54 protein-coding genes and 1 pseudogene (2 of these 55 cut by a window edge) are annotated in these 57083 nt (G+C 61.3%); 7 read left to right on the top strand and 48 right to left on the bottom strand.

Annotated features, from left to right (window positions below):
• The 16 genes and pseudogenes from IDM28_RS05845 to IDM28_RS05770 all read right to left on the bottom strand — a co-directional run.
• Nucleotides 1–70: the 5' end (the start) of a tail protein X gene (locus IDM28_RS05845; RefSeq protein WP_101317336.1), read on the bottom strand. 140 nt of this gene lie to the left of the window's left edge; only the first 70 of its 210 coding nucleotides appear in the window; the start codon lies at nucleotides 68–70; the stop codon falls past the left edge of the window.
• Complete coding sequence (locus IDM28_RS05840) at nucleotides 45–890, bottom strand: phage tail protein (RefSeq protein ID WP_101317334.1); 846 nt, start codon at nucleotides 888–890, stop codon at nucleotides 45–47. The genes IDM28_RS05845 and IDM28_RS05840 overlap by 26 nt, the downstream gene beginning before the upstream one ends.
• A gap of 9 nt (nucleotides 891–899) precedes the next feature.
• A complete protein-coding gene (locus tag IDM28_RS05835; RefSeq protein WP_188035540.1) occupies nucleotides 900–2723 on the bottom strand; it encodes a hypothetical protein in 1824 nt (607 codons plus the stop codon).
• A 125-nt stretch (nucleotides 2724–2848) separates the two neighbouring features.
• Nucleotides 2849–3151 carry a phage tail assembly protein gene (locus IDM28_RS05830; protein ID WP_101317330.1) on the bottom strand — a complete coding sequence of 101 codons (303 nt, stop codon included), beginning with the start codon at nucleotides 3149–3151 and terminating at the stop codon, nucleotides 2849–2851.
• 10 nt (nucleotides 3152–3161) lie between these two features.
• Nucleotides 3162–3671, bottom strand: coding sequence for a phage major tail tube protein (locus IDM28_RS05825; protein WP_101317328.1), 510 nt, complete (start codon nucleotides 3669–3671; stop codon nucleotides 3162–3164).
• A gap of 13 nt (nucleotides 3672–3684) precedes the next feature.
• A complete protein-coding gene (locus tag IDM28_RS05820) occupies nucleotides 3685–4851 on the bottom strand; it encodes a phage tail sheath family protein (RefSeq protein ID WP_188035539.1) in 1167 nt (388 codons plus the stop codon).
• Between the two features lie 88 nt (nucleotides 4852–4939).
• Nucleotides 4940–5524, bottom strand: a complete 585-nt coding sequence (locus tag IDM28_RS05815) for a tail fiber assembly protein (RefSeq protein WP_188035538.1) — start codon at nucleotides 5522–5524, stop codon at nucleotides 4940–4942.
• 9 nt (nucleotides 5525–5533) lie between these two features.
• Nucleotides 5534–6124 (bottom strand): tail fiber protein, encoded by a 591-nt coding sequence (locus IDM28_RS24165; RefSeq protein WP_150570904.1) that lies wholly within the window; start codon nucleotides 6122–6124, stop codon nucleotides 5534–5536.
• A gap of 765 nt (nucleotides 6125–6889) precedes the next feature.
• A pseudogene (locus tag IDM28_RS24160) lies at nucleotides 6890–7960 on the bottom strand (phage tail protein); the annotation flags it as partial.
• On the bottom strand, nucleotides 7953–8561 hold the full coding sequence (locus IDM28_RS05800; protein ID WP_188035537.1) for a phage tail protein I: 609 nt from the start codon (nucleotides 8559–8561) through the stop codon (nucleotides 7953–7955). The pseudogene IDM28_RS24160 and the gene IDM28_RS05800, both read right to left, overlap by 8 nt.
• A 1-nt stretch (nucleotide 8562) precedes the next feature.
• Nucleotides 8563–9444, bottom strand: coding sequence for a baseplate J/gp47 family protein (locus tag IDM28_RS05795; protein WP_188035536.1), 882 nt, complete (start codon nucleotides 9442–9444; stop codon nucleotides 8563–8565).
• Nucleotides 9441–9767, bottom strand: a complete 327-nt coding sequence (locus IDM28_RS05790) for a GPW/gp25 family protein (protein WP_188035535.1) — start codon at nucleotides 9765–9767, stop codon at nucleotides 9441–9443. Before IDM28_RS05790 ends, IDM28_RS05795 begins: the two co-directional genes overlap by 4 nt.
• Before the next feature lie 100 nt (nucleotides 9768–9867).
• Nucleotides 9868–10428 carry a phage baseplate assembly protein V gene (locus tag IDM28_RS05785; protein ID WP_101317313.1) on the bottom strand — a complete coding sequence of 187 codons (561 nt, stop codon included), beginning with the start codon at nucleotides 10426–10428 and terminating at the stop codon, nucleotides 9868–9870.
• The gene (locus IDM28_RS05780) at nucleotides 10425–10925 is read right to left on the bottom strand and encodes a hypothetical protein (protein ID WP_150570859.1); all 501 of its coding nucleotides are present in this window, start codon (nucleotides 10923–10925) and stop codon (nucleotides 10425–10427) included. Before IDM28_RS05780 ends, IDM28_RS05785 begins: the two co-directional genes overlap by 4 nt.
• A gap of 2 nt (nucleotides 10926–10927) precedes the next feature.
• Nucleotides 10928–11275, bottom strand: a complete 348-nt coding sequence (locus IDM28_RS05775; RefSeq protein ID WP_101317309.1) for a phage holin family protein — start codon at nucleotides 11273–11275, stop codon at nucleotides 10928–10930.
• 462 nt (nucleotides 11276–11737) lie between these two features.
• Entirely contained in the window at nucleotides 11738–12475 is a 738-nt protein-coding gene (locus IDM28_RS05770; RefSeq protein WP_150570903.1) for a helix-turn-helix transcriptional regulator, read from the bottom strand.
• A gap of 176 nt (nucleotides 12476–12651) precedes the next feature.
• Between IDM28_RS05770 and mutS the strand changes: the two genes are divergently transcribed.
• Both mutS and fdxA read left to right on the top strand, forming a co-directional pair.
• Nucleotides 12652–15228 carry a DNA mismatch repair protein MutS gene (gene mutS, locus IDM28_RS05765; protein WP_188035534.1) on the top strand — a complete coding sequence of 859 codons (2577 nt, stop codon included), beginning with the start codon at nucleotides 12652–12654 and terminating at the stop codon, nucleotides 15226–15228.
• Nucleotides 15229–15368: 140 nt separating this feature from the next.
• Nucleotides 15369–15692, top strand: a complete 324-nt coding sequence (fdxA, locus tag IDM28_RS05760) for a ferredoxin FdxA (protein ID WP_188035533.1) — start codon at nucleotides 15369–15371, stop codon at nucleotides 15690–15692.
• A gap of 498 nt (nucleotides 15693–16190) precedes the next feature.
• Here fdxA and rpoS read toward each other — a convergent pair whose 3' ends face one another.
• From rpoS to IDM28_RS05720, 8 genes are all read right to left on the bottom strand, one after another.
• Nucleotides 16191–17198 carry an RNA polymerase sigma factor RpoS gene (gene rpoS, locus IDM28_RS05755; RefSeq protein ID WP_101317301.1) on the bottom strand — a complete coding sequence of 336 codons (1008 nt, stop codon included), beginning with the start codon at nucleotides 17196–17198 and terminating at the stop codon, nucleotides 16191–16193.
• Nucleotides 17199–17306: 108 nt separating this feature from the next.
• Nucleotides 17307–18161, bottom strand: a complete 855-nt coding sequence (locus IDM28_RS05750) for a peptidoglycan DD-metalloendopeptidase family protein (protein ID WP_103436343.1) — start codon at nucleotides 18159–18161, stop codon at nucleotides 17307–17309.
• 201 nt (nucleotides 18162–18362) lie between these two features.
• Complete coding sequence (locus IDM28_RS05745) at nucleotides 18363–19001, bottom strand: protein-L-isoaspartate(D-aspartate) O-methyltransferase (protein WP_178080818.1); 639 nt, start codon at nucleotides 18999–19001, stop codon at nucleotides 18363–18365.
• Nucleotides 19002–19039: 38 nt separating this feature from the next.
• A complete protein-coding gene (gene surE / locus IDM28_RS05740; protein WP_150570857.1) occupies nucleotides 19040–19789 on the bottom strand; it encodes a 5'/3'-nucleotidase SurE in 750 nt (249 codons plus the stop codon).
• On the bottom strand, nucleotides 19777–20835 hold the full coding sequence (gene truD / locus IDM28_RS05735) for a tRNA pseudouridine(13) synthase TruD (protein WP_188035532.1): 1059 nt from the start codon (nucleotides 20833–20835) through the stop codon (nucleotides 19777–19779). Before truD ends, surE begins: the two co-directional genes overlap by 13 nt.
• Complete coding sequence (gene ispF / locus IDM28_RS05730) at nucleotides 20832–21305, bottom strand: 2-C-methyl-D-erythritol 2,4-cyclodiphosphate synthase (RefSeq protein ID WP_101317291.1); 474 nt, start codon at nucleotides 21303–21305, stop codon at nucleotides 20832–20834. Before ispF ends, truD begins: the two co-directional genes overlap by 4 nt.
• 93 nt (nucleotides 21306–21398) lie before the next feature.
• Nucleotides 21399–22253: an S-formylglutathione hydrolase gene (gene fghA, locus IDM28_RS05725; RefSeq protein WP_150572019.1), complete on the bottom strand. Its 855-nt coding sequence runs from the start codon at nucleotides 22251–22253 to the stop codon at nucleotides 21399–21401.
• A gap of 8 nt (nucleotides 22254–22261) precedes the next feature.
• A complete protein-coding gene (locus IDM28_RS05720) occupies nucleotides 22262–23374 on the bottom strand; it encodes an S-(hydroxymethyl)glutathione dehydrogenase/class III alcohol dehydrogenase (protein WP_188035531.1) in 1113 nt (370 codons plus the stop codon).
• A 107-nt stretch (nucleotides 23375–23481) separates the two neighbouring features.
• Here IDM28_RS05720 and IDM28_RS05715 point away from each other — a divergent pair, with 107 nt between their 5' ends.
• Nucleotides 23482–24378 (top strand): LysR substrate-binding domain-containing protein, encoded by an 897-nt coding sequence (locus IDM28_RS05715; RefSeq protein WP_178080817.1) that lies wholly within the window; start codon nucleotides 23482–23484, stop codon nucleotides 24376–24378.
• 4 nt (nucleotides 24379–24382) lie between these two features.
• On the opposite strand, the gene ispD is transcribed toward IDM28_RS05715, so the two are convergent.
• From ispD to rpsB, 23 genes are all read right to left on the bottom strand, one after another.
• Nucleotides 24383–25090: a 2-C-methyl-D-erythritol 4-phosphate cytidylyltransferase gene (ispD, locus tag IDM28_RS05710; protein WP_188035530.1), complete on the bottom strand. Its 708-nt coding sequence runs from the start codon at nucleotides 25088–25090 to the stop codon at nucleotides 24383–24385.
• A complete protein-coding gene (gene ftsB, locus IDM28_RS05705) occupies nucleotides 25087–25368 on the bottom strand; it encodes a cell division protein FtsB (RefSeq protein ID WP_101317280.1) in 282 nt (93 codons plus the stop codon). Before ftsB ends, ispD begins: the two co-directional genes overlap by 4 nt.
• Before the next feature lie 158 nt (nucleotides 25369–25526).
• The gene (gene eno, locus IDM28_RS05700; protein ID WP_101317278.1) at nucleotides 25527–26816 is read right to left on the bottom strand and encodes a phosphopyruvate hydratase; all 1290 of its coding nucleotides are present in this window, start codon (nucleotides 26814–26816) and stop codon (nucleotides 25527–25529) included.
• Between the two features lie 154 nt (nucleotides 26817–26970).
• Complete coding sequence (gene kdsA / locus IDM28_RS05695; protein ID WP_101317276.1) at nucleotides 26971–27816, bottom strand: 3-deoxy-8-phosphooctulonate synthase; 846 nt, start codon at nucleotides 27814–27816, stop codon at nucleotides 26971–26973.
• Between the two features lie 3 nt (nucleotides 27817–27819).
• Nucleotides 27820–29448, bottom strand: a complete 1629-nt coding sequence (locus IDM28_RS05690; RefSeq protein ID WP_101317274.1) for a CTP synthase — start codon at nucleotides 29446–29448, stop codon at nucleotides 27820–27822.
• A gap of 270 nt (nucleotides 29449–29718) precedes the next feature.
• Entirely contained in the window at nucleotides 29719–31014 is a 1296-nt protein-coding gene (gene tilS, locus IDM28_RS05685) for a tRNA lysidine(34) synthetase TilS (RefSeq protein WP_188035529.1), read from the bottom strand.
• A 56-nt stretch (nucleotides 31015–31070) separates the two neighbouring features.
• Nucleotides 31071–32018, bottom strand: a complete 948-nt coding sequence (locus tag IDM28_RS05680; RefSeq protein ID WP_101317270.1) for an acetyl-CoA carboxylase carboxyltransferase subunit alpha — start codon at nucleotides 32016–32018, stop codon at nucleotides 31071–31073.
• A gap of 106 nt (nucleotides 32019–32124) precedes the next feature.
• Nucleotides 32125–35649, bottom strand: coding sequence for a DNA polymerase III subunit alpha (gene dnaE, locus IDM28_RS05675; protein WP_188035528.1), 3525 nt, complete (start codon nucleotides 35647–35649; stop codon nucleotides 32125–32127).
• A gap of 112 nt (nucleotides 35650–35761) precedes the next feature.
• Nucleotides 35762–36385, bottom strand: a complete 624-nt coding sequence (gene rnhB, locus IDM28_RS05670; RefSeq protein WP_101317266.1) for a ribonuclease HII — start codon at nucleotides 36383–36385, stop codon at nucleotides 35762–35764.
• Complete coding sequence (lpxB, locus tag IDM28_RS05665) at nucleotides 36386–37513, bottom strand: lipid-A-disaccharide synthase (protein WP_181088546.1); 1128 nt, start codon at nucleotides 37511–37513, stop codon at nucleotides 36386–36388. It lies immediately after the preceding gene.
• 1 nt (nucleotide 37514) lies between these two features.
• Nucleotides 37515–38291: an acyl-ACP--UDP-N-acetylglucosamine O-acyltransferase gene (lpxA, locus tag IDM28_RS05660; protein ID WP_101317262.1), complete on the bottom strand. Its 777-nt coding sequence runs from the start codon at nucleotides 38289–38291 to the stop codon at nucleotides 37515–37517.
• Entirely contained in the window at nucleotides 38288–38728 is a 441-nt protein-coding gene (gene fabZ / locus IDM28_RS05655) for a 3-hydroxyacyl-ACP dehydratase FabZ (protein ID WP_101317259.1), read from the bottom strand. The genes lpxA and fabZ overlap by 4 nt, the downstream gene beginning before the upstream one ends.
• A gap of 115 nt (nucleotides 38729–38843) precedes the next feature.
• On the bottom strand, nucleotides 38844–39899 hold the full coding sequence (gene lpxD / locus IDM28_RS05650; protein WP_188035527.1) for a UDP-3-O-(3-hydroxymyristoyl)glucosamine N-acyltransferase: 1056 nt from the start codon (nucleotides 39897–39899) through the stop codon (nucleotides 38844–38846).
• 1 nt (nucleotide 39900) lies between these two features.
• Nucleotides 39901–40404, bottom strand: coding sequence for an OmpH family outer membrane protein (locus IDM28_RS05645; RefSeq protein ID WP_101317254.1), 504 nt, complete (start codon nucleotides 40402–40404; stop codon nucleotides 39901–39903).
• A 45-nt stretch (nucleotides 40405–40449) separates the two neighbouring features.
• Entirely contained in the window at nucleotides 40450–42798 is a 2349-nt protein-coding gene (gene bamA, locus IDM28_RS05640) for an outer membrane protein assembly factor BamA (RefSeq protein WP_101317252.1), read from the bottom strand.
• A 73-nt stretch (nucleotides 42799–42871) separates the two neighbouring features.
• Nucleotides 42872–44224 carry an RIP metalloprotease RseP gene (gene rseP, locus IDM28_RS05635; RefSeq protein WP_188035526.1) on the bottom strand — a complete coding sequence of 451 codons (1353 nt, stop codon included), beginning with the start codon at nucleotides 44222–44224 and terminating at the stop codon, nucleotides 42872–42874.
• 46 nt (nucleotides 44225–44270) lie between these two features.
• On the bottom strand, nucleotides 44271–45461 hold the full coding sequence (ispC, locus tag IDM28_RS05630) for a 1-deoxy-D-xylulose-5-phosphate reductoisomerase (protein WP_188035525.1): 1191 nt from the start codon (nucleotides 45459–45461) through the stop codon (nucleotides 44271–44273).
• On the bottom strand, nucleotides 45458–46273 hold the full coding sequence (locus IDM28_RS05625; protein ID WP_101317247.1) for a phosphatidate cytidylyltransferase: 816 nt from the start codon (nucleotides 46271–46273) through the stop codon (nucleotides 45458–45460). Before IDM28_RS05625 ends, ispC begins: the two co-directional genes overlap by 4 nt.
• Nucleotides 46273–47028 carry a polyprenyl diphosphate synthase gene (gene uppS, locus IDM28_RS05620; protein ID WP_103436325.1) on the bottom strand — a complete coding sequence of 252 codons (756 nt, stop codon included), beginning with the start codon at nucleotides 47026–47028 and terminating at the stop codon, nucleotides 46273–46275. The genes IDM28_RS05625 and uppS overlap by 1 nt, the downstream gene beginning before the upstream one ends.
• A 16-nt stretch (nucleotides 47029–47044) precedes the next feature.
• Nucleotides 47045–47602: a ribosome recycling factor gene (frr, locus tag IDM28_RS05615; protein WP_150572028.1), complete on the bottom strand. Its 558-nt coding sequence runs from the start codon at nucleotides 47600–47602 to the stop codon at nucleotides 47045–47047.
• Nucleotides 47599–48342 carry a UMP kinase gene (gene pyrH / locus IDM28_RS05610; protein WP_101317241.1) on the bottom strand — a complete coding sequence of 248 codons (744 nt, stop codon included), beginning with the start codon at nucleotides 48340–48342 and terminating at the stop codon, nucleotides 47599–47601. Before pyrH ends, frr begins: the two co-directional genes overlap by 4 nt.
• A gap of 181 nt (nucleotides 48343–48523) precedes the next feature.
• Nucleotides 48524–49387 (bottom strand): translation elongation factor Ts, encoded by an 864-nt coding sequence (gene tsf, locus IDM28_RS05605; protein ID WP_101317239.1) that lies wholly within the window; start codon nucleotides 49385–49387, stop codon nucleotides 48524–48526.
• Between the two features lie 187 nt (nucleotides 49388–49574).
• Entirely contained in the window at nucleotides 49575–50312 is a 738-nt protein-coding gene (gene rpsB / locus IDM28_RS05600; RefSeq protein WP_101317236.1) for a 30S ribosomal protein S2, read from the bottom strand.
• A gap of 347 nt (nucleotides 50313–50659) precedes the next feature.
• On the opposite strand from rpsB, the gene map reads away from it, so the two are divergent.
• The 4 genes from map (at nucleotide 50660) to IDM28_RS05580 (ending at nucleotide 56208) form a co-directional block, all read left to right on the top strand.
• Nucleotides 50660–51442, top strand: a complete 783-nt coding sequence (gene map, locus IDM28_RS05595; RefSeq protein WP_188035524.1) for a type I methionyl aminopeptidase — start codon at nucleotides 50660–50662, stop codon at nucleotides 51440–51442.
• A 21-nt stretch (nucleotides 51443–51463) separates the two neighbouring features.
• Entirely contained in the window at nucleotides 51464–54166 is a 2703-nt protein-coding gene (locus IDM28_RS05590) for a [protein-PII] uridylyltransferase (protein ID WP_101317232.1), read from the top strand.
• Nucleotides 54167–54189: 23 nt separating this feature from the next.
• The gene (gene dapC, locus IDM28_RS05585) at nucleotides 54190–55386 is read left to right on the top strand and encodes a succinyldiaminopimelate transaminase (protein ID WP_188035523.1); all 1197 of its coding nucleotides are present in this window, start codon (nucleotides 54190–54192) and stop codon (nucleotides 55384–55386) included.
• An 87-nt stretch (nucleotides 55387–55473) separates the two neighbouring features.
• The gene (locus IDM28_RS05580) at nucleotides 55474–56208 is read left to right on the top strand and encodes a M12 family metallopeptidase (RefSeq protein WP_150572029.1); all 735 of its coding nucleotides are present in this window, start codon (nucleotides 55474–55476) and stop codon (nucleotides 56206–56208) included.
• A gap of 2 nt (nucleotides 56209–56210) precedes the next feature.
• Here the strand turns inward: IDM28_RS05580 and IDM28_RS05575 are convergent, their stop codons facing one another.
• A protein-coding gene (locus IDM28_RS05575; RefSeq protein ID WP_150570843.1) for a Na+/H+ antiporter crosses the window boundary here: on the bottom strand, nucleotides 56211–57083 show its 3' portion. It continues 774 nt past the right edge of the window; only the last 873 of its 1647 coding nucleotides appear in the window; its start codon lies beyond the right edge, outside the window — the gene reads right to left on this strand; it ends in the stop codon at nucleotides 56211–56213.

Here is a 57083-nt window from a genome sequence, read left to right as displayed (position 1 = left end):
GGTGGCCGTAATAGTGCTGGCAGAGGCTGTCGAGCAGGTCCCCCTCAGACGTCATGCAGGTCTTGCCCATAGCTGATGAACTCCAGTGAGAAGGTTTGTTTACGCGGGATTCCGCCGGCCAGCAGGCTGCTCTGCTCTTCTTCAACGCTGGTCAGGCACCAGTTGCCAAGCACCTCGCCGTACCCGCTGATCAACGACAGCGGCAGCAATTGCCGACCAATGCTGCGCAGTGCCTGCAACTGGCCGAGCCCGCCTTTGAAGGTGGGGAAGATCGCCCCACGGATACTGATGGTCTCCTCGCCGAGGCCCACCGCCTGTTGCGCGCTGGCGCGGCTTAGGCGCTCCTGGCCCGCCCAGCGAAAGCGAGTCTGCCGCCGCAGTTGGTCGAACGCGGCGGTATCCAGGTTGAAGTAGTACGCCGCGGCGCCGGGCTTGAGCGGTTGCAACACGAGCAGGTGGGCAAACGGCTTGACCGCCTCCGCTGCCGGGGTGCTGTCGGGGGCGAAGCCCAGGGTCGAGAGTGCGCCGGTAACTGCCGCGCGCACGCCCCCCACCACCCGACGCACCGCGGCCCCGGCTTTGTCCACTTGCTCGGCGAAGGTGCCGAGGCGATCACGCACCTGGCGCACCACGCTGAGGGTCTGATCGTATTTGTCGATGACCTTGGCCACCTTGGCCTGGGCCGAGGTGATTGCGCGCAAGCTGCGTTGCAGGCGCGCACCGATTGCCGGCCCCACTACCGGCAGACCCTCCAGGCTGGCGACGGCGCCTTGTACATGGTCGATGGCCTGATCCATCGGCTCGAGCATGGCGTCGGCCCGCCGACGCCCCGCTTCACCCGCCTTGACCAGCGCGTGGAGGCCAGCCTGCAGCTGTTCCTGATAGTTCATGAGTGGTCCTCAAATTGAAACGTGGGGTGTTTCAAACATCTGCACTGCGCGGGCCTGACGCATCAGCTCTTCCAGCTGACCACGGGCTATCGCCTCCAACTGGTGCAGCGTGCTGGGGTCATAGAGGCTGTTGTTGAAGGTGACCGGCATATTGGCGGTGAAGGTGACTTGCTGATTGATAGTGGGAGTGGGTGCTGTTGGCGCGGTCTGTGCGGGATCGGTCAACAGCGTTGGCTGCTTGGCACACTCGGCCAACGATCGGGATGCGTCTCCAAGTGATGTCGCCGGGTCGGATTCGCGATGGGCCGCAGCCTGCTCAGTTGGAGGCGCTTCTGAGGTCACCAGCCTGGCCAGCCAACCGCCAATCTGCTCGCCACCCATGCTCCCCAAAACGCCGCCGACCAGCCCGCCGATAGCAGTCCCGATCACCGGCACCACCGAGCCGATTGCAGCGCCTGCGGCGGCGCCGGCCAAGCCTCCGCTCAAGCCGCCCAGAGCGGTGCCATAGCCTTCGATCTTCTGATTAGTCGTGGCATCGCTGCTGTAGGTTTCGGCGAGTTGAAGGGTGGTGTCCAGCAGTGTCAGGCCTGGAACTCCTTTCCAGGCTTTGCGTGGCTGGAGGAGGGGTGAGCTGGAGCCGACCTTGGCAGAGCCAGTCCGCAACAGACCTGGTTCAGCACTGGAAAAGCTTGCCGCTCCAGCCTGTATGTATGAAGGGGCCAATGAAGCGGCGGACCAGCCATTGACTGGCGTCAGAGGGAAAACTGTCGCTGCCGCTGGATTGAATGACCGGCCTATACCGATAAATTCAACTGTCGATGACGGCGCATCCGATTCAATTCTCTTATCGCGTGTTTGTTGCTCCGGTTGCCCCGAACCTGCAGAGCTTGGCGCGGATCCCGCTTCACCTGCTTGCGCAACTGAGAACGCGTTCGATGCGGTCGGCTTTGGCTCGTCCTGGAAAAAATCATGCAACTTGCCGCCTGCCAGCCCACCCAGGATGTCGCCGACGAAGCCGCCGATCACCGGCGCATAGCGTTGAAGTCGCTTGTTCTTGGAAAATGCGTTTGCGAGTGCTGTTGCGGTTAGCATCCCGCCTAATCCCCCCGCTGCCGCAGCAACCCCCTCGACCTTCTCCTTGCCATCCTCACCTGCGACCAATGCCTTGCCACCAGTGAGCGCAGCGCCAACCACGCCTGCGCCGAAAACGTCACTTACAGCCTTGAACGCCCGCAATCGTCCAAATGCAGAAGCTTGTTGGCTCACTTCATAGCCCGTGCGGGCAGAGATGATGGCACCTGCCGCAAGCGCTGCGAGCATCCCAGCCTTGTTATTTGCGCCTGCCGCAGGCGCCGCCTGGCTCCCGGCTTTTTCAGCATCCTCTCCCTTGAGCGTCACCAGAAGCTCCGCCCCCGCAGCGGAGCGCTGCTCTGGCACGGGTGAGGCACTCTTCTCAGGGGAATATTTCAAAGGCGCGCGCCACTGCGCTGGCTGATCCTGCCGCTTGACCCAGATCAGGCCAAATATCACCTGGTCCAGCCGGGTCAAGTTTTGATGCAGGCGACCCAGCTGATCGTTCACAGGCGCTAGCATCAGACGCTGTGCGCCTGGCCCCTGCAAATGATCCGGCTCGGTCGAATTGCCGATTAGATGCACCGGTTCAAGCACAGGCCGGACACCAGTCCATGCACCGAGAATCAGACCGAGCCGGGTGGTATTCATTTGCTTGCGTAACAGATCGATGCTGATGCGCAGCGCGTCAAGCGCAGCCCCCAACGGCGGGCTGAAGTTGACGCTGAGCCCCAGGTTGAATGGCCCTATTGTCTCTGCCATGGCTTACTCCTGCTCATTCCGAAAGCCACCAGACCATGTCGCTGTACGACATGGTCATGATTTCGCTCGCGGAAAAATTCAGCTCCTTGGCCAGCCGCTTGGCAGCGGCCTTGTGCCGGGCCGGGTCAAAGTTCGTCGTCCTGCACCAGGCGAAAATAGCCCGCCTGCAGACGGCTGTAGTCCTTCAGGGCCAGGCCTTCGAGGTCCTTGATACCGACCTCGGCCAGCGAGGCGAACAGGTTCAGCTCACGCTGTTCGTCATCATTGGCGCCGCCCGCCTGGGCGTTGCGGATATCGCGCACGGTGGGTGCGCGCAACGACAGGCTATCGACCTGGACGCCGTTGGCCTGGCTGGGCCGGGACAGCTGCACGCTGACGCGTTCAGCGCTCAGGGTCAGCCATTGCGGCAGTTTTTTCGCTTGAGCCATGGGCTTCTCCTTAAAGGCCGAGCGCAATGCGTTGCGCAGTCAGTTGATCGACACCATTGATCACGCGCTTCATACCCAGCGCATCGATCTCGTAGACCAGTCGGCCATCGACTTCGAGCTTGTAGTAGGTCACGGCCACGCTGTGCTTGATTTCAGCTTTGTCACCGGACTTCCAGTCGCCCATATCGACTTCCTTGAGGGCGCCGCGCAGGGTCACTACCACCGGATTGATCTTGCCCTTGAGGCCTTTGAAGGCGCCGCGGAAGGTGCCGTTGAAGCCACTGCCATCGGCCAGGCCGAAGAACTTCAGGGCGTCGCGGCGCACACCGGTGGTGGTGAACGCCGCCTCCTGTTTCTCCATGCCTTGGTCCATTTCGACCGGCATGTCCATGCCGCCTGGGCGGTGCTCTTCCATTTTCAGGGTGAGCTTGGGCAGGGTCAGGCTGGGTACATCGCCCTGGAAGCTGACGCCATCGACGAACAGGTTCAGGTTGGCCAGGGTTTCGGGAATCATTGCCATGTTGATGCGCTCCTTAAGCGACGGAATCGAGGACTTCGGTCAGCCACTGATTGGTGACTTCAACGCGGAAGTTGGGGTTTTCAGCAGGTGGGACGTCGGTGAAGCGGATGTTCCAGTACACCTTGCCCTGCTCCAGCTGGCTGGCCGTGTTCAGCTCAGGGTCGGCGAACACCTCGAAATTGATGATCGCGCCCTGGTTCTTCAGGTCGCGCATGAACGCCTGCAGGCCCTCGGTGACGTCCTTGACGTAGGTCGCGGTAATGGCGCGATCGACCGCCCATTTGTGGCCATAGAGGATCGCGTCCATGACGATATCCATGGTCCGCACACGGGTGACGAAGGCCCACTTCGCGTCGGCCGACAAGGTGCGGTTGCCCCACAGGCGGAAGCCGTCATCGCGAATGATGGTGGCGATATTGGCGTTGTTGAGCAGGTTGGCCCGGCAGGTTTCGTCACCGTCGAGGAATTCGATCGGGCGACCGGTGCCGGTGATACCGACGAACTCCTTGTTCGATGGTGAGGCCCAGAAGCCGTACTCCGCGTCGGTCCAGGCGAACAGCCCGGCCACATAGGCCGAGCCAGGCGCGTCGACCGTGGCGTTTTTGCTGGTGTCCCAGTACTGCACACCCGGATCGACCATATAGGCGCGCTTGGCGCCGAACTCGCCGGCGTAGGCGATGACCGCTTCATCGGTGGTGTTGGGGCCGTCGATGATGGCAATTGCGCGCAGCTTGTCAGCCAGCGCCACCAGGGCAGTAGCGACCGCCTGGGTCGCGCTGTGCTTGGGGGTGACCAGCAGGCGCGGCTGGGCGTTGAAGCGGCTTTTGCCGTCGAGAAGTGCCTGCAAGCCGGTCCGCTTACCGTCCGCCGAGGTGCCGCCGATGATCGCCGAGGTCTGCTCGGCAGCGTCCTCGAGCTTGGCCACGCCGCAGGCGACAATCACCGCCTTGGCACGGGTAAAGACGGCTTGGCAAGCCTTGGTGATTGCCGCGTCAGGGCCAAACGCGGCAATCGCCTCGCGCTCGCTGGTGATCAGCATCAGATCATTGGGCTGCGCGGTAAGCGCTGGCGCCGGGGTGAAGGTATCGACCAAACCAATGATCGAGGACGACGGCAAGGCAATAGTGCGCGCGCCGGTGTCGACGTTTGTTACGGTAACGCCGTGAAAGAAGCCAGACATAGACTCTCCAGATATGAAAAGGCCCCGCGTCAGCGAGGCCATTAGGGGTACAGCAGAAAAGCAAACGCCCCGTCGGTGCGGGGCGTTATTAGCTGAGTCGTGCCGCATCAGGGCTAGGCGGCCAGACGACCGAGGCGGGGAAACTGTCTTGCTGCTCAATGCGACCAAGACCAACCCGGTAGTGCTTCCAAGCCCTAAGTAGCGCTTGCTCATCTTCAGTAGACGCCCCCAACTCTACGGCATCCTGTAAGGGGGCCATGGCGACTGCAGCAACTACCAATCGTTCGTCGCGCAGCGCCAGTACGTGGGTCCGCTGGGCTTGCAGCTGTGTCGCTGAATCGAGCACCCACGTCCCCTCGTTCCAGTAATGAAACTCGCCTGGATAAGGCTGAGTGGTCAGCGATACGGGCAGCGCGCCCAGCTCTGCGTACTCCAGCGCTTCGCCTGTGTGGATGCAGTAAACCGTACCGCGCTGATCCTCGACCTTTAACCACACGTTTTGATCGATACTGCGAACGACCGCGAAACCTTGTTGTGCCGCAGGTGGTGCGTCCAGGTATGCACAGGCCGGTACCAGCCAGTTTCCCTCTTCAAGTGGGTCGGGATCGGCAAGGCCGAACGCCATGAATTCGCGGGTGGTAGGGTGGACATGATAGATCGTAGGTTCGTCCATAAGGCCTCTTCAATATTTGATGCAAGCAAGCAAAGCAACGTTGCGGGGCCGCGACTCTTCGCCCCCTTCCGGGGTGAGTGTGATGGTGTGGGTGTGCGAAGCAGTATTAGTTGTCCCGGTTACAGCGTGCTGATGAGCTCCGCCGCTCTGGATTGACGTACGGTCTACCGATGTTGCTCCATTGCCTCGATACACTCCATAAGGCTGCGCTTCAGATGCGTATTGACCGCCGTTGGATACAACCGGATGGGTATGCGCCCCATCGCTGCTGGTGTTGCCGGTAACGGTATGGCTATGCGTTTCTTGTGAAGCAGACGCGCTATGCGTGTGGCTAAGATTCTTACTGTCCTGCCAGGTGCCGAGTAGACGTCCGGCATCCACCAACCGACCATCCGCCAAGCCTCGCAGGAATTCTCCTCGTAAGTCCGGTAGGTTAAAGGTGGTGGAGCCGTTCCCCTCGCCATGGGTTGTTCCAATCTGGGCGAACAGTGCAGAGTAGGTGTTCCTGTTCACAGCAGCGCCGTTCGCTTTCAGAAACCCGCGGGGCGGCGTGCTCCCAGCAAAGTGCACAATGGTCCCCGGTTCTACCCCATTGTCCATCCTGACCCAACTGCTCCACGTACCGTTAACGCAGTTGCGTACATATGCAGAAACACCCGAGCTGTATTGGATGGCAAGCTGACCGCGGTTGGATGCCGCGTTAATGCTTGAGTAGAACGTCGTAGTGATGTACCAGAAGTTGGTCGGGTCCGGCGCGTTTGCATGCTTGGCCAGTATGAGCGGGCTACTGGCCTCATTTGGATCTTGCGTAGTTGAGCCTTGATTCAGACCACTGGCTGCATTGAGCGCAGCGGTTAAACCTAGAATATCCGCTATCCCATGCGTATGCGACAACGCGGCTTTACCGGCGAGCTGGTTAGTTATAGTCGTGGCAAAGTTTGGGTCGTTGGCCAGCGCTGCGGCTAACTCTTTCAATGTATCGAGTGTGCTCGGCGCAGAATCTACAAGCCCGTTGAGTGCCAACTGGACGAATTCGGTTGTGGCCAACTGTTTTGAACTGGTGCCTTTGAGCGCTGTAGGCGCGGTTGGAGAGCCGGCAAAGTTCGGGCTATCCAAATTGGCAAACTCTTCCCATTTTTGCCAGGCACCAGCTGTGCGTCGGCGCCATAACACCCGCGAGGCGGCCAATGTCGACAGCATTTGAAAACCGCCACCGCCATACACCTTGTGCAAAACCATGCCGCCCGCGCCGGCATAAGGCTGATTAGCTGAGGAGTTGTTAACGTAATAGAAGCCGCTTATTACCGTGGGGTCATCTAGGTCTGATATTACCGCCCCAGTACCGACTCCTCCCAGTCCCAACACACTGAGCAGCCCGTGCACAAACTGGGTAGTGGCCAGCGTTGCATCAGTGCTGGTTAACGCCGGTGTTGGCGCGGTCGGTGTGCCAGTCAACGCAGGGCTGGACAACGGTGCTTTAAGTGCCAGAGCACTGTCTGTCTGAAGCTTGGTGTAGACATCGGTCAAGCCGTAACCCGCTACCGTCGTTGGATTAGATGCAGCGAGCACCCTTCCGTACTTGTCGACCTGCACACTGCGATAGGTACCCGCTGCGACACCGGAGCGACCAAATGCCATTTCGAACGTCAGCGCCGTAACACCCAATGCTATCGGTCCGTCGGTTACCAACTGCCAGGCGCTGTCTGCGTTGAGGGTGCCACGCTCGACGAGCAGCAACAGCCCCGCCGTCACTTTGGCACTGGCATCTGCGTCAGGTGATCGAGTCCAAAGGCCACTGGCAATAACCTGATAAATACCGTTGTCTTTCGCAGTTGCCTGATCCTTTACCAATACCCGAGATCCGGCAGCTAGCGCTACGCCGTCAATCGTTTGTAAACCACTCAGAGTAATAGGGGCTGTGGTTGCCACCAGGACCGAATATTTGAAGTCCTGTCGCGCCAACTCTTCAGTTACCCATTCGCGAGTAGCAAGGACAACGCTGGGGTCAATTTTAAGTTGCACATTACTAGCGCTGCTGACCACCAGGTTCATCCGCACGACCTGAGTCCGTCCTGCCCCCTGGCTCAGCATAGGCTTGTAGGTCGGAGCGCAGTTAGCCAGCGCCACTAGATCACCCGCGTCATCATAAAGACCTATTTCGCGGATCCAACGTCCCCCAACGTCAGCTGGAATCACTTGCTCTGCAACTATGATCGCTGGGTTTTTGTCATCGACCTTCAGCTGATTCAACGGCGCCCGCCGCCACTCGTTGAGTAGACTCACCTGAGAGGCATTGGGCAGTGGATCGGTGCCGTTGGCATCGCCCACACCCATGTGAGTAATTTTCCACGCAACGCCCAGTGCATCAGCGTTGGCTTGCTTGGCCGCACCCACGTTGGTGAGAATGGCGTAAAACTGAGAATTCTGGTCAACCATTTGTTATGTCCAGGGTATCAATTGTGTGTTCACGGCCGCCGCGTCCGATGACACCAGCCACCTCCAAATCACGCGCTGCCAGTGGATAGATGTCGAGTTCATCGCCGTCCTGATAAGAGCACCCCATATAAAAAATGCCGCGGCTTTCAAGACTGATCACTAGACTGGTTATATGCCGAGTGACGGGCTTTGCATCATCGATCAGCGCCGACAACTCGGCATACGTCTGCTCACTGATGCCCGCATCGGAAACGCCAATCTTCAAAGCGAAGGTTCCAGGCACAGCAGCCGGCTTGGCCTGCCACCACTCCTCCACTTCAATCAGGTAGCCAAACGGCTCGACCACACGCCGAAGTGCGCCAAGGGTGCCTTTGTGGGCATGTACGAAGAACGACGAGCGAATCACCGAGCGCTTGATCGCGTCGCTCCAACTGTCGTCCCAGCGGTCGACCGACCAGGCCCAGGCGAGTTGATAGAGAAGGTGCGGCGGGCAGTTTTCGGGGCTGTAGAGCAGGCGCAAGTCGACCTTGAGGTCTTCATCGCCTGCGGCTTCGATGGCGCATTCCAGCGCGGTGCGGTTGAGCGGCAGCAGGCTGTCCATATCAGCCGCCCCGCTTCAGATCGAAGCCCGTGCACCACGCAGCCTGGGACTTGCTCGGGCGGATGTCGGCCCAGCCGCTGAGCTCAACCCGACTGACCCCGCCAATGTGCAGCTGTGCATCGATCCCGGAGCGTGCAACTTCGACGCCCAGGCGTCGACGCGGGTTGATCCAGGCTTGCAGCCGACGACGGCACTCGGCAAGCACCGCCTCCGACTCAGGGCCGCTGTCAGCGATGTAAAGGGTGGCATCAATGCGGTACGGCAAGACCTCGGCGCTACGCACGCTGACGCGGTCGGCTACCGGGCGAATGTCATCGTCATTGAGGTACGCGGCCACCTGGGCCAGCAACTGCGCATCTGCTACACCTTTGCCCTCCAGGCTCAACACAGTGACATCGACGACCGCCGGCGACGGGCTCTCGGCGGTTGCGTCAGCGACCAGCCCCGAGGCGTTGCGAGCGTGCAGGATGTAACTGTTGCGCGGCCCGGCAGTGGTGAGCCCCTCGTAGACCAACTGCACCCGCTCGCGCAGTGCCGGGTCAGACTCGAACAGTGCCTCGAGCGGCGGTACCTGAGTCCGGTCTTCAGCCTGGATGAGCAAACGCTGCAGGCTGACATTGGCCGCTAATTGGTCGAGGTCGCTGCCTTGAGCGTAAGCCAACAGCAGTGCCTTGGCCGCGTCGTTGATGCGTGCCCGGTTGAGCAATTTGCGGTAGGCCCCGACTTCCAGCAGCTTGCAGACCGGGTCACTTTCAAGCTGTGCGGTCCAAGCGTCCCCTAGATGCGCGCGAAAGGTCTGCAGATCAGCCTGATACAAGGCCTCGTAATCGAGATCTTCGAGCAACTGAGGTGCTGGCAACTGGGCCAGGTCTACTTGGCTCATACCTGCACCTCGATCATGGCATCAGCGCCCAGATAGCGGCCACGCAGGCTCATGCTGACCTGACCGCCGATTACCGCAATCACCTTGACTCGCTCCAATTGCAAACGCGGTTCCCAACGTCCTAGAGCACGGGCGACTTCAGCTTGGACGGCGCTTTTCCAACCTTCGTTGACCGGCAGGTCGACGTAGCGGCGCAGTTGGCTGCCGTATTCCGGGCGCATGCGGCGGCTGCCGAGGGGGGTAGAAAGGATGTCTTCAATCGATTGACGCAGGTGGGCGATGCCGGCCAACGGCTGGCCGGTGCGCCGGTCCATACCGATCATGGCGCACCTCCAGGCGAGGGCCGGACAGCAATGGTCGAGCCCCATGGGCAGGTTTGCATAGCAGTCTCCTGACAGAAAAAAACCCGCATCGGCGGGTCTGTTAATGTTTGTGATTGGCCGTGTTGCCGGCCGTGTCGATGATCTGGCCGCCACCATTGATGTCGCCGCTGACCACCAGCGGGCCCTTGATCGAGACGCTACCGGTGAGGGTGATCGCCGCTGCGTCAAGGCTGATGGCGCCGTCGCTGACCTGCAGCGTGCTGGCCCCGACCCGGATGCTGGCGTTGCCAGTCGGCAAGTGGATGTCGTAGCGCCGTGCTTGCCAGTCGTAGGCCAGTGAGCCGCCATCGGCGAAATGCCACACTTCAAGATGGTCACGGTTATCTGGTGGGCTCCCCGCATTGCCATACAGTCCCGGGAAGAACGTGCCCTGGGCCGGCTCGCCGCTGGGACTCAACAGCACGCCCTGCTCGCCAATACTTGGCGCGCGCCAGTGGCGGGCCTGGCCTGCCGCCAGTGCATGCCAGCGCAACCAGGCGCTGCTCCAGCCGCTGCCATCCGAGACCCGTACCCGGGCAGCGGCAGGGTCCACCGCCACGACGCGGCAAGGGATGACCAGGCAGGCCAACATGCGGTCGTGCATTGAACTTGAGTAACTCATGACAGATCCTGTGCAGGGAAGTAATTGCCCTCGTTGCCAGGGCCGGTTTCCGGGCTGATCCCCAGCATCAACTGCCCAGGCGGCTGGTCGGGCCAATCCCAGCGTGGCTCGCCGAGCAGCACCGGCTGGTCCCAGCGCACCGTCCAGCCACTACCGTCGAACTGAGCCTCGACATTGCGGCTCGCTTCGACGAAATCCAGCTCCCAGAACTGCTGGCGCAGCACGTCGATCAATTGCGCTGCCAGGAGGCTGCCTTGCAGGCGCGCCTCGGCCTGGGCGCTATCCGCGGCGGTAATGTCCGCCTCGAAACTGGCGAGCAGCACCGAGCGCCCATCGCGGGGGGCAGGGTCGGCCGTCATGCGCACCACGCCATGGCGCAGTGCGGGTAATGCCGTGCTATTGCCTACAGATGAATATGCATCGACTGACGCAAGTTCCGGGATCGCCTCACGAATGGTTGCGGTCACTGCCGCGTGTAAGGTTGTCAGTTCGCTCATGTTCAGGGCTCCTCTCGCACATCTGCCCGCGCGCCGTCGCGCAGCCCAAGCCGCTTGGCTGCCCAGCGCTCATAAAGGCCGATGGCAACATCGGCTCCCGCCATCGCCGTCAGGCAGCCAAAGGCGCTGGCGCTCCAGATCGACATGCCGCTGGCGTACAGCAGCATCACCGTCGACACGCCACAGATCATGCATGCCCCGGAACGCAGCGCCAGCCGGCGCACCAGCGACCAGCCTTTTGCTCCAGCCTTGTCGGCCCGCCACATTTCGCCGGAAACACCGCCCAGCAACGCCAGGACGATTACCAGCCAGAGCGGCATTTCCAGTAACGCTTGTTGCTCGTTCGTCACTGCCCTGTCTCCTGTGTGATGCCCGCCGACGACTGTCGACAGGTCGGTTTACGCTTAAACTCGGCATTCCAAAAAGCCCGCCATCGCCGGCTTTTCAGTAATGCGTGGTCAACCGCAGGCCACTACTGGTGACACCTGCGGTCATGTCCAAAACTGTTAACTCCGACCGCGGCCGCCTGCCCGCCGGAAAACTGTTCGTGGTGCTTTACGCTGCACACCCGGGCCAGTTGCCAACCCTCTGAACAGTTGAGGCCTGTTCATCGCTGCCTTTGCAACAACCGGTTTCTGCCCGGCTTGAGAAACACGTTATGCGCATATGCATATGCAGTCAATGCATTTATTCATAGAATTTCACATGAGGATTTGCTGATATGCATGAAGGCCATGCATCACGCTGGCTGTAGGACTTTTCTGCAGGCGAAAAAAAACCCGCCGAAGCGGGTTTGTTCTGACGATGTTCACTCAGCGGGCGTACATCCCCCACCAGAAGACGTGGCCCAGCAGGCTGATCTGCTCATCCTGCATCTGCTGGAAAGTGTAGTCCTCGTCGGGGTGCTCATCGCGGTTGAAGCTGCGCAGGCGGATGCCGGTTGGCAGGCGATACACCTGCTTCACACGCAACTGGCCGTTGTGATTGATGGCATAGAGGTCGCCATCGACGATATCGCCGATCGCACATTTACCGGTATTGACCCCTACCGTGGCGCCATCACGCAGCACCGGCAGCATGCTGTTGCCGCGCACGGTCACGCACTTGGCGTTGTCGAACTGGACGCCATTGTGGCGCAGGCTGCGCTTGCCGAAACGCAGGCGCGCACGCTCGCTCTCTTCGATGACGAATCTTCCTGATCCTGCTGCCAACTCGACCTCGCGAAGAAAGGGCACGCTGACCTCGTCGTCCTCGACGGGTGTTTCATCGTCCCACAGGCTGATATCGCTCATGTCGGCATGACCATGAGCCGGGTGCGCCGCTTCACGCGACTCGCCGAGCTCGGCGCGGCCACGTAACTGGTCGGTGCTGACGGCGAAATACTCGGCGATTTTGGAGACGTGCTTGTCTGACGGATCAACGATCTTTTCGCTGAGAATCCGCGAAAGCGTGGATTGAGGAACGCCCGTGCGCCGGTGCAGCTCCGTCGGAGACAGGCCGTGGCGGTCGAGCAAGGTCTTGAGTACGGAGGCTACGTTGCGTTTTTGCATAAGCCGCATAATGCAACGAGTTGTGCGCAAATGCAATTGATGCGGCAGCGCACCGGCCAGCCTGCGCTTGGCAGAGCGCGGCAATCCAATGGCGTATCGTCCCTGCATCGCCGGGCAAAAGTCTGTAACATTGCCGGTTTCAAAATCGCCCACCGAATCACGCTGTAAGGCCCCGAATGTCTGACCTCTCCGCGCACACTCCAATGATGCAACAGTACTGGCGGCTGAAAAATCAGCACCCGGACCAGTTGATGTTCTACCGCATGGGCGATTTCTACGAGATCTTCTACGAAGACGCGAAGAAAGCCGCCAAGCTGCTGGACATCACCTTGACCGCGCGCGGCCAGTCGGCCGGCCAGTCGATCCCGATGTGCGGGATACCGTTCCATTCGGCAGAGGGCTACCTGGCCAAGCTGGTCAAGCTCGGCGAGTCGGTGGTGATCTGCGAGCAGATCGGTGATCCGGCGACCAGCAAGGGCCCGGTCGAGCGTCAGGTGGTGCGTATCATCACTCCTGGCACGGTGAGCGACGAGGCGCTGCTCGATGAGCGCCGCGACAACCTAATTGCCGCCGTGCTCGGCGATGAGCGGCTGTTCGGCTTGGCCGTGCTGGACATTACCAGCGGCAACTTCAGCGTGCAGGAAATCAAAGGCTGGGAAAATCTGCTGGCCGAGCTTGAGCGGATCAACCCGGTCGAGCTGCTGATCCCGGATGACTGGCCACGCGACCTGCCGGCTGAGAAGCGCCGCGGTTGCCGGCGCCGTGCCCCGTGGGACTTCGACCGCGATTCGGCGCGCAAGGGCCTGTGCCAGCAGTTCGCGACCAAGGACCTCAAGGGCTTTGGTTGCGACAAGCTGACCCTGGCGATCGGTGCCGCAGGCTGCCTGCTGACCTACGCCAAGGAAACCCAGCGCACCACCCTGCCGCACTTGCGCAGCCTGCGCCACGAGCGCATGGACGACACGGTGATCCTCGATGGCGCCAGCCGGCGCAATCTGGAGCTGGACATCAACCTGGCCGGTGGCCGCGACAACACTCTGCAATCGGTCATCGACCGTTGCCAGACCGCCATGGCCAGCCGCCTGCTGAGCCGTTGGCTGAACCGCCCGCTGCGCGACCAGAAGGTGCTGCAAGCACGTCAGGAATCGATCCGCTGCCTGCTCGACGGCTATCGCTATGAAAAGCTGCAGCCGCAACTCAAAGAGATTGGCGACCTGGAGCGGATCCTGGCCCGGATCGGCCTGCGTAACGCCCGTCCGCGCGATCTGGCGCGACTGCGCGACGCCCTCGCCGCCCTGCCTGAGCTGCAAAATGCCATGGCAGATCTGGAGGCGTCGCACCTGGCCCGCCTGGCGGCCATCACCGGCACTTACCCGGAGCTGGCCAGCCTGCTCGAGCGAGCCATTATCGACAACCCGCCCGCAGTTATCCGCGACGGTGGTGTGCTCAAGACCGGCTACGACAGCGAGCTCGACGAGTTGCTGGCCATGAGCGAAAACGCCGGCCAGTTCCTGATCGACCTGGAAGTGCGGGAAAAAGCCCGCACCGGCCTGCCCAACCTCAAGGTGGGCTACAACCGGGTGCATGGTTACTTCATCGAGCTGCCCAGCAAGCAGGCCGAACAAGCGCCTGCCGACTACATCCGTCGGCAGACCCTCAAGGGCGCCGAGCGCTTCATTACGCCAGAACTGAAAGCCTTCGAAGACAAGGCGCTGTCGGCCAAGAGCCGGGCCCTGGCGCGCGAGAAGATGCTCTACGATGCGCTGCTGGAAAACTTGATCGGTCACCTCGCGCCGCTGCAGGACAGCGCCGCAGCACTGGCCGAGCTGGACGTGCTGAGCAACCTCGCCGAGCGCGCTCTGACCCTCGACCTGAACTGCCCAAGCTTTGTTGACGAGCCCTGCCTGCGTATCGAGCAAGGCCGCCACCCCGTGGTCGAGCAGGTGTTGACCACGCCGTTCGTGGCCAACGACCTGGGCCTGGACGACAGCACGCGCATGCTGATCATCACCGGCCCGAACATGGGCGGTAAATCGACCTACATGCGCCAGACCGCACTGATCGTGCTGATGGCGCACATTGGCAGTTTCGTCCCGGCGGCGCGCTGCGAGCTGTCGCTGGTCGACCGCATCTTCACCCGTATCGGCTCCAGTGATGATCTGGCCGGCGGCCGTTCGACCTTCATGGTCGAGATGAGCGAGACTGCCAACATCCTGCATAACGCGACCGACCGCAGCCTGGTGCTGATGGATGAAGTCGGCCGTGGCACCAGCACCTTCGACGGCCTGTCGCTGGCCTGGGCCGCCGCCGAGCGCCTGGCGCAACTGCGCGCCTATACCCTGTTCGCCACGCATTACTTCGAATTGACGGTACTGCCCGAGAGCCAGCCGCTGGTGGCCAACGTGCATCTGAACGCCACCGAGCACAACGAACGCATTGTCTTCCTGCACCACGTCCTGCCAGGCCCTGCCAGCCAGAGTTACGGCCTGGCGGTGGCGCAACTGGCCGGCGTACCCGGCCCGGTGATTCAACGTGCACGCGAGCACCTGAGCCGACTGGAAACTGCCAGCCTGCCTGGCGAGGCTGTAACCAGCCCAGGCAAAGCTGTGCATGACCCGCACGTCCCGCACCAGAGCGACCTGTTTGCCAGCCTGCCGCATCCTGCCATCGAAAAGTTGGGCAAGCTCGACCTGGATGACATGACCCCGCGTCAAGCTATCGAAATGCTATATCAACTGAAGAACCTGTTATAACGGCTGCCTGCGCAAGCTGGTAGAATCCCGCGCGGTTTGCTGGTGCTGCAGGTTATTAGCCTGGCCTGCAGCCACATACCTGTGAACCGTGCTGCCCTGCAAGGAAGGGCATGCAGCCGTTGCCTGAGGAGAAAATTAGAATGACCTTCGTCGTCACCGACAACTGCATCAAGTGCAAATACACCGACTGTGTGGAAGTGTGTCCGGTGGACTGCTTCTATGAAGGCCCGAACTTCCTGGTCATTCATCCGGACGAGTGCATTGACTGCGCGCTGTGCGAGCCAGAGTGCCCGGCACAGGCGATTTTCTCGGAAGACGAAGTGCCTTCCGGCATGGAGAACTTCATCGAGTTGAACGCCGAGCTGGCGGAGATCTGGCCGAACATCACCGAGCGCAAAGATGCCATGGCCGACGCTGAAGAGTGGGATGGCAAGCCTGGCAAGATTGCTGATCTGGAACGCTGATACGCTTGGCGCATCTGGTTCGAACAAAGCGGCCCTCGGGTCGCTTTTTTTGTGCCCGGCGAGAATCGCGAGCTCAAATCGCAGGCAAAAAAAGGGGCGGTATGAACCGCCCACATTTTTTTCCGTAGTCCCTGCTTGTCCCTGTACATCATCCTGATGAATCGCGTCCTGCGATGTCCTTGGCCTTCATCCTGAAAGCCTGTGCCTGTCCGTTGGCACAGGTCAGATACTAGCGATTTCAGCGGAACAGACAACGTGGAGATTTCTCTGATTGTTACAGCGGACATATTTCCACATGTCTAATAATTCTTTATTTATCAGCTACTTAAGAATTCACAACTACTGAAAACGACAATGATTTACTTACCCACAGGCCAATCTCCTACGCTGGCCGTAAGCAATCTCGTACGCTAGCTGCAACAAGGGTGGCAACTACAACATTCTCAAGGCTAAAAAAAACGCCCCGAGAAATCGGGGCGTTGTTCGACGCAGTCAGCGCTACTGGAACAGCGACTCGCTGGACAGGCCGTTCTTCTCGAGAATCTCGCGCAGACGCTTGAGCCCCTCGACCTGAATCTGCCGAACCCGCTCACGGGTCAGGCCAATCTCCAGGCCGACATCCTCAAGGGTGCTGCTTTCGTGGCCGCGCAGACCAAAGCGGCGTACCACCACTTCACGCTGCTTGTCGGTCAGCTCACCCAGCCACTGATCGATGCTCTGCGACAGATCATCGTCCTGCAGCAGTTCGCAAGGGTCGGTCGGGCGATCATCGGTGAGGGTATCGAGCAGGGTCTTGTCGGAGTCAGGCCCCAGGGAAACATCGACCGAAGACACCCGCTCGTTGAGCCCGAGCATGCGCTTGACCTCTGCAACCGGCTTCTCGAGCAGGTTGGCGATTTCTTCGGGGGACGGCTCGTGATCGAGCTTTTGCGTCAGCTCACGCGCAGCGCGCAGGTAGACGTTGAGTTCCTTGACCACATGGATCGGCAGGCGAATGGTGCGCGTCTGGTTCATGATGGCGCGTTCGATGGTCTGACGGATCCACCAAGTGGCGTAGGTGGAGAAACGGAAGCCACGCTCTGGGTCGAATTTCTCTACCGCGCGAATCAGGCCAAGGTTGCCTTCTTCGATCAAATCGAGCAGTGACAAGCCGCGATTGACGTAACGACGGGCGATTTTCACAACCAGACGCAGGTTGCTTTCGATCATGCGCTTGCGACCTGCAGGGTCGCCTTTTTGCGAAAGCCGTGCGAAATGCACTTCTTCTTCGGGAGAGAGCAACGGCGAGAAGCCGATCTCATTGAGGTACAGCTGAGTCGCATCGAGTGCCCGAGTGTAGTCGATGTACTTGTGCTGTTTGAGCGATGAGGCCGATTTGGCCTTGGTCCGAACCGCAGATACAGCAGGTTCGTCTGACACCACATCCGTTTCCAAAACGATGCCGGTCTCCATCAGGAGAAGGTCATCGTCGATGTCAAACTCCGGCACTTCTTTGCTGAGAGCCATTGTTATAGTCCTTTGCTGAGTTCGAACTCAGACTCTAGCGGCACCTGATTCCGTGGCAGCGCTGGAGCCTGTCCCCTCTACATCCAAGGAACAGGCCGGGTGCAACATTCAACGACGTGGCAAGAACTGGAGCGGATCGACGGGTTTGCCCTGACGGCGGATTTCAAAATGCAGTTTCACCCGGTCAGTGCCCGTGGACCCCATTTCAGCAATAGCCTGCCCTGCCTTGACCTGCTGCCCTTCCCGTACCAACAGCCTGCGGTTGTGACCGTAGGCACTGACGTAGGTATCGCTGTGTTTGATGATGATCAGTTCGCCGTAGCCCCTTAATCCACTCCCGGCGTATACCACTGCACCACCAGACGCAGCAAAAACAGGCTGTCCCAAATCACCGGCGATATCAATGCCTTTATTCAAACTACCGTTTGAAGCAAATTTTCCAATTAATACGCCGTTGGCGGGCCATGTCCAGCCGCCAGCCGTACGCTCTGCGGCGGGGACTGTGGTAACGGTCGTGGTAGTGCTCGATGGGGCGCTGGTTATCACCTTGCCACCACTGACGGACGGTACAGGTGTGCCCACCGGGCGCCGGGTAACGGTGGTCTTGCTCGAGGACGAAGGGCTGGAAACCACGGTGGTACTACCGGTCGAACCACTGTTGAAGCGGATCGGCTGACCTGGGCGAATGGTGTAAGGCGCCGGAATGTTGTTGCGCGCTGCCAGCTCCTTGTAGTCCCAGCCGTAACGGAAGGCGATCGAGAACATCGTGTCGCCCGGTTTGACGATGTATTGACCAGTGGTCACGGTCGGCCGCTTGGGCGCTGCGTTGTTGCGGTCCACCACCCGGGCGCTGCTCGAGCCGGTACTGGAACAGCCCGTCAGCAGCGTGCCCATGGCCAGTGCCACCACCAGGAGCTTGAAAAACGACCGATCCTTGCGCTGCAGACTGATTGTGTGACCCACCCGCGCTCCCCTCATGGTGCCGAAAACCGACTAAACAAAATGCAATAATGTTGCAATTATAACCGAGCCCACTGAAGTGTGGGCGCGCAGGCAAAACATCAAAAGTCTTTCAGGACGTGCTTGGTTTTTTCAGCACTCGCCCGCCACATAGACAGGTACACGCCACAGGAATTCGTTGCGGCTGCAAATATTCCCTGTGACTCAGGCCAGCGGGCCATTGAGCAGCGGCACAAAGCGCACCGTACCCATGACTCGTCGAGAGAAGCCGTGCTCTTCACGGACGATCATCAACAGCTGCTGTTGCTCGCCAGCGGGGCCAACCGGGATCACCAGGCGCCCGCCAGGTGCCAGTTGATCGAGCAGCGCTTGCGGCACCTCAGGCGCCACGGCCGTCACGATAATGCCGTTGTAAGGCGCCAGCGCCTGCCAGCCATCGCAGCCGTCGCCCCAGCGGAACACGACATTGCGCAGGTTGAGTTCGAGCAGCCGCTCCTTGGCCCGGTCCTGCAGGACCTTGATCCGCTCTACCGAGAACACTCGCTCGACCAACTGCGCCAGCACCGCCGTCTGGTATCCCGAGCCGGTGCCGATTTCCAGCACCTTGTCCAAGGGGCCGGCCTCGAGCAGCAGCTCGCTCATGTGCGCAACCATGAACGGCTGGGAGATGGTCTGGTTGTGCCCGATCGGCAGCGCCGTGTCTTCGTAGGCGCGGTGCGCCAGTGCTTCATCGACGAACAGATGACGCGGCGTACGGCGGATCACGTCAAGCACCTTGGGGTTGGATACGCCCTCTTCGGTCAGACGCTGGATCAGCCGTTCGCGGGTACGTTGCGAGGTCATGCCAATTCCGCGGCGTTGCAGATCGTCCTGTTCGCGCATCAGAGCACGCCCTCCAGCCAGCCGCTGAGCTGGTCGAAGGCATCGTTGAAGGTGCGGTCGAGCTGCAGCGGGGTGATCGACACATAGCCCTGCATAACGGCATGGAAGTCGGTACCCGGGCCGCCATCCTCGGCGTCCCCGGCCACGGCGATCCAGTAGCCTTCCTTGCCGCGCGGGTTGACCACCTTGGTGGGCGCCGCCGCACGTGCACGATGGCCCAGCCGGGTGACCTGAATACCGCGGATATGCTCCAGCGGCAGGTTGGGGATATTGATGTTGAGCACGGTGCGCGGCGGCAACTGCAGGCGCGACTGCGCCTCGACCAGGCGCCGGGCAATATGGGCGGCAGCGGGCAGGTTGTCGGGCTGGCGCGACACCAGCGAGAACGCCAGCGAGGTGCCACCGAGAAAACGCCCTTCCAGCGCAGCGGCGACGGTGCCGGAATACAGCACGTCATCGCCCAGATTGGCGCCCAGGTTGATCCCCGAGACGACCATCTCCGGCGTTTGCGGCAACAGCCCGTTGAGCCCCAGGTGGACACAATCGGTGGGCGTGCCATTGAGGCTGATGAAGCCATTGGCCAGAACCTGCGGATGCAGTGGCCGGTCCAGCGTCAGCGAACTGCCGGCGCCGCTCTTGTCTTGGTCCGGGGCGATCACCGCGCACTCGGCATAGTCCGCCAGCGCTGCATGCAGCGCGGCGAGGCCCGGGGCGGTAACACCGTCGTCGTTGGAAATCAGAATACGCATGGGCTGTCCGTCTGCCCTACCGGCACCAGATCGACTAGCTCGCGCACCACGACGGTGGCGAAGCATCCGGCCGGCAGGACGAATTCCAGTTGCAGGATATCAAGCTCGGGATAATGCCACGTCAGGCCGCCAATAGGGAGCCGCAGGATGCGCCGTTCGTGACTCATGCCCGCCCGCGCCAGCCAATGTCCCAATGCAGCATGTTGTGCACCGACAGCGGATTCCAGTTCGGCGGTGGCGCCGGTGGTTGGCGTAGGCCCCTCCCCCCACAGCGGACCGGTCGGGTGCAGGTCGAGAATGGCCAGACGCGGATCGGCGCACTCGGCCTCGCCCGCCGGGAAGAAGCTGCGGCTATCGGTGAACGCCAGCAGGTCGCCCACCTGTGCCCGCTGCCAGCTGCCGTCGGCGACCCGCGCTGCCAGCACCTGGTTGAACAGGTAGCTGCGTCCGGCCGAGAGCAGCCGCGAACGCACATTGCGCTGCTCGGGCAGGGCGGCACGCTCGGCCCAGCTCTGCGCATCCTGGACATTACCGCCGCCATGGCCGAAGCGCTGGCTACCGAAGTAGTTGGGCACGCCCTGGGTCTTGAGCTGCTGCAAGCGCGCATCCAGTGCGGCATGGTCAGCCGTCAACGCTGTCAGGCGCAGAGTGAAACCGTTGGCCGAATGCGCGCCGCGCTGCAGTTTGCGCAGGTGCCGGTCGCGCTTGAGGATGCGCAGGGTGTCGTCTTCGGCGCGACTCAGGTCAGGGTCGGCCTTGCCCGGCAGGTGCAGGCTGAACCACTGGCGGGTCAAGGCCTGACGGTCCTTGAGGCCGGCGTAGCTGATCGCGCGCAGCGGCACACCGGCGGCGCGGGCCAAGCGGCGGGCGGCTTCTTCGGTGTTGAGGTCGCGTTTCTCGACCCACAGCCAGAGGTGTTCACCCTGCCCGGTCAGCGGAATGTCGAGCACTTCATCGACCTGGAAGTCTTCCGCGACTGCCTTGAGCACAGCGCTGCCCAGCGCTTCACCCGAAGCGCGTGGCCCGAGCAGTTCCAATTCGGTCATAGCGCCAGCAGCAGGGCTACCGCATGCACGGCGATCCCTTCCTCACGGCCAGTGAAACCGAGCTTCTCGGTGGTGGTGGCCTTGACGTTGACCTGGTCGAGCTCGACTTGCAGGTCGGCGGCGATCAACTGGCGCATGGTTTCGATATGCGGGGCCATTTTCGGCGCCTGGGCAACAATGGTGGCGTCGACGTTGCCGACCTTCCAGCCTTTGGCCTGGACCACAGCCAGCACGTGGCGCAACAGCACGCGGCTGTCGGCGCCCTTGAACTGCGGGTCGGTATCCGGAAAGTGCTTGCCGATGTCACCCAGCGCAGCGGCGCCGAGCAAGGCGTCGCTCAGTGCATGCAGCACTACGTCGCCATCGGAATGGGCCAGCAGGCCGTATTTGTGAGGAATCTGCACCCCACCCAAGGTAATGAAATCACCGTCGGTAAACCGGTGCACATCGTAGCCATGGCCAATACGCATAGAAAAACGCCCTGATAAAGTCAGGGCGGGATTCTACCTGCTTTGCACAGGCTTGGGCGCAGTTGTTGGGCCGCAGTGCGGCCCACGTAGCAGTTACAGGCGACCCAGCGCAGCGGCATGGTGGCGCAGGTGGTCATCGATGAAGCTGGCGATGAAGTAGTAGCTGTGATCGTAGCCAGGCTGCAGGCGCAAGGTCAGCGTATGACCAGCCTTGCGGGCGGCCTGCTCGAGCGCCTCGGGTTTGAGCTGGGTGGCGAGAAAATCATCCCGATCCCCCTGCTCGATCAGCAACGGCGGGCATTGCCCGGCCGGGGCTTCGGCCAACAGCACGCTGGCATCCCACTCGCGCCAGCGGGCGCGGTCTTCGCCCAGATAACGGGAGAACGCCTTCTCGCCCCACGGGCAGTCCATCGGGTTGCAGATCGGCGAAAACGCCGACACCGACTGATAGCGGCCAGGGTTGCGCAGGGCGCACACCAGCGCGCCGTGGCCGCCCATGGAGTGGCCGCTGATACTGCGTTGATCCGACGCCGGGAAGTGCGCCTCGACCAGCGCGGGCAGTTCCTCGACCACGTAATCATGCATGCGGTAGTGCTGCGCCCAGGGCTGCTGAGTGGCATTCAGGTAGAAACCTGCGCCGAGGCCGAAATCCCAGGCGCCATCGGGATCAGCCGGCACCTGCTCGCCCCGCGGGCTGGTGTCGGGTGCAACGATGATCAGCCCCAGCTCGGCAGCTAGGCGCTGGGCGCCAGCCTTCTGCATGAAGTTCTCGTCGTTGCACGTCAGGCCGCTCAGCCAGTACAGCACCGGCAGCTTGGCACCTTGTTCGGCCTGCGGCGGCAGGTACACGGCAAACACCATGTCGCAGCCGAGCACCTTGGACTGATGCCGGTAACGCTTGTGCCAGCCGCCGAAGCTTTTCTGGCAGGAGATGTTTTCCAGGCTCATGGCTGACCTCAGAAGTGGATCACGCTGCGGATGCTTTTACCTTCGTGCATCAGGTCGAAGGCTTTGTTGATGTCTTCCAGGCCCATGGTGTGGGTGATGAAGGTATCCAGCGGGATCTCGCCCTGCTGCGACATCTCGACGTAGCTTGGCAGTTCGCTGCGACCACGCACGCCACCGAACGCCGAACCGCGCCAGACGCGCCCGGTCACCAGTTGGAACGGACGGGTGGCGATTTCCTGGCCGGCACCGGCCACGCCGATGATCACCGACTCGCCCCAGCCCTTGTGGCAGCATTCCAGCGCCGCTCGCATCAGTTGCACGTTGCCGACGCACTCGAACGAGTAATCCACACCGCCATCGGTGAGGTCGACGATGACCTCCTGGATAGGCCGGTCATAGTCCTTCGGATTGATGCAATCGGTGGCACCCAACTGGCGGGCGATCTCGAATTTGCTCGGATTGATATCGACGGCGATGATGCGCCCGGCCTTGGCCTTGGCCGCACCGATGATCGCCGACAGGCCGATACCGCCCAGGCCGAAGATGGCCACGGTGTCGCCTTCTTTGACCTTGGCGGTATTGAGCACGGCGCCGATGCCGGTGGTCACGCCACAGCCGAGCAGGCAGACTTTTTCCAATGGCGCTTCTTTCTGGATCTTGGCCACGGATATTTCCGGCAACACGGTGTACTCGGAGAACGTCGAGGTGCCCATGTAGTGGAACAGTTGCTGGCCCTTGTAGGAGAAGCGCGTAGTGCCATCAGGCATCAGGCCTTTACCCTGGGTCGCACGGATTGCCTGGCACAGGTTGGTCTTGCCAGAACGGCAGAACTTGCACTGGCCACACTCGGGGGTGTACAGCGGGATCACATGATCGCCTACGGCAACCGAGGTCACGCCCTCGCCTACTGCCTCGACAATACCGCCACCTTCATGGCCGAGAATCGACGGAAAAATGCCTTCCGGGTCAGCGCCCGACAGGGTGTAGGCGTCGGTATGGCAGACACCGCTGGCAACGATGCGCACCAGCACTTCACCGGCTTTTGGCAGGGCGACATCGACTTCAACGATTTCCAGCGGTTTGTTGGCCTCGAAGGCTACGGCGGCACGGGACTTGATCATCAGGATCTCCAGCGAGTGGTGGGCAATCCATCCAGTGTAATTCAGCGCACTTTGATTAATAATCCTGACCAAGACAAAACATTATTGCCATACAGGGATAATCAATGATCAATCGCTGGGAAGGCATCGATGAATTCGTGGCCGTGGCCGAGCTTGGCCAGTTCACCGCCGCAGCGGAGCGCCTGGGCGTATCGTCCTCGCATGTCAGCCGCCAAATCGCTCGCCTCGAAGAACGCTTGCAGACCCGCTTGCTCTACCGCAGCACCCGCCGGGTAACCTTGAGCGAGGCCGGGCAGACTTTCCTGCAGCACTGCCAGCGCTTGCAGGATGGCCACGAGGAGGCTCTGCGGGCGATGGGCGATCTTGCCAGCGAGCCCAAGGGGCTGTTGCGCATGACCTGCGCCGTGGCCTATGGCGAGCGTTTCATCGTGCCACTGGTGACGCGCTTCATGACCCAGTACCCGCAGCTGCGGGTCGAGGTCGAGTTGAGCAATCGCACCCTGGACCTGCTCCACGAGGGCATGGACCTGGCGATCCGCCTGGGCCGCCTGCAGGACTCACGTCTGGTCGCCACCCGCCTGGCACCGCGACAGATGTACCTGTGCGCCTCGCCGGCTTATCTGGAGCGCTACGGCCGGCCGCACAGCCTATCGGAACTGGCTCGGCACAACTGCCTGATTGGCAGCAGTGATGTCTGGGCGCTGAAACAGGAAGGTCGTGAACTGAGCCAGCGGGTGCAGGGCAACTGGCGCTGCAACAGTGGTCAGGCAGTGCTGGATGCCGCACTGCAGGGGATTGGATTGTGTCAGTTGCCGGACTATTACGTGCAGGAGCATTTGCGTAGCGGCGCACTGGTATCGCTGCTCGAAGCGCATCAGCCGCCCAATACCGCAGTGTGGGCGCTGTATCCGCAGCAACGGCATCTCTCGCCCAAGGTCAGAAGGCTGGTGGATTACTTGAAGGCGGAGCTTGGACAGTTGCCAGAATACGCAGGCATTGCCTGAGGTGTCAGGCGCGTGCCGACCAACGCTGGCGTAACCACTCCAGATCTTCGGGGCGGGTAACCTTGATGTTGTCGCTGCGCCCTTCCACCAGGCGCGGGGCCAATCCCGACCACTCCATCGCCGACGCCTCGTCGGTCACCGTCACATCGGACACCAGGCATTCGGCCAGTGCCCGGTGCAGGGCACCGAGGCGGAACATCTGCGGCGTGAAGGCTTGCCAGATGGTGCTGCGGTCAACCGTAGCGCTGACCCGGCCATTGCTGTCGGCGCGCTTGAGGGTGTCGCGGGCCGGCACTGCAAGCAAGCCGCCCACCGCATCGTCAGCCAGTTCCGCCAGCAACCGGTCGAGGTCACTGCGAGCCAGGTTCGGCCGTGCGGCGTCGTGTACCAGCACCCAGTCGCCATCTGCCGCGCCTTGAGCGTGCAGCAACAACAAGGCATTGAGCACGGAGTCGGCCCGCTCGCGCCCGCCGGCAGCACGCTGGATACGCGCATCGTTGGCGCAGGCCAGGCCTGGCCAGTACGGATCGTCGCCAGCAATACTGACCACCACCCCTTTGAGCGAGGGATGGCCTAGAAAACAGTCGAGGCTGTGCTCGATAATCGTCCGCCCGCCCAACTGCAGGTACTGCTTGGGACGGTCGGCAGCCATTCGCGCACCGACCCCGGCAGCGGGGATCACGGCCCAGAAGGCCGGCAGTGGCGAGGTCATTTCTGTGGCAACTGGAAGAGGGTTTCGCCCTCTTTGACCATGCCCAATTCGTGACGGGCCCGTTCCTCGACGGTCTCCATACCTTTCTTCAACTCCATGACTTCTGCGTCGAGCACGCGATTACGCTCCAGCAGCCGTTCGTTTTCGGCGTGCTGTTCGTCGATCTGCTGCTTGAGCTCGGTCACTTGCGCGAGGCTGCCACTGCCCACCCAAAGGCGGTACTGCAGGCCACCCAGCAACAGGAGCAAGATGAGAAACAACCAATAAGGACTGCGCATCAAAGTATCCAGGATTAAAAGGCCGCCGCTGCGGGGCTTCCGATAGCACGAAGCCTGGCCGAGGCCAGGCTTCGTTGACAGAAACCCGTAGGAGGTGTCTGAAAGCTCAGTAAGAACGCTCAGACAGCCTCGGCAGCTGCCTTTTTACCATCTCTTGCTTAGCCGCGAAACTCGTCGCGACCACGGTACACCGCCTTGGCGCCCAGTTGCTCTTCGATGCGCAGCAGCTGGTTGTACTTGGAGACGCGGTCGGAACGGCACAGCGAGCCGGTCTTGATCTGGCCAGCGGCAGTGCCGACAGCCAGGTCAGCGATGGTCGAGTCTTCAGTTTCGCCGGAGCGATGCGAAATCACTGCGGTGTAGCCGGCAGCCTTGGCCATCTGGATGGCTTCGAGGGTTTCGGTCAGCGAGCCGATCTGGTTGAACTTGATCAGGATCGAGTTACCGATGCTCTTGTCGATGCCTTCCTTGAGGATCTTGGTGTTGGTGACGAACAGGTCATCGCCAACCAGCTGGATCTTCTCGCCGATCTTGTCGGTGAGGATCTTCCAGCCAGCCCAGTCGGACTCGTCCAGACCGTCTTCGATGGAGATGATCGGGAAGCGCTCGGTCAGGCCTTTGAGGTACTCGGCAAAGCCTTCGGAGTCGAACGACTTGCCTTCACCGGACAAGTTGTACTTGCCGTCTTCGTAGAATTCGCTGGCAGCGCAGTCCAGGGCCAGGGTGACATCGGTGCCCAGCTTGTAGCCAGCGTTGGCAACGGCTTCGGCGATGGCTGCCAGAGCGTCTTCGTTGGAGGCCAGGTTTGGTGCGAAACCACCTTCGTCACCGACTGCGGTGTTCAGGCCACGGGCCTTGAGCACTGCTTTGAGGTGATGGAAGATTTCGGTGCCCATGCGCAGGCCGTCGGAGAAGGTCTTGGCGCCAACCGGCTGGACCATGAACTCTTGAATGTCGACGTTGTTGTCGGCGTGCTCGCCGCCGTTGATGATGTTCATCATCGGTACTGGCATCGAGTACTGGCCTGGAGTGCCGTTGAGGTTGGCAATGTGCGCGTACAGCGGCAGGTCCTGGTCCTGTGCGGCGGCTTTGGCAGCTGCCAGCGACACGGCGAGGATAGCGTTGGCGCCCAGCTTGGCCTTGTTCTCGGTGCCGTCCAGTTCGATCATGGCGCGGTCGAGGGCTTTCTGGTCAACCGGGTCCTTGCCCAGCAGCAGGTCGCGGATCGGGCCGTTGATGTTGGCAACGGCTTTGAGTACGCCCTTGCCCATGTAACGGCTCTTGTCGCCATCACGCAGCTCCAGCGCTTCGCGCGAGCCGGTGGAAGCACCGGACGGCGCGCACGCGCTGCCGATGATGCCGTTGTCGAGCAGTACATCGGCTTCCACGGTGGGGTTGCCACGCGAATCGAGAACTTCACGACCTTTGATGTCGACGATCTTTGCCATTGTTGTAAGCACTCCAGAATTGACGAAAACAACGCAGCTTAGGGAATTCGAGCCTTTCACCAGGCGAATATGCAGAGGGCAGACCTGGCGAAGGGGAGCCCCTGACCCGAGGGTCAGGGGTAGAACGGGCGGTACTTTACCCGAGAAATGAGTGTTACGCGGTTTCTACCGTCGGAAAACTTTTCACCAGGTCGTCCAATTGCTTGAGCTGGGCCAGGAATGGCTCCAGTTTGTCCAGGCGCAGCGCGCATGGACCATCGCACTTGGCGTTGTCCGGGTCCGGGTGTGCTTCCAGGAACAACCCGGCCAGACCCTGGCTCATGCCAGCCTTGGCCAGGTCGGTGACCTGGCCGCGGCGGCCGCCGGCAGAGTCCGAGCGACCACCCGGCATCTGCAGGGCATGGGTCACGTCGAAGAACACCGGGTACTCGAACTGCTTCATCAGGCCAAAGCCGAGCATGTCCACAACCAGGTTGTTGTAGCCGAAGCTCGAGCCACGCTCGCACAGGATCAACTGATCGTTACCCGCCTCGACGCACTTGGCCAGGATGTGTTTCATCTCCTGAGGTGCAAGGAACTGGGCTTTCTTGATGTTGATCACTGCGCCGGTCTTGGCCATCGCCACGACCAGATCGGTCTGACGCGAGAGGAAGGCCGGCAACTGGATGATGTCGCAGACTTCGGCAACCGGTGCAGCCTGATACGGCTCGTGCACGTCGGTGATGACCGGCACGTTGAAGGTCTGTTTGATCTCTTCGAAGATCTTCAGCCCTGCTTCCATGCCCGGGCCGCGGTAGGAGCTGACCGAAGAGCGGTTGGCCTTGTCGAAACTGGCCTTGAACACGTAAGGGATACCGAGCTTTTCGGTAACCCGCACGTACTCTTCGCAAACCTTCATGGCCAGATCACGCGACTCCAGCACGTTCATGCCACCGAACAGAACGAACGGCTTGTCGTTGGCGATCTCGATGTTACCGACGCGAATGATCTTCTGGGTCATGGATCAGGCCTTGTTCTTCTGGACCAGTGCCGCCTTGACGAAGCCGCTGAACAGCGGATGACCGTCACGCGGGGTGGAAGTGAACTCGGGGTGGAACTGGCAAGCAACGAACCACGGATGGTCCTTCGACTCGACCACTTCGACCAACGCGCCGTCACCGGAACGCCCGGAAATCTGCAGGCCAGCTTCAATCATCTGCGGCAGCAGGTTGTTGTTGACCTCGTAGCGGTGGCGGTGACGCTCGACGATGACGTCCTTGCCATAGCAATCGTGGACCTTGGAGTTGCCGATCAGCTGGCATTCCTGGGCGCCCAGACGCATGGTGCCGCCCAGATCGGAGGCTTCGGTACGGGTTTCGACGGAACCGGTGTTGTCGGCCCACTCGGTAATCAGCCCCACCACCGGGTGCTCGCTGTTGCGGTCGAACTCGGTGGAGTTGGCGTCAGCCCAGCCCATTACGTTACGGGCGAACTCGATCACGGCAACCTGCATGCCCAGGCAGATACCCAGGTACGGCACCTTGTTCTCGCGAGCGAACTGGACCGCCTTGATCTTGCCTTCGACACCGCGCAGACCGAAGCCGCCCGGGACCAGAATGGCATCAGCACCTTCGAGCAGGCTGGTGCCCTGGTTCTCGATGTCTTCGGAGTCGATGTAACGCAGGTTGACCTTGGTGCGATTCTGGATACCGGCGTGGCTCATCGCTTCGATCAGCGACTTGTACGCATCCAGCAGCTCCATGTACTTGCCGACCATGGCGATGGTGACTTCATGCTCAGGGTTGAGCTTGGCGTCGACCACCTTGTCCCACTCGGACAGGTCAGCGCTGTCGCACTGCAGGCCAAAGCGCTCGGTGACGAAGTCGTCCAGACCCTGTGCATGCAGGATGCCCGGGATCTTGTAGATGGTGTCGGCGTCTTCCAGCGCGATCACCGCACGTTCTTCAACGTTGGTGAACTGGGCGATCTTGCGGCGCGATGAGTTGTCGATCGGGTGATCGGAGCGGCACACCAGCACGTCAGGCTGCAGGCCGATCGAGCGCAGTTCCTTGACCGAGTGCTGAGTCGGCTTGGTCTTGGTCTCGCCAGCAGTGGCGATGTACGGCACCAGCGTCAGGTGCATCAGCATCGCGCGCTTGGCGCCGACTTCGAAGCGCAACTGGCGGATCGCCTCGAGGAACGGTTGCGACTCGATGTCGCCGACCGTGCCGCCGATTTCGACCAGGGCAACGTCAGCGTCGCCAGCACCCTTGATGATGCGGCGCTTGATTTCGTCGGTGATGTGCGGGATGACCTGAATGGTCGCGCCCAGGTAATCACCACGGCGCTCTTTGCGCAGCACGTGCTCGTAGACACGGCCAGTGGTGAAGTTGTTGTTCTGGGTCATCGTGGTGCGGATGAACCGCTCATAGTGGCCCAGGTCAAGGTCGGTCTCGGCGCCGTCATGGGTGACGAACACCTCACCATGCTGGAACGGGCTCATGGTGCCTGGATCGACGTTGATGTACGGATCCAGTTTGAGCATGGTGACCTTAAGCCCCCGCGCTTCCAGGATGGCCGCCAGGGAAGCCGAGGCAATGCCTTTCCCCAATGAAGAAACAACACCGCCCGTGACGAATATGTAGCGCGTCATGAAAAACCCTAGAAGTCTGCGTTAAAGCGGCTAGCGCCGCCGGAGAAAGCGAAGGAAGGCCGAAGCCCCCGATCACCTGCGTCAATCACAGTGCATCTCGAAAAACTGCCGCGTCTGTACAGACCAGGTGCATACCCGGCATGGAGCTCGCTCGTCATTTTAGGAAATCAGCCCAGCAAAAAACTGCTTGGTAATCGGCAACTGCTGTGTTTTCGATGAAGCCACAGAAGTTGTATCAAGAAGGGAGGGTAGTCTACCGGAATCTAATCCTCAGCTCAAACCTTGCGCGTTGCTCGGCATCCGCCACTCCAAGGTACAGTCGCCCTGGGCCAGTTGCGGCAGGTTGGCCACTGCCAGCAGGCGCTCGCCCTGCCACAGCAGCGGCAGCCTTGGCCGAATGAAGTGTGGCACCTGATGTTCGTTGAGCAAGCGCTTGAGGTCGCGGTGGCCGCGGCCGGGTAGCGCCAGCCGTTCGCCGCCCTGACGATAGGCAATCCGCAGCGCTGCCTGCGGCAACGTACCGCACAGGCGTACGCGGCCGTTGCCCGGCAACTCTAGCGGCCGGCCATGATCCGGCCAGGCGAGCTCGCCTGAAGGGGCGGTCAGCCAATCGCCGCTGAGCCACCAGATGCGGCCGTGGCTGCGTTGCAACTGGCCGTCGGCCAGGCGCCAGATGGGTTGCGCGTCATCGGCGGCGTCGCGCAACGCTTCCCAACCGACCCAATGGCGGCTATCCGGCAACCGCGTGCGAGTGCTTAACCAGTACTGCAAAGCATTGCGCTGACGGGCGGGCGAGAGTGCCTTGAGCGCTTCCAGAGCGAGTGAGTCCAGCCCAGGCCATGCGCTCGGAGCGCCCTGCCCTGCCAGCGCCAGGTCGTCAGCGGCGAGTTCGTTGAGCAGGCTCAGCGCCTCGCCCAGATGATCGGCACTGCGCGCCAGGCTCTGGCTGGCTTGCGGCCAGCGCTGGTGCAGCAGCGGCAAAGCCTCGCCGCGCAGAAAATTACGGGCATAGTGGGTGTCGGCATTGCTCGGGTCTTCTATCCAGCGCAGTTGGGACTGCTCGGCATAGCTGTGCAATTGTTGCCGCGACAGGGCCAGCAATGGCCTGACCAACTGCCCCTGGCCAAGCGGCCTGGCTGCTGGCATTGCCGCCAGGCCACGCAAGCCGGCGCCGCGCAATAGCCTGAACAGCAGGGTTTCAGCCTGATCGTCGCGGTGCTGGCCGGTGAACAGGACTTCACCGGGGCGCAGAATGTCGGCAAAGGCGTGATAACGAGCATTGCGCGCGGCTTGCTCGAGGCTGGCGCCGGGCGCGACCGTGACGTGGATGACCTGCAGTTCGATGGCGAGCTTGTCGCACAGGGATTGGCAATGGGCTGGCCAGCTGTCGGCGGCGGCTTGCAGGCCGTGGTGGATGTGGATGGCACGCAGGGGGGGCGCGTGGTGGTGGCGGGTGTAGTCAGCGAGAAGGTGCAGGAGGACGCTGGAGTCGAGGCCGCCGGAGAGGGCGACATACCACGCGGGAGCGTGCTGCCAGGGGGAAAGGCTGTGGGTGAGGTCGATCATGTGTGCCTCACTGAGAAGCTGGGGTCGCTGCGCGACCCCGACGGCATCAACTCAGATCAGAGACCGTAGCTCATCAGGCGGTCATAACGACGCTTGAGCAGCGTGTCATGGTCCAGTCCACTGAGCATATCCAGCTGCTGAATCAGCTCGCCACGAATGGTTTGCGAAACCTTGACTGGATCACGATGGGCGCCGCCCAGCGGCTCCTCGATCACTTGGTCGACGATATTCAAGCTCTTCAGGCGCTCGGCAGTGATACCCATCGCTTCGGCTGCATCGGCAGCCTTGTCGGCGGTTTTCCACAGGATCGAAGCGCAACCTTCCGGCGAGATCACCGCATAGGTCGAGTACTGCAGCATGTTCAACTGGTCACAGACACCAATGGCCAGGGCACCGCCCGAACCACCTTCGCCAATCACGGTGGCGATAATCGGGGTTTTCAGCCGCGCCATGACACGCAGGTTCCAGGCAATAGCCTCGCTCTGGTTGCGCTCTTCGGCGTCGATGCCTGGGTAGGCACCCGGAGTATCGATGAAGGTCAGGATCGGCATCTTGAAGCGCTCGGCCATTTCCATGAGGCGGCAGGCCTTGCGGTAGCCTTCCGGACGCGGCATACCGAAGTTGCGACGCACCTTCTCGCGCACTTCACGGCCTTTCTGGTGACCGATGACCATCACCGGCTTGCCGTCCAGACGCGCAGTACCACCAACAATGGCAGCGTCGTCGGAGAAGTGGCGGTCGCCGTGCAGCTCTTCGAACTCGGTGAAGATGTGCTGCAGGTAGTCCAGTGTGTACGGCCGGCGCGGGTGACGAGCCAGGCGCGCAATCTGCCAGCTGGTCAGATTGCTGAAGATGCTTTCGGTGAGGGTGCTGCTCTTGTCTTGCAGACGGGCAATCTCATCGCTGATGTTCAGCGAGTTGTCATTGCCAACCAGACGCAGCTCTTCAATCTTGGCTTGCAGGTCGGCAATCGGCTGTTCGAAATCGAGGAAATTCGGGTTCATAGGCATCCGTCTTGGGTCTACGGCCAGGCGGCCGGCCGGTTGATCCGTTTGGCGCCCTACCTTAAAGGATCAGGCGCATTCAGGTCGAGATTAAAAAATCATCGCATTAGCGGTATTGCAGGAAGACGTTCTCACGCCCGAACTGGTCACGCAGGGCTTGAATCAGCCCGTCCGCCGGGTCGATCGCCCAGTCATTACTAAACTGCAGCATGGCCTTGGCGTCGTTACCGGTGTATTCAAGGGTGATCGGACAACCGCCACGATGACGGGTGATCAGTTCACCCAGCCAGCGCAGGCGGTCACCTTTGAGTGCATCATGGGCGACCTTCAGGCGCAGGCTCTCGGCCAGCCGCGTGCGCGCGTCTTCCATGGTCATCACCTGCTTGACGCGCAGGCGCAGGCCGCCAGAGAAATCATCGTTACTGACCTCGCCCTCGACCACGACCATGGCATCGTTCTGCAACAGTGCCTGGGCGGCCATGAACGAGTCTGCGAACAGCGAGGCTTCGATGCGTCCGGAGCGGTCATCGAGGGTGACGAAGCCCATCTTGTCACCTTTCTTGTTCTTCATCACGCGCAAGGCAATGATCATCCCGGCCACCGTCTGCACTTCGCGCGACGGTTTCAGGTCGATGATCCGCTGGCGGGCGAAGCGGCGGATTTCGCCTTCGTACTCGTCGATCGGGTGGCCGGTCAGGTACAGCCCCAGCGTGTCCTTTTCCCCTTTCAAGCGCTCTTTGAGGGTCAGCTCGCGCGCCTTGCGGTGGTTGGCATAAACGTCGACATCGGCTTCGACGAACAGCCCGCCAAACAGGTCGATGTGGCCGCTATCGGCGGTCCGCGCGGTCTGCTCGGCCGACTTCACCGCCTCTTCGAGCGCCGACATCAGCGCTGCCCGGTTGCGGTCGATGTTGGCCTGGTAGGCCTTGATCTCGTCGTGGAAGTGCGGCCCGAGGCGATCCAGCGCACCGCTGCGGATCAGTGCATCGAGAGTACGCTTGTTGACCCGCTTGAGGTCGATGCGCTCACAGAAGTCGAATAGATCCTTGAACGGCCCGCCGGCACTGCGCGCCTCGACAATGGCCTCCACCGGCCCTTCACCTACACCCTTGATCGCGCCCAGGCCATAAATGATGCGTCCATCGTCGTCGACTGTGAACTTGAACTCGGAGGCGTTCACATCCGGGGCGTCAAGGCGCAGTTTCATGGTGCGCACTTCTTCGATCAGCACCACCACCTTGTCGGTGTTGTGCATATCCGCAGAAAGTACGGCCGCCATGAACGGCGCCGGGTAGTGCGTCTTGAGCCAGGCGGTCTGATAAGAAACCAGGCCGTAGGCGGCCGAGTGCGACTTGTTGAAGCCGTAGCCGGCGAATTTTTCTACCAGATCGAAGATGTTACCGGCCAGATCCGCACTGATGCCGTTGTTGGCACAACCCTCGATGAAGCCGCCGCGCTGCTTGGCCATCTCTTCGGGCTTTTTCTTACCCATCGCCCGACGCAGCATGTCAGCGCCGCCGAGGGTGTAGCCGGCCATGACCTGGGCGATCTGCATCACCTGTTCCTGATACAGGATGATGCCGTAGGTCGGTGCCAATACAGGCTGCAGGCCTTCGTACTGGTAGTCCGGGTGTGGGTAGGCCAGCTCGGCGCGACCGTGTTTACGGTTGATGAAGTCATCAACCATGCCCGACTGCAGTGGGCCTGGGCGGAACAACGCCACCAATGCGATAAGGTCTTCCAGGCAGTCGGGCTTGAGCTTCTTGATCAGCTCTTTCATGCCGCGCGACTCGAGCTGGAATACCGCAGTGGTCTCGGCCTTTTGCAGCAGCTCGTAGGTTTTCTTGTCGTCCAGCGGGATGAAGTCGATGTTCAGATCGGGCAAGCCTTCCTTGGCCTGCTCGCGATTGATCGTCTCCATCGCCCACTTGATGATGGTCAGGGTGCGCAGGCCGAGGAAGTCGAACTTGACCAGCCCCGCCGCCTCGACGTCGTCCTTGTCGAACTGGGTTACCAGGCCGCCGCCCTCTTCGTCACAGGCGATCGGCGAAAAGTCGGTGAGCTTGGTTGGTGCGATAACCACACCACCCGCGTGCTTGCCGGTACCGCGGCAGACGCCCTCGAGCTTGAGGGCCATGTCCCAGATCTCGCGGCCATCCTCGTCACTCTTGAGGAAGTCGCGCAGCACCTCCTCCTGCTCGTAGGCCTTTTCCAGCGTCATGCCGACTTCGAACGGGATCATCTTCGACAGACGATCAGCCAGCCCGTAGGACTTGCCCTGCACCCGCGCCACATCGCGCACCACCGCTTTCGCAGCCATGGTGCCAAAGGTGATGATCTGGCTTACCGCGTTACGCCCGTAGGCGTCGGCGACGTACTCGATGACTCGGTCGCGGCCATCCATGCAGAAGTCGACGTCGAAGTCGGGCATCGATACCCGCTCAGGGTTGAGGAAGCGCTCGAACAGCAGGTCGTAGGCCAGCGGGTCCAGGTCGGTGATCTTCAACACGTAGGCGACCAGCGAACCGGCACCCGAACCCCGGCCAGGGCCGACCGGCACGCCGTTGTTCTTGGCCCACTTGATGAAGTCCATAACGATCAGGAAGTAACCGGGGAAGCCCATTTGGATGATGATATCCAGCTCGAACTTGAGCCGGTCCAGATAGACCTGACGCTTGGCTTGGTAGTCCTCGGTAGTGTCCTTGGGCAGGATCACCGTCAGCCGTTCTTCCAGGCCCTCGTGGGAAACGTGGCGCAGGTAGTCATCGATGCCCATGCCATTGGGCGTCGGGAAGTCGGGCAGGAAGTGCTTGCCCAGTTGCACCTCGATGTTGCAGCGCTTGGCGATTTCCACCGTGTTGGCCACGGCGTCGGGCAGGTCGCTGAACAGCTCGACCATCTCTTCCTGGCTTTTCAGGTATTGCTGATCGCTGTACAGGCGCGGTCGGCGCGGGTCGTCGAGGGTCCAGCCCTCACCGATGCAGACGCGGGTTTCGTGGGCGTCAAAATCAGTCTGTTTGATGAAGCGCACATCGTTGGTCGCGACCAGCGGCGCGCCAACCCGGTCAGCCAGGGCTACAGCGGCGTGCAGGTAGTCTTCATCACCAGGACGATTGGTGCGCTGCAGCTCGACGTAGAAGCGCCCGGGGAACATGCCCAGCCAGTCGCGCAGCAAGGCTTCGGCCTCTGCGCTGCGGCCGCTGAGCAGGGCCATGCCGATATCCCCTTCGCGGGCGGCAGACAGTGCGATCAAGCCTTCGCTGGCCGGGGCTATCCAGTCGCGCTGGATGACCACCAAGCCATTGCGCTGGCCGTCGACCCAGCCGCGCGAAATCAATTCGGTGAGGTTGCGATAACCCTTGGGGTTCATCGCCAGGAAGCAGATACGCGACAATGGCGCTTCCGGATCAGCCCCGGCCAGCCACAAATCGGCGCCGCAAATCGGCTTGATGCCGTTGCCCATCGCGCTCTTGTAGAACTTCACCAACGAGCACATGTTGCTCTGGTCGGTAATCGCCACTGCCGGCATGTTCAGTCCGGCCAAGGCCTTGGCCAGCGGCTTGATCCGCACCAGGCCATCAACCAGGGAGAATTCGGAGTGCACACGAAGGTGAACGAAAGAAACCGACATGTAAGGGGGCCTATAGCAGAGCAGCGGACAAGCGCGGGATTGTACCGCAAATGTGATCGGCTGCGCTGCCACGTGACGGCCTGCAGGGTCGCAGCGCGACCCGCGCGGGCAATCAGATCAGCGAGGTAGGCACGCCCGCACGGGCTTCCCAGGCCACCCGCACCGGCGCGAAGGAGCGCCGGTGGATCGGCGTAGGCCCAAGCCGGGCCAGCGCCTCAAGGTGCACGGGGGTCGGATAGCCTTTGTGACCACCCATACCGTAGCCGGGGTAGATCAACTCGAAGGCGCTCATCTCGCGGTCGCGGGTGACCTTGGCCAGGATCGACGCGGCAGCGATCGCAGGCACCTTGGCGTCGCCCTGCACCACTGGGGCGGATGGCACAGCCAGCACCGGGCAGCGATTGCCATCGATCAAGGCAAGCTTGGGCGTGATGCTCAAGCCCTCGACCGCGCGCTGCATGGCCAGCATGGTGGCATGGAGAATGTTCAGCCGGTCGATTTCATCAACCTCAGCCCGCGCAATGCAAAAGCTCAGGGCTTTTTCGCAGATTTCGTCGAACAACGCTTCGCGCCTGGCTTCGGTGAGCTTTTTGGAGTCGTTCAAGCCGAGGATCGGCCGCCGTGGATCGAGGATCACCGCTGCCGTAACCACCGCACCGCAGAGTGGCCCGCGGCCAACTTCGTCGACGCCTGCAACGAGTTCTTCGACCAGGTTGAAATCCAGTCCCAGCTGCATCTAGCGTCGCTCCAACAAGGCCAGCACTGCGTCCGCCGCCTGGTTCGAGGCGTCACGGCGGAGGGTGCGGTGAATCTGATCAAAGCTGTCAGTCTGATGCTGACCATCGGCAAGTAACGGTGCCAGGGTCTGCGCCAGGGCCTCGCTGGTGGCGGCGTCCTGCAGCAGTTCCGGCACCAACATGCGCTGCGCCAACAGATTGGGCAGCGACACATAGGGGCTTTTGACCATGCGTTTGAGAATCCAGTAGGTCAGCGGCGCCAGGCGATAGGCGACAACCATTGGCCGCTTGTACAGCATCGCTTCCAGCGTAGCGGTACCCGACGCAATCAGCACTGCATCGCAGGCGGCCAGTGCCTGATGTGACTGACCATCAAGCAGAGTCAGCGGCAGGTCGCGACCTGCCAGCATCTGCTCGATCTGCTCACGGCGGGTCTGGTTGGCGCAGGGCAAGACAAACCGCACACCCGGGATCAACTGCTGCAAACGCTCGGCGGCCTCCAGGAACAGCGCACCCAGCCGGCCGACTTCGCCGCCGCGGCTGCCGGGCATCAATGCCACCAGCGGCCCGGCGGGCAGGCCCAGCTCGGCACGAGCGGCTTGACGGTCAGCCTCCAGCGGAATCGTATCGGCCAGCGGATGGCCGACAAAGCGCACCGGTACACCCTGCTCTTCATAGAAGCGCGCCTCGAATGGCAGCAGGGTCAGCATCAGGTCGCAGCCTTCGCGGATCTTCAGCACCCGCTTCTGCCGCCAGGCCCAGACCGACGGGCTGACGTAGTGCACGGTCTTGATGCCGTGCTGGCGCAGTTTCAGTTCAATATTGAGGGTGAAGTCGGGTGCATCGATGCCGATGAACACATCGGGCTTCGCGTCAAGCAGGGTCTCGATCAGCAGTTTGCGTCGCTTGAGCAGCTCACGCAGACGCCCGAGCACCTCAACCAGACCCATCACTGCCAGGCGCTCCATGGGGAAGTAGGACTGCATGCCCTCGGCCTCCATCAACGGGCCGCCGACACCGATAAAGCGCACACCAGGATGGCGCGCCTTGAGTGCGCGCATCAAACCGGAGCCAAGGATATCGCCGCTGGCCTCACCTGCGACCAACGCTACACAAAGCTCACTCATATCAGCGGGTGATGCCGCGAGCGGAGCTCTGGATGGAGGCACGGAACAGCTCGACCTCAGGGTGCAATGCAGCCAACTCCTGCAACTCGTTGATAGCCTCGTCAGCCGTCAAGCCCTGGCGATAGACCATTTTGTAGGCCTTGCGCAGCGCGAGGATGACTTCATCGCTGAATCCACGCCGACGCATGCCTTCGAAGTTCATGCTGCGGGCTTCGGCCGGGCTGCCAAATACAGTGACGAACGCGGGTACGTCCTTGCCGATCGCGGTGCCCATGCCGGAAAACGCGTGAGCGCCGATATGGCAGTACTGATGAACCAGGGTGTAACCAGACAGAATTGCCCAGTCGCCCACATGCACATGGCCAGCCAGCGCAGTGTTGTTGACCAGAATGCAATTGTTGCCGATCACGCTGTCATGGCCAATGTGGGCATAGGCCATGATCAAATTGTGATCGCCGAGGGTGGTTTCAGCACGGTCCTGAACGGTTCCGCGGTGAATGGTCACGCCTTCGCGGATCACGTTGTGGTCGCCGATCACCAGACGCGTCGCTTCACCCTTGTACTTGAGGTCAGGGGTGTCTTCGCCAATCGAGGAAAACTGGTAGATACGGTTGTTCTTGCCGATCCGGGTCGGCCCTTTGAGTACCACATGTGGGCCGATTACTGTGCCCTCCCCGATTTCGACATCGGGACCAATGATCGACCAGGGGCCCACCTCGACACCGTCCGCCAGCCTGGCAGAAGGATCGACGATAGCCCGCGGATCAATTGAATTCATAGGGAGCGTTCCGCACAGGTAATCTGCGCCGAGCATACCGGCTTGCCGTCAACCAGGGCACGGCACTCAAACTTCCAGATCATGCTCTTGCGGCTGAGGAACTTGGCTTCCAGGACCAACTGGTCGCCTGGCAACACTGGCTGACGGAAGCGTAGCTTGTCGGAGCCAACGAAGTAGTACAGCGTGCCGTCTGCCGGCTTGGCATCGAGCATCTTGAACCCGAGAATCCCGGCTGCCTGGGCCATGGCTTCGATGATCAGCACGCCTGGCATGATCGGGTGGGCCGGGAAGTGGCCATTGAAGAACGGCTCGTTGATGCTGACATTCTTGTAGGCACGAATGCTCTGGGCCTCGAAGTCCAGCTCCGTGACCCGGTCCACCAGCAGGAACGGGTAACGGTGAGGCAGGTATTCGCGAATCTCGTTGATGTCCATCATTTCGGGGGGAAGCCTGTAGTAAGAATAGGGAGCGCAGGTGCTGACCACACGCTCCTTTAGCAATCCAATAGAGGAGCCAGCTAGCAACGGATCACTCTTGGCTCAGGAAATGGTATCAGCCTTCTGATGTCGGCTGGCCACCTGAGGTCACGGTCTCGAAGCGTTTTTCCATCTGCTGCAGGCGTTTGGCCATATCGTCGAGCTGGCGAATCCGCGCCGCACTCTTGCGCCAATCACCCAGCGGCTGCATGGCCGTGCCGGAAGAATAGGCACCCGGCTCGGTGATCGAACGGGTAACCATGGTCATGCCGGAGACGAACACGTTGTCGCAGACATCGATATGGCCAACCATGCCGACACCGCCAGCAATGGTGCAATGCTTGCCAATGCGGGTACTGCCAGAGATGCCGACACACGCGGCCATAGCCGTGTGATCGCCAATCTGCACGTTGTGCGCGATCTGGATCTGGTTGTCGAGCTTGACCCCGTTGCCGATCTGGGTATCCGCCAATGCACCGCGGTCTACCGCAGTATTGACGCCGATCTCGACATCATCACCGATGCTCACACCGCCGATCTGGGCAATCTTGCGCCAGACGCCCTTCTCATTGGCAAAGCCGAAGCCCTCGCCGCCGATCACCGCACCGGACTGAATCGTCACCCGCGCACCAATGGTCACGTCGTGATACAGCGTGACCCGCGGGGCCAGCCAGCCGCCTTCGCCAATCACACAGCGCGCACCAATGAAGCAGTGCGCACCCACGGTGACATTGGCAGCGATGCGCGCACCGCTCTCGATCACCGCAAACGGCCCAATGCTGGCACTGGCATCGACCTGAGCGTCATCAGCAACCACGGCGCTGGGGTGAATCCCCGCTACAGCCTTGGGCTTTGGATCAAACAGGTGAGAGATGCGCGCGTAAGCCAGATACGGGTCGGCGACGATCAGGGTGTTACCGGCGAAGCTTTCGGCGTCTGCTGCCTTGAGCAGAACCGCAGAAGCCTGGGAATTGTCCAGGTACTTGCGGTACTGCGGGTTGGCGAGAAAGCTCAATTGCCCGGGACCGGCCTCCTGCAAGGTGGCCAGCCCGGTAATCTGCAGCGCCTCGGGCCCCTTGAGGGTAGCGCCGAGCGCCTCGGCCAATTGGCCGAGCGTCATGGTCACGGTCATATCAACGGGCTTGGTTCATGCGCTCGATGACTTGGCGAGTGATGTCGTACTGCGGTTTGACATCGATCACTGCGCCGCGCTCGAGCACCAGGTCAAAGCCGCCTTTCTTGATCACTTCTTCAACAGCACCGTCCAGCTTCGGCTTGAGCTGCTTGAGCATGTCACGGTCGGCAACGGCCTTGGCTTCGTTGAGTTCCTTGGACTGGAACTGGAAGTCACGGGCTTTTTGCTTGAACTCGAGCTCAAGACGCTCACGCTCTTGCTGCTGCATCTTGTCGCCGCCTTTGAGCAGACGGTCCTGGATGCCTTTGGCGCTGCTTTCCAGGCCCTTGAGCTTGGTCAGTTGCGGGCCGAACTTCTTCTCGGCATCGACGGCGTAACGCTTGGCGGCGTCCGACTCGAGCAGTGCCATCTGATAGTTCAGCACAGCCACTTTCATTTCGGCGAAAGCGGGGGTGGCGACCAGCGCCGCAGCCACGAAGGCCAGTTGGGTCAACTTACGCACGATGCACTCCTGGAGAATCCGTTGTCGTTTAGCACGGGGCTGACCTTAGAAGGTCTGCCCCAGAGAGAATTGGAACACCTGGGTTTCGGCTTCTGCCGGCTTCTTGATCGGCATTGCCAAACTGAAGCTCAACGGGCCCAGCGCAGTGATCCAGGTTACGCCCAGGCCAACCGAACTGGCCATGTCCGAGAAGCCGACCTTGGTGCAATCAGGCTTGGAACCGCAGTTGGTGTCGAACACGTTACCCACGTCCCAGAACACGGAGGTGCGCAGCGAGCGCTGGTCCTTGACGAACGGCAGCGGGAACAGCAACTCGACACCACCCTGGACCAGCACGTTGCCACCGAAGGCCAACGGATCCTGATCGGGGTCAGCCGCAGTACCCGGACGGTTACCCTTGCTCGGCGTACTGCGCGGGCCGAGGGTGTTGTCCTTGAAGCCACGTACCGAGTTGAAACCACCGGCGTAGTAGTTCTCGTAGAACGGCAGACCAGAGGTGCTGCCATAACCGTCACCGTAACCCAGCTCAGTGTGCAGACGCAGGGTGTAATCGTTGGACAGCGGCTTGAACAGCTGGCCACGGTAGTCCAGTTTGTAGAACGACAGGTCGCTGCCCGGCACGGTGCTTTCCAGGGTCAGACTCTGGGAGTGACCACGGGTAGCCAGTACACCTTTGTTCAGGGTCGATTCGGACCAGCCGACAGACGCCTTGAAGTTGAGGAAGTTGTCGCCCTCTTTGTCGACGAAGTCGAAGATCTCGTCAACGGTGTAGCGACCGGTCTTCAGCTTGTCCTGCTGCACGCTCAGGCCGTAGGTCAGACGCGATGTCTCGCTGATCGGGTAACCGACGCTGACACCGGCACCCAGGCTGTCTACTGCGTAGCTGGCCACGTCGACGTCGAGGTCGTCGTAGTCGGTGCTGCGGTAGAAGGCGTTGTAACCCAGGCTGACGCCATCGGCAGTCCAGTAGGGGTCAACGAAGCCAAAGTTGTAGCGGGTCTGGTATTCGCTGCGGGTCAAACCGATCGAAACCTTGTTACCGGTACCGAGGAAGTTGGTCTGGCTGATCGAACCACCGAGGATCAAACCGGCGCTCTGGGCGAAACCGACGCTGGCAGTGATCGAACCGGAGGCCTGCTCTTCAACGCTGTAGTTGACGTCGACCTGGTCATCGGTACCCGGCACAGGCGGGGTCTCGACGTTGACTTCCTTGAAGAAGCCCAGACGCTCAAGGCGAGTCTTGGACTGGTCGATCAGGTAGGTCGAAGCCCAGCCGCCTTCCATCTGGCGCATTTCGCGACGCAGCACTTCATCTTCGGTCTTGGTGTTGCCGCGGTAGTTGATGCGGTTGACGTAGGCACGCTTGCCCGGGTCGACCACGAACATGATGTCGACGGTGTGGTCTTCATCGTGCGCCTGCGGCACGCCGTTGACGTTGGCGAAGGTATAGCCTTCGTTACCCAGACGACGGGTGATCAGGTCGGACGTGGTGGTCATCACCTTGCGCGAGAAGACCTGGCCTGGCTGCACCAGCAGCAGCGACTGAACCTGGTCTTCCGGCACCTTGAGGTCACCGGACAGCTTCACGTCACGAACGGTGTACTTCTCACCTTCGTTGATGTTGACGGTGATGTAGACGTGCTTCTTGTCCGGGGTGATCGACACCTGGGTAGAAGCGATGTCCATGTTGATGTAGCCGCGGTCCAGGTAGTAGGAGCGCAGACGCTCGAGGTCACCGGAGAGTTTTTCGCGGGCATACTTGTCGTCGTTCTTGAAGAACGACAACCAGTTGGTGGTTTTCAGCTCGAACAACTGGCCGAGTTCGTCATCATCGAACACGGTGTTGCCCACCACGTTGATGTGCTGGATCGCGGCAACCGTGCCTTCGTTGATGTTGATCTTCAGGCCAACCCGGTTACGCGGCTGTGGCACGACTTCAGCTTCGACCTCGGCCGAGTAGCGGCCCTGGGCCACGTACTGACGTTGCAGTTCGTTACGCACACCCTCGAGGGTGGCGCGCTGGAAGATCTCGCCTTCGGCCAGACCAGACTGCTTCAGACCTTTCATCAGGTCTTCAGTGCTGATCGCCTTGTTGCCTTCGATCTCGATGCTGGCTACCGACGGACGTTCGACCACATTGATGATCAAGACGTTGCCGTCGCGGCTCAGCTGGATATCCTGGAAGAAGCCAGTCTTGAACAGCGAGCGGGTGGAATCCACCAGGCGACGGTCGTCAGCCTGATCGCCCACGTTCAGAGGCAGTGCGCCGAACACGCTGCCGGCGGAAACCCGCTGCAGGCCGTTGACGCGGATATCGGAGATGGTGAAGGACTCAGCGTGAACTTCAGCGATCATCAGTGCGGAGAGGACCGCAGTTAGCAGCAGACGTTTCATGAAGTCCTTTTATTCCAACTGGCAATAAACAACCCGCCGCAAAAAGGCGGCAGGTTTGCAATTGAGCGAAGCTTTATAGTCGACCCAGATCGTTGATCAGGGCGAGCAACATCACCCCTATGACCAAACTTATACCGATCTGGACCCCCCAACCTTGCACCCGATCCGACAGCGGACGGCCGCGTGCCAACTCGATCAGGTAGAACAACAGATGCCCCCCATCCAGTACTGGAATGGGCAGCAGGTTCAGAACCCCCAGGCTTATGCTCAGGTAGGCCAGGAAATTCAGGAAATCCCCAACGCCCGACTGGGCTGAAGCGCCCGCCACTTTAGCAATGGTTATCGGTCCGCTCAAGTTTTTTACCGAGAGCTCGCCGAACAGCATTTTCTTCAACGACTCAAGGGTCAGAATGCTCATGTTCCAGGTCCGCGTCAGGCCTTCGCCCATCGCGGCCAGCGGCCCATAGCTGACTTCGCGCAGCATCGTCGCCGGCCATTCGCCACCTTTGACCCCTGCCCCGAGGTAACCACCGGAGGCCTGGCCTTCGCCTTTGCGCGCCAGGGTTACCGCGACATTCAGCACCGCAGCATCGCGCTCGATCCGCAGCTGCACCTTGGCCTCTGGGCGGGCACGCACGCTGTCGACCACTTGCTGCCAGTCGTTAAGGGCAATGTCATCCAGGCTCAGCAGCTTGTCACCGGTTTTCAGCCCCGCTGCCGCCGCCGGCCCGTTCGGGTCGATTTCGGCCAGTACCGGGGCAATCACCGGGCGCCACGGGCGCAGACCCAGCGACTGGATCGGATCGGGTTCATCCGCCCCGCGCAGCCACTGGTTCAAGTTGATCTCGTGTTGCTTCTCGGCAGTGCTGCCCTCGTCCAGCACACCCACGCGCAGGGTGCCGCTCTCGCCAAGGCGGCGCACCAGTTGCAGGTTGACCGCAGACCAGCCATTGGTCGCCTTGCCGTCCACCGAGACGATTTCCTGGCCAGCAGCGAGGCCGGCACTGGCGGCCAGGCTACCCGCCTCGACCGCACCGATGACCGGCCGTACCTGCTGGGTGCCAAGCATGGCCAGCAGCCAGAAGAACACGATTGCCAGGAGGAAGTTGGCGATCGGCCCAGCGGCGACAATGGCGATGCGCTGGCCGACCGGCTTGCGATTGAACGACTGCTCGATCAGCGCCGGCGGCACTTCGCCCTCGCGCTCGTCGAGCATCTTCACGTAACCGCCCAGCGGAATGGCCGCAACCACGAATTCCGTGCCATGCCGGTCGTGCCAGCGCAACAGCGGGGTGCCGAAGCCTACCGAGAAACGCAGCACCTTGACCCCGCAACGGCGCGCAACCCAGAAATGACCAAATTCATGGAAGGTGACCAGCACGCCCAACGCAACCAGGGTACCGATGATCATGTAGAGCGCAGTCATATCCATCTCCGAAAGACGTTCAGGACAACCCTGGAGCGAGCACGCATCAGCGGCCGTTCCGCCGCAGCCATTCCCGGGACAGCTCCCGCGCGCGCTGGTCGGCGCCAAACACCGCATCCAGCGACGTCAGTGGCACAACTGGCTCCTGTTCGAGCACCTGCTCGATCATACCCGCGATCTCCGGGAAGCGGATACGCCGCTGCAAAAATGCCTCAACTGCCACTTCATTGGCCGCATTGAGTACCGCAGGTGCACTGTGGCCGGCTTCTGCCGCCTGACGCGCCAGGCGCAGGCAGGGGAAGCGTTGCGGATCGGGCGCCTGGAAATCCAGCCGGGCAATGGCAAACAGGTCAAGCGGGGCAACGCCGGAGTCGATCCGCTCTGGCCAGGCCAGCGCATTGGCAATCGGCGTGCGCATGTCCGGATTACCCAATTGGGCGAGCACCGAACCATCGACGTAATCCACCAATGAGTGGATCACGCTTTGCGGATGCACCACGACTTCGACCTGAGCTGGCGCAGCATCGAACAGCCAGCACGCCTCGATCAACTCGAGGCCCTTGTTCATCATGCTCGCCGAGTCGACCGAAATCTTGCGCCCCATCGACCAGTTGGGATGGGCACAGGCCTGCTCGGGCGTGACTGTTTCAAGCTGCGCCGATGGCGTTTCGCGGAACGGCCCGCCGGAGGCCGTCAGCAAGATGCGGCGCACGCCAACTGCACCCAGACCACGCGCATAATCGCCGGGCAAGCATTGGAAAATGGCATTGTGCTCGCTGTCGATCGGCAGCAACACCGCGCCACTGCGCCGTACTGCGTCCATGAACAACGCGCCGGACATAACCAGCGCTTCCTTGTTGGCGAGCAGAACCTTCTTGCCGGCCTCAACCGCCGCCAGGGTTGGACGCAAGCCAGCAGCACCGACGATCGCAGCCATTACCGCGTCGACTTCGCTGGCTGCAGCCACCTGACACAGGCCGGCCTCGCCTTCGAGCACCTCGGTAGCACTGCCCGCCGCCGCCAGATCCGCACGCAGGCGCAGCGCAGCGTCAGCGCTTGGTACCACAGCAAACGCTGGGCTATGGCGCAAACACAGCGCCAGCAGCTGCTCGACCTGGGAATAGCCGCTGAGCGCAAATACCTGGTAGCGCTCTGGGTGACGGCCAATCACGTCAAGCGTGCTCAGACCAATCGAACCGGTAGCGCCAAGCACCGTGATCCGTTGCCTACGGCTCACATGACACCCCATTCAGCGGCCCACAGCAGCACGGCGAACATCGGGATGGCAGCGGTCAGGCTGTCAATGCGGTCAAGCACACCACCATGGCCAGGCAGCAGGTTGCTGCTGTCCTTGATGCCTTCGCGGCGCTTGAACATGCTTTCAGTGAGATCACCCACCACCGAAGCCATCACCACCACTACCGCACCCAGCAGCCCCAACAGCAGCTGGCCGATGCTCCAGTCACGCACCAGGCCTACGCCCAAGGCGATCAGCAGGCTGACGGCAAGGCCGCCATACACGCCTTCCCAGCTCTTGCCGGGGCTGACGTGAGGGGCCAGCTTGCGCTTGCCGAACGCGCGACCGGAAAAGTACGCACCGATGTCGGCAGACCACACCAGCACCATCACCGAGAGAATCAGGAAGTTGCCCAGCGGCCAGTGCTTGAGCAACACCAGGCCTTGCCAGGCCGGCAGCAGCACCAGCAAGCCGATCAGCAGGCGGCAGGCGGCACTCGACCACAGTTCGCTGCTGCGCGGGTAGGTCAGCACCAGCCAGGTCGCCAACCCCCACCAGATCACCGCTGCGCCGAGCACCCAAGGCGCCAGTTCGGGCAACAGGTACAGCAGCATCAACGCCGCCGCCACCACAGCGGCATAAGCGATGCGCATTGGTTGAGCCATCAAGCCGGCCAGACGCGCCCATTCCCAGGCGCCCAAGGTGACCACACAGCCGATGAACAGGGCGAAGTCGCCGCCCTGCAGAAGAAAGAATCCAGCCAGTGCAATCGGCAGCAGGATCAGCGCAGTAATGATGCGTTGTTTAAGCATTAAGCACGAGCTCCAGCCTCGACCTGCTCGCTGGTTTTCCCGAAGCGGCGTTGGCGCGAAGCGAAATCGGCCAGCGCGGTACGCATGGCCTCGTGTTTGAAGTCCGGCCAGAACAGGTCGGAGAAATACAGCTCGGCGTAGGCCAGCTGCCACAACAGGAAGTTACTGATGCGATGCTCGCCGCCGGTACGAATACACAAGTCAGGCAGCGGCAGGTCGCCGGTCGACAGACAGGCCTGCAACAACCCCGGAGTGATGTCATCCGGGCGCAGATGCCCAGCCTGCACCTCACGGGCCAGCCGTTGCGCTGCCTGGGCGATATCCCACTGACCACCATAATTGGCAGCGACCTGCAGGATGAAGCGATTGCTGCCGGCGGTTGCCGCTTCGGCCTCGCGCATGGCGGCCTGCAGCTCCGGATGAAAGCGGCTGCGATCACCGATGATGCGCAGGCTGATGTTGTTGTCATTGAGGCGCCGGGCTTCGCGGCGCAAGGCCGTGAAAAACAACTCCATCAATGCGCCGACTTCATCGGCCGGGCGTTGCCAGTTTTCACTGGAGAAGGCGAACAGGGTCAGGACTTCGACACCCGCCTCGGCACATACTTCAATCACCGCGCGCACAGCATCCACGCCAGCTTTATGCCCGGCAACACCGGGCAGCAGACGCTTCTTCGCCCAGCGATTGTTGCCGTCCATGATGATCGCGACGTGACGCGGCACCCCTGACGGCGCCGCTTGCTTGGTCTTTTCCATGAAGAGAACCCTGGCCTCAGACGGCCATCAGGTCCTTTTCCTTCGCCTTCACGGCAGTCTCGATATCCGCGACGAACTTGTCGGTCAGTTTCTGGATGTCATCAGCCGCACGACGCTCTTCGTCTTCGCTGATTTCCTTTTCCTTGACCAGGTCCTTGAGCTGGCTGAGCGCATCACGACGGATGTTGCGCACGGCGACACGGCCATCTTCGGCAGCTTCACGAGCCTGCTTGGTGAAGCCCCTGCGGGTTTCTTCGGTAAGGGCTGGCATGGTGATCAGCAGCAGCTCGCCCAGGTTGGTCGGGTTCAGGTTGAGGCCTGCGCTACCGATAGCCTTGTCGACCGCGCTGAGCATGTTGCGCTCGAAAGCAACGACCTGCAGGGTGCGTGAATCCTTGACGGTGATGCTGGCCACTTGCTTGATCGGCGTATCCGCACCGTAGTACGGCACCATCACGCCTTCGAGAATGCTTGGGTGAGCAACACCGGTGCGGATGCGGCTGAACGCATGCTGGAGCGATTCCAGCGACTTGGTCATACGTTCCTGAGCATCTTTCTTGATTTCGTTGATCATGCTTGGCCTTCCTCGATCAAAGTACCTTCAGCGCCACCCACCACGATATTCAGCAGGGCGCCAGGCTTGTTCATGTTGAATACACGCAATGGCATCTTGTGGTCGCGGCACAGACAGATTGCGGTCAGGTCCATCACACCCAGCTTGCGATCCAGAACCTCATCATAGGTGAGGCGATCGAACTTCTCGGCGTGCGGATCCTTGAATGGATCGGCAGTGTACACACCGTCGACCTTGGTCGCCTTCAGCACCACATCTGCATCGATTTCGATGCCGCGCAGGCAGGCTGCGGAGTCGGTGGTGAAGAACGGGTTGCCGGTACCGGCGGAGAAAATTACCACATCCCCGGAGTTGAGGTGGCGAATAGCTTTGCGACGATCGTAATGGTCGGTGACGCCGACCATGGAGATGGCCGACATGACCAGTGCCGGGATGTTCGAACGCTCGAGGGCGTCGCGCATGGCCAGGCCATTCATCACCGTGGCGAGCATGCCCATGTGGTCGCCGGTAACCCGATCCATGCCGGCGGCGCTGAGCGCTGCACCGCGGAACAGGTTGCCGCCGCCGATGACCAGGCCCACCTGGACACCGATGCCGACCAGCTGCCCCACTTCGAGGGCCATGCGGTCCAACACTTTCGGGTCGATCCCGAACTCTTCCGAGCCCATCAGGGCCTCGCCGCTAAGTTTGAGCAAAATGCGTTTATAGCGAGGTTGGCGACCACTCACCTGCTGAGCCATTGCGAGTCTCTCCTGCGGCGTTTTTAAGAAAATTCTGCGCGGGCTGGGTTACAGCCAGCTAACTGTAGCGTGGCGCTGCTTCAGCGCCAGCGGTACCAGGCCGGATAAACCTGGTGCCGGTTTGACAAAGAGGCTGCGCGCGTGAGCGGGCAGCCTCTTTGGGGCGACAGACGAGGCTGTCTTACTGCTTGGCAGCAGCCAGCTGGGCGGCAACTTCTTCAGCGAAGTTGTCGACCGGCTTCTCGATGCCTTCGCCTACTTTGAAGTAGGTGAAGGAAACGATTTCAGCACCGGCTTTCTTGGCCAGTTCGCCGACTTTGATCTCCGGGTTCATGACGAAAGCTTGCTCTTTCAGCGAGGCTTCGGCTTTGAACTTGGTGATACGACCGTTGATCATGTTCTCAACGATGTTTTCCGGCTTGCCGGCGATCTTGTCAGCGTTCAGCTGCAGGAACACAGCCTTCTCGCGCTCGATGGCCTCGGCGGAGATTTCCGACGAATCGAGGAACTCAGGGTTCGACGCAGCAACGTGCATGGCGATTTCTTTGGCCAGCTGAACATCGCCGCCCTTCAGAACAACCGCAACACCGATCTTGTTGCCGTGCAGGTAGGCACCAACAACGTCACCCTCAACGCGCACCAGGCGACGGATGTTGACGTTCTCACCAACCTTGGCGACCAGTGCTTCACGCGCCGATTCGCGCGCAGCGATCAGCGGGGCAGCGTCGGTCAGCTTGTCGTTGAAAGCCTGTTCCACGCTTTCAGCAACGAAGTTTTTGAAGTCGTCTTGCAGAGCCAGGAAGTCGGTCTGCGAGTTCACTTCCAGCAGGACGGCGGACTTGTCGTCGGCCTTGATGGCGATAGCGCCTTCAGCGGCAACGTTGCCAGCCTTTTTGGCGGCCTTGATGGCGCCGGAGGCACGCATGTCGTCAATGGCTTTTTCGATATCGCCGTCAGCCTTTTCCAGGGCTTTCTTGCAATCCATCATGCCTTCGCCGGTACGCTCGCGCAGTTCTTTGACCAGCGCTGCAGTAATTGCTGCCATTTCAAAATCCTCTTGGAAAGTTTTTCAACCATTCCACCCGCTCGTCACGGGCGTTCAATTCTGCTAATCCACTGTCTTGTTGCCAGCAGGAGGTCATCATGCGGCGGTATTGCTGACAGGAGGATTTCAGGTGGCAAAAAGGGGGCCAAGCCCCCTTTTCGCGTGCCAAGTAGACGCCAGGCGTCAATTACTCAGCAGCTGGTGCCGCTGCTTCTTCAACATAGACTTCGGTGCCGCCAGCAACATGGTTGCGGCCGCGGATGATGGCGTCAGCCATCGAAGCCATGTACAGCTCGATTGCGCGGATGGCGTCATCGTTGCCTGGGATGATGTAATCAACACCTTCCGGGCTGCTGTTGGTATCGACAACGCCGATAACCGGGATGCCCAGCTTGTTGGCTTCGGTGATCGCGATGCGCTCGTGATCAACGTCGATGACGAACAGTGCGTCAGGCAGACCGCCCATGTCCTTGATACCACCCAGGCTGCGGTCCAGTTTCTCCAGATCGCGCGAACGCATCAGAGCTTCTTTCTTGGTCAGCTTGGCGAAGGTACCGTCTTCAGCCTGGACTTCAAGATCACGCAGACGCTTGATCGAAGCGCGGATGGTCTTGTAGTTGGTCAGCATGCCGCCCAACCAGCGGTGGTCGACGTATGGCGAACCACTGCGAGCAGCGTGCTCGGCGACCAGTTTGCCGGCGGAACGCTTGGTGCCGACGAACAGGATCTTGTTTTTGCCCTGGGCCAGGCGCTCGACGAACGACAGAGCGTCGTTGAACATCGGCAGGGTTTTTTCCAGGTTGATGATGTGAATCTTGTTACGCGCGCCGAAAATGTATTTACCCATTTTCGGGTTCCAGTAACGGGTCTGGTGACCGAAGTGCACACCGGCCTTCAGCATATCGCGCATATTGACTTGGGACATGATTGTTCCTTGATAAGTCGGGTTGGGCCTCCACGTATCCCAATGACCAACCCACGTCGCCGAAGCGGTCGGGGCACCCAGGTCATCGTGTCGACACGTGTGTGGGTTAAGGCAGTCGAGGTCGTCCCCGAAAGCGGCGCACTTTATACCACAGACTCGGCGCTGACGGAACTGCAATCCTGTCGCGTCCGTCAGTGCTTTTTGCAGCGGGCCCGCAATCGCGCCAAAATGCCTCATATAGAGAGCCGCCAGCGGGCCTTTCTGCCGACAGATGGGCGCCTCGCTCTGGTAGAATCTGGCCTTTCCCGTTTGTTCGCGCCCTGCACGGCGCCGTAGAGAGCCTGTCAATGACCGTTACCATCAAGACTGCAGAAGACATCGAAAAGATGCGCATCGCCGGCCGCCTGGCCGCTGAAGTGCTGGAGATGATCGAGCCACACGTCAAGCCCGGCGTTACCACCGAAGCGCTCGACCGCCTGTGCCACGACTACATCGTCAACATTCAGCAGGCCATCCCGGCCCCGCTCAACTACAAAGGCTACCCGAAGTCGATCTGCACCTCGATCAATCACGTGGTCTGCCATGGCATCCCCAACGACAAGCCGTTGAAGGATGGCGACACGCTGAACATCGACGTGACCGTGATCAAGGACGGCTACCACGGCGATACCAGCCGCATGTTCCATGTCGGCACCGTGCCGGTGTGGGCCGAGCGCCTGTCCCAGGTCACCCAGGAATGCATGTACAAGGCGATCGAGCTGGTCAAGCCGGGCTGCCGTCTGGGCGACATCGGCGAAGTGATCCAGAAGCACGCCGAGAAGAACGGTTTTTCGGTGGTGCGCGAGTTCTGCGGTCACGGCATTGGCAAGGTTTTCCATGAAGAACCGCAGATCCTGCACTACGGCCGTGCCGGCACCGGCATGGAACTCAAGGAAGGCATGACCTTCACCATCGAGCCGATGATCAATCAGGGCAAGGCCGACACCAAAGTACTGGGCGACGGCTGGACGGCCATCACCAAGGACCGCAAGCTGTCGGCGCAGTGGGAGCACACCCTAGTGGTTACCGCGACCGGTTACGAGATCTTCACCCTGCGCAAAGACGACACCATCCCCCGCAAGTCGGCCTAACACTTTCAGGAAAGCGACTCGATGCCCCAGGTGGATCCCGAGCTGTTCGACCGCGGCCAGTTCCAGGCGGAACTGGCGCTCAAGGCAAGCCCCATCGCTGCCTTCAAGAAGGCTATCCGCCTGGCCCGCGAGGTGCTCGATCGGCGCTTTCGCGAAGGCCGTGACATCCGCCGGCTGATCGAAGATCGCGCCTGGTTCGTCGACAACATCCTGCAACAGGCCTGGAGCCAGTTCGACTGGCAACCACCCGAAGCGATCGCCCTGATCGCCGTGGGCGGCTATGGCCGCGGCGAACTGCACCCGTACTCGGACATCGACCTGCTGATTCTGCTCGACGGCGCCCAGCACGAGCAGTATCGCGACGCCATCGAACAGCTACTGACCCTGCTCTGGGACATCGGCCTTGAAGTCGGCCAGAGCGTGCGCAGTGTCGACGAGTGCGTCGAGCAGGCCCGCGCCGACCTGACGGTGATCACCAACCTGATGGAAAGCCGCACCATTTGCGGCCCCGAAGCCCTGCGCCAGCGCATGCTCGAGGCCACCAGTACCTCGCACCTGTGGCCGAGCAAGGAGTTCTTCCTGGCCAAGCGCGCCGAACTCAAGGCCCGCCACCACAAGTACAACGACACCGAATACAACCTCGAACCCAACGTCAAGGGCTCGCCCGGGGGGCTGCGTGATATCCAGACCGTGCTTTGGGTCGCGCGCCGCCAGTACGGCACCTTGAACCTGCACGCCCTGGCCGGCGAAGGCTTCCTATTGGAAAGCGAAAACGAACTGCTGGCATCGTCCCAGGCGTTTGTCTGGCGGGTGCGCTATGCCCTGCACATGCTCGCCGGCCGCGCCGAAGACCGCCTGCTGTTCGATCACCAGCGCAGCATCGCCGCCTTGCTCGGCTTCAGCGACGAAAACCCCAAGCGTGCCATCGAACAGTTCATGCAGCAGTACTATCGGGTGGTGATGAGCATCAGCCAGCTCTGCGACCTGATCATCCAACATTTCGAAGAAGTGATTCTGGCGGACGAAGACAGCGGCACCACCCAGCCGCTCAACGCCCGCTTTCGGCTGCATGATGGCTACATCGAGGCCGCCCATCAGAACGTGTTCAAGCGCACCCCGTTTGCCATGCTCGAGATGTTCGTGCTGATGGCCCAGCACCCCGAAATCAAGGGCGTGCGCGCCGATACCGTGCGCCTGCTGCGCGCCCATCGACACTTGATCGACGATGACTTTCGCAACGATATCCGCAACACCAGCCTGTTCATCGAGCTGTTCAAGTGCGAGATCGGCATCCACCGCAACCTGCGCCGGATGAACCGCTACGGCATTCTTGGCCGTTACCTGCCCGAGTTCGGCCTGATCGTCGGGCAGATGCAGCATGACCTGTTCCACATCTATACGGTCGATGCGCATACGCTCAACCTGATCAAGCACCTGCGCAAATTGCAGTACACCCCGGTATCAGAGAAATTCCCGCTGGCCAGCAAGCTCATGGGCCGTCTGCCCAAACCCGAGCTGATCTACCTGGCCGGGCTCTATCACGACATCGGCAAGGGCCGTCAGGGCGACCACTCCGAGCTCGGTGCAGTCGATGCGCAGGCGTTCGGCGAACGCCACCAGCTGCCGACCTGGGACACTCGGCTGATCGTCTGGCTGGTGCGCAACCATCTGATGATGTCGACCACGGCCCAGCGCAAGGACCTCTCCGACCCGCAGGTGATCAATGATTTTGCCCTGCACGTCGGCGATGAAACGCGCCTCGACTATCTCTACGTACTGACCGTTGCCGACATCAACGCGACCAACCCGACGCTGTGGAACTCCTGGCGCGCCAGCCTGCTGCGCCAGCTTTACAGCGAGACCAAGCGTGCCCTGCGCCGCGGCCTGGAAAACCCGCTCGACCGCGAAGAGCAGATCCGCCAGACACAAAGCGCTGCGCTGGACATCCTGATCCGCGAAGGCACCGACCCGGACGACGTCGAGCAGCTCTGGTCGCAACTGGGTGACGACTACTTCCTCAAGCACACCGCCGCCGACGTCGCCTGGCACAGCGATGCAATCCTGCAGCAGCCGGCTGACGGCGGCCCGCTGGTGCTGATCAAGGAAACCACCCAGCGCGAGTTCGAAGGTGGCACGCAGATCTTCATCTATGCGCCCGACCAGCACGACTTCTTTGCGGTGACGGTGGCGGCGATGTCGCAGCTGAACCTGAACATCCACGACGCGCGCATCATCACTTCGAGCAGCCAGTTCACCCTCGACACCTACATCGTGCTGGACAACGACGGCGGCTCGATCGGCGACAATCCGCAGCGGGTCAAGCAGATTCGCGACGGTTTGACCGAAGCCTTGCGCAACCCGGAAGACTACCCGACCATCATCCAGCGGCGAGTCCCGCGTCAGCTCAAGCACTTCACCTTTGCGCCGCAGGTGACCATCCTCAATGATGCCCAGCGCGCGGTGACCATTCTCGAGATCACGGCTCCCGACCGGCCTGGCCTGCTGGCACGGATCGGGCGGATCTTCCTCGAGTTCGACCTGTCGCTGCAAAACGCCAAGATCGCCACTCTCGGCGAGCGGGTCGAAGACGTGTTCTTCATTACCGACGCCAACAACCAGCCGCTGTCCGACCCGCAACTGTGCAGCCGCCTGCAAGAAGCGCTGGTCCAGCAGTTGCAGCCCAGCCAAGGCAGCGACAACAGCCCTGCCCGCCTGACTATCTAGATGATTGACGAGACCTCGTGCCGATGAACCAAGCCATGACCCAGCTGCAGCCCTACCCGTTCGAGAAGCTGCGCGCCCTGCTCGGCAGCGTGCAGCCCGCCGCTGACAAACGTGCCATTGCCCTGTCGATCGGCGAACCCAAGCACGAGTCGCCCGCCTTTGTAGCCAAGGCTCTGTCAGACAACCTCGACAAGCTGGCGGTGTATCCCAGCACGCTGGGCTTGCCGGCCCTGCGTCAGGCGATTGGCCAGTGGTGCGAACGCCGCTTCAATGTGCCCGGCGGCTGGCTTGACGCTGACCGTCACATCCTGCCGGTCAACGGTACCCGCGAGGCCCTGTTTGCATTCACCCAGGCGGTGGTCAACCGCGCCGACGATGGCCTGGTGATCAGCCCCAACCCGTTCTACCAGATCTACGAAGGTGCAGCGCTGCTGGCCGGTGCCACCCCGCACTACCTGCCGTGCCTGGAAGACAACGGTTTCAACCCTGACTTCGACGCAGTGTCGGCCGAGACCTGGCAACGCTGCCAGATCCTGTTCCTGTGCTCGCCAGGCAACCCGACCGGCGCGCTGGTGCCGCTGGACACGCTGAAAAAGCTGATCGCCCTGGCCGACGAGCACGACTTCGTGATTGCCTCCGACGAATGCTACAGCGAGCTGTACTTCGACGAGGAAAACCCGCCGCCGGGCCTGCTCACCGCGTGCGCCGAGCTGGGTCGCAGCGACTTCAAGCGCTGCGTGGTGTTCCACAGCCTGTCCAAGCGCTCCAACCTGCCCGGCCTGCGCTCAGGCTTTGTCGCGGGCGATGCGCAGATCATCAAGCCGTTTTTGCTGTACCGCACCTATCACGGCTGCGCCATGCCCGTGCAAACCCAGCTGGCCAGCGTGGCCGCCTGGCAGGACGAAACTCACGTACGGGCCAACCGCGACCAGTACCGGGCCAAGTACGACGCCGTGCTGGAGATTCTCCAGCCGGTTATGGACGTGCAGCGGCCCGATGGCAGCTTCTACCTGTGGGCCAAGGTGCCGGGTTGCGATGCTGACTTCACCCGCGATCTGTTCGAAGCTGAGCATGTCACCGTCGTGCCGGGTTCATACCTGTCCCGCGAAGTCGACGGCGTCAACCCAGGCGCAGGCCGTGTGCGCATGGCCCTGGTCGCACCATTGGAGGAGTGCATCGAGGCGGCGTCGCGTATCCAGCGCTTCCTTGAACGCCGCTGAGCCAGTTACAAGCTGATATATGTAAGGCACAGCTGCATAGCCGATCGGCGAAGCTCGTGGTCCATCAGTTGACCAGGAGCTTTCCCGATGATCATCGATTCCCGGCCTTGTTGCCGCAACCGCATCCCAGAGCAGCTCTCCTACGACCTGGCGATCGCCGAAAATCCACGCAACAGAGGCGTAAGTAGTGGCGGGCGACACAAACGCGGCCTCGTCAAACACACGCACTTGTGGGAGCCGGGCCGCACGCTGTGGATCTCGTTCATGGGCTCACCTGATCGAAGCCTGAAAATGGCAATTTTCGAACTGGCGAGCCAGTGGACTGACTTGTCCGAGGCGAATCTGGAATTGGATCTGGCCGAAGACAACGATGCCAAGGCCCAGATCAGGGTTCTGACCGGCAAGGATGTCCTGCACAATCAATCAGACCTCGGCACCGATGCGCTGGCCTATACCGATGAGACCATGTGCCTGAACGTCGCTCCCGGCGAAGAGTGGTTTGAATGTACAGTGCTGCATGAGTTCGGCCACGCCCTCGGACTACAGCACGAACACACCCACCCTGATGCCAATATCCCGTGGAACGAACAGGCGCTTATCGCCACGCTCCAAGCCGCTGGCTGGACTGCACAGGATGTGCACCAGCAGTATCTGGACGTGCAGGCTGATACAGCCATGATAAAAACCGCTTACGACCCGTTGTCGATCATGCATTATGCCGTCGCGCAATGGCAGACCATCGGCGATTTTGAGATCGCACGCAACCACCAGCTCAGCGAAAAGGACCTTGAGCTGATGCGCCTGGCCTACCCGCACGACTGAACCTAGCGAACCTGTCCAAGGTTGGCCTCGCTCATGTCCAGATCGCCCAACACCTGGCGCACGACCTCATCACCTACCAGGTGCTGGCGATGCAGGCTATACAGCTCCAGGCGCTGGGCACGCAGCGCACGCAAACGCAGGCGACGCTCGAGCAAGTCCATCTGGTGCGCCAGCTCACGGGCTTCGGCGCTGTCGTTGTAGCTGGCCAGTTCATCGCGATACTCGGCCATCAGCCGCGCCTTGAGCTCGACCGCCAAGGTTGCCTGAGCCGCATCCTGAGCAGCGTTGGCATCGACCACTTCCTCGGCTTCGAGGGCATGGATCGCTGCCTCTGCGGTCAGCCGCCACGCCTCCCGCACTTCCTGCTGCAAGCGCTCGTCCGGGCTCTGGGTAATGCCGCGCAAGAGCAGCGGCAAGGCAATGCATGCACTGATCAACGACAACAGAATCACCCCGGCGGCAATAAAGATCAGCAAGTCGCGTTGCGGGAACGCCTCCCCGGCACTGATCAACAACGGCACCGACATCACGCCCGCCAAGGTCACCGCCCCGCGCACGCCGCCCAGGGTCAACAGCCAGCAGGAACGTGCAGTCGGCACCAATACCAGTTCAGGCTTGCCGCGCCAGCGGCGTACCACGCCAATCGCCCGCCAGATGCTCTGCACCCAGATGAACCGGAGCACGATCAGCGCCGCAAAGATCGCCAGCACTTCCAGGCAGCGGTAGGCGAGCGCCGGCCACAGCGAGGTTTCGTGGCTGACCACTGCCTTGATGATGTCCGGCAACTGCAGGCCCAGCAGCAAGAAGATCAAACCGTTGAAGGCGAACTCAAGCAACGACCAGACGCTGCGATTGAGTAGCCGGGTGCTGGTCTG

The organism is Pseudomonas sp. EZ-C24 (genome assembly GCF_014525325.1).
GTDB lineage: Bacteria > Pseudomonadota > Gammaproteobacteria > Pseudomonadales > Pseudomonadaceae > Aquipseudomonas > Aquipseudomonas shirazensis.
This window is presented reverse-complemented; position numbering and strand designations above follow the sequence as displayed.

What these genes read in the sequence shown, in the direction of transcription:
- tilS (WP_188035529.1), bottom strand. Translation starts at nt 31,014, where the DNA reads ATGATCGACCTCACCCACAGCCTTTCCCCCTGGCAGCACGCTCCCGCG.
- eno (WP_101317278.1), bottom strand. Translation starts at nt 26,816, where the DNA reads ATGGCAAAGATCGTCGACATCAAAGGTCGTGAAGTTCTCGATTCGCGT.
- ftsB (WP_101317280.1), bottom strand. Translation starts at nt 25,368, where the DNA reads ATGCGCAGTCCTTATTGGTTGTTTCTCATCTTGCTCCTGTTGCTGGGT.
- ispD (WP_188035530.1), bottom strand. Translation starts at nt 25,090, where the DNA reads ATGACCTCGCCACTGCCGGCCTTCTGGGCCGTGATCCCCGCTGCCGGG.
- IDM28_RS05815 (WP_188035538.1), bottom strand. Translation starts at nt 5,524, where the DNA reads ATGGACGAACCTACGATCTATCATGTCCACCCTACCACCCGCGAATTC.
- IDM28_RS05680 (WP_101317270.1), bottom strand. Translation starts at nt 32,018, where the DNA reads ATGAACCCGAATTTCCTCGATTTCGAACAGCCGATTGCCGACCTGCAA.
- IDM28_RS05840 (WP_101317334.1), bottom strand. Translation starts at nt 890, where the DNA reads ATGAACTATCAGGAACAGCTGCAGGCTGGCCTCCACGCGCTGGTCAAG.
- fdxA (WP_188035533.1), top strand. Translation starts at nt 15,369, where the DNA reads ATGACCTTCGTCGTCACCGACAACTGCATCAAGTGCAAATACACCGAC.
- IDM28_RS05795 (WP_188035536.1), bottom strand. Translation starts at nt 9,444, where the DNA reads ATGAGCCAAGTAGACCTGGCCCAGTTGCCAGCACCTCAGTTGCTCGAA.
- IDM28_RS05690 (WP_101317274.1), bottom strand. Translation starts at nt 29,448, where the DNA reads ATGACGCGCTACATATTCGTCACGGGCGGTGTTGTTTCTTCATTGGGG.
- IDM28_RS05625 (WP_101317247.1), bottom strand. Translation starts at nt 46,273, where the DNA reads ATGCTTAAACAACGCATCATTACTGCGCTGATCCTGCTGCCGATTGCA.
- IDM28_RS05830 (WP_101317330.1), bottom strand. Translation starts at nt 3,151, where the DNA reads ATGGCTCAAGCGAAAAAACTGCCGCAATGGCTGACCCTGAGCGCTGAA.
- frr (WP_150572028.1), bottom strand. Translation starts at nt 47,602, where the DNA reads ATGATCAACGAAATCAAGAAAGATGCTCAGGAACGTATGACCAAGTCG.
- rnhB (WP_101317266.1), bottom strand. Translation starts at nt 36,385, where the DNA reads ATGCAGCTGGGACTGGATTTCAACCTGGTCGAAGAACTCGTTGCAGGC.
- IDM28_RS05780 (WP_150570859.1), bottom strand. Translation starts at nt 10,925, where the DNA reads ATGAGCGAACTGACAACCTTACACGCGGCAGTGACCGCAACCATTCGT.
- kdsA (WP_101317276.1), bottom strand. Translation starts at nt 27,816, where the DNA reads ATGACCCAGAAGATCATTCGCGTCGGTAACATCGAGATCGCCAACGAC.
- IDM28_RS05590 (WP_101317232.1), top strand. Translation starts at nt 51,464, where the DNA reads ATGCCCCAGGTGGATCCCGAGCTGTTCGACCGCGGCCAGTTCCAGGCG.
- IDM28_RS05800 (WP_188035537.1), bottom strand. Translation starts at nt 8,561, where the DNA reads ATGGACAGCCTGCTGCCGCTCAACCGCACCGCGCTGGAATGCGCCATC.
- uppS (WP_103436325.1), bottom strand. Translation starts at nt 47,028, where the DNA reads ATGGAAAAGACCAAGCAAGCGGCGCCGTCAGGGGTGCCGCGTCACGTC.
- IDM28_RS24165 (WP_150570904.1), bottom strand. Translation starts at nt 6,124, where the DNA reads ATGGACAATGGGGTAGAACCGGGGACCATTGTGCACTTTGCTGGGAGC.
- fabZ (WP_101317259.1), bottom strand. Translation starts at nt 38,728, where the DNA reads ATGATGGACATCAACGAGATTCGCGAATACCTGCCTCACCGTTACCCG.
- IDM28_RS05790 (WP_188035535.1), bottom strand. Translation starts at nt 9,767, where the DNA reads ATGATCGGTATGGACCGGCGCACCGGCCAGCCGTTGGCCGGCATCGCC.
- IDM28_RS05580 (WP_150572029.1), top strand. Translation starts at nt 55,474, where the DNA reads ATGATCATCGATTCCCGGCCTTGTTGCCGCAACCGCATCCCAGAGCAG.
- ispF (WP_101317291.1), bottom strand. Translation starts at nt 21,305, where the DNA reads ATGCGTATTGGCCATGGCTACGATGTGCACCGGTTTACCGACGGTGAT.
- IDM28_RS05825 (WP_101317328.1), bottom strand. Translation starts at nt 3,671, where the DNA reads ATGGCAATGATTCCCGAAACCCTGGCCAACCTGAACCTGTTCGTCGAT.
- rpoS (WP_101317301.1), bottom strand. Translation starts at nt 17,198, where the DNA reads ATGGCTCTCAGCAAAGAAGTGCCGGAGTTTGACATCGACGATGACCTT.
- rseP (WP_188035526.1), bottom strand. Translation starts at nt 44,224, where the DNA reads ATGACTGCGCTCTACATGATCATCGGTACCCTGGTTGCGTTGGGCGTG.
- dapC (WP_188035523.1), top strand. Translation starts at nt 54,190, where the DNA reads ATGAACCAAGCCATGACCCAGCTGCAGCCCTACCCGTTCGAGAAGCTG.
- lpxD (WP_188035527.1), bottom strand. Translation starts at nt 39,899, where the DNA reads ATGACCGTGACCATGACGCTCGGCCAATTGGCCGAGGCGCTCGGCGCT.
- map (WP_188035524.1), top strand. Translation starts at nt 50,660, where the DNA reads ATGACCGTTACCATCAAGACTGCAGAAGACATCGAAAAGATGCGCATC.
- IDM28_RS05835 (WP_188035540.1), bottom strand. Translation starts at nt 2,723, where the DNA reads ATGGCAGAGACAATAGGGCCATTCAACCTGGGGCTCAGCGTCAACTTC.
- IDM28_RS05820 (WP_188035539.1), bottom strand. Translation starts at nt 4,851, where the DNA reads ATGTCTGGCTTCTTTCACGGCGTTACCGTAACAAACGTCGACACCGGC.
- dnaE (WP_188035528.1), bottom strand. Translation starts at nt 35,649, where the DNA reads ATGTCGGTTTCTTTCGTTCACCTTCGTGTGCACTCCGAATTCTCCCTG.
- bamA (WP_101317252.1), bottom strand. Translation starts at nt 42,798, where the DNA reads ATGAAACGTCTGCTGCTAACTGCGGTCCTCTCCGCACTGATGATCGCT.
- pyrH (WP_101317241.1), bottom strand. Translation starts at nt 48,342, where the DNA reads ATGGCTCAGCAGGTGAGTGGTCGCCAACCTCGCTATAAACGCATTTTG.
- IDM28_RS05745 (WP_178080818.1), bottom strand. Translation starts at nt 19,001, where the DNA reads ATGACCTCGCAACGTACCCGCGAACGGCTGATCCAGCGTCTGACCGAA.
- IDM28_RS05770 (WP_150570903.1), bottom strand. Translation starts at nt 12,475, where the DNA reads ATGCAAAAACGCAACGTAGCCTCCGTACTCAAGACCTTGCTCGACCGC.
- rpsB (WP_101317236.1), bottom strand. Translation starts at nt 50,312, where the DNA reads ATGTCCCAAGTCAATATGCGCGATATGCTGAAGGCCGGTGTGCACTTC.
- fghA (WP_150572019.1), bottom strand. Translation starts at nt 22,253, where the DNA reads ATGAGCCTGGAAAACATCTCCTGCCAGAAAAGCTTCGGCGGCTGGCAC.
- mutS (WP_188035534.1), top strand. Translation starts at nt 12,652, where the DNA reads ATGTCTGACCTCTCCGCGCACACTCCAATGATGCAACAGTACTGGCGG.
- truD (WP_188035532.1), bottom strand. Translation starts at nt 20,835, where the DNA reads ATGACCGAATTGGAACTGCTCGGGCCACGCGCTTCGGGTGAAGCGCTG.
- lpxA (WP_101317262.1), bottom strand. Translation starts at nt 38,291, where the DNA reads ATGAATTCAATTGATCCGCGGGCTATCGTCGATCCTTCTGCCAGGCTG.
- lpxB (WP_181088546.1), bottom strand. Translation starts at nt 37,513, where the DNA reads ATGAGTGAGCTTTGTGTAGCGTTGGTCGCAGGTGAGGCCAGCGGCGAT.
- IDM28_RS05720 (WP_188035531.1), bottom strand. Translation starts at nt 23,374, where the DNA reads ATGATCAAGTCCCGTGCCGCCGTAGCCTTCGAGGCCAACAAACCGCTG.
- surE (WP_150570857.1), bottom strand. Translation starts at nt 19,789, where the DNA reads ATGCGTATTCTGATTTCCAACGACGACGGTGTTACCGCCCCGGGCCTC.
- IDM28_RS05785 (WP_101317313.1), bottom strand. Translation starts at nt 10,428, where the DNA reads ATGAGTTACTCAAGTTCAATGCACGACCGCATGTTGGCCTGCCTGGTC.
- tsf (WP_101317239.1), bottom strand. Translation starts at nt 49,387, where the DNA reads ATGGCAGCAATTACTGCAGCGCTGGTCAAAGAACTGCGCGAGCGTACC.